This window comes from Nocardioides sp. dk884, from assembly GCF_009557055.1.
Taxonomy (GTDB): domain Bacteria; phylum Actinomycetota; class Actinomycetes; order Propionibacteriales; family Nocardioidaceae; genus Nocardioides.
Map to the genome: position 1 here is coordinate 899807 of NZ_CP045649.1, position 54625 is coordinate 954431.

General features: G+C 71.7%; 59 protein-coding genes, 1 other RNA gene and 1 riboswitch (2 of these 61 cut by a window edge). Of the genes, 35 read left to right on the top strand and 25 right to left on the bottom strand.

Annotated features, from left to right (window positions below):
• From GFH29_RS04365 to GFH29_RS04380, 4 genes are all read right to left on the bottom strand, one after another.
• Positions 1-314: the 5' end (the start) of a phytoene/squalene synthase family protein gene (locus GFH29_RS04365; RefSeq protein ID WP_153322211.1), read on the bottom strand. The gene continues 586 nt to the left of window position 1, outside the view; 314 of the gene's 900 nt are visible here — the first part of the coding sequence; it begins with the start codon at positions 312-314; the stop codon falls past the left edge of the window.
• Positions 311-1348 (bottom strand): polyprenyl synthetase family protein, encoded by a 1038-nt coding sequence (locus GFH29_RS04370; RefSeq protein WP_153322212.1) that lies wholly within the window; start codon positions 1346-1348, stop codon positions 311-313. Before GFH29_RS04370 ends, GFH29_RS04365 begins: the two co-directional genes overlap by 4 nt.
• Complete coding sequence (gene idi, locus GFH29_RS04375) at positions 1345-1929, bottom strand: isopentenyl-diphosphate Delta-isomerase (RefSeq protein WP_228387761.1); 585 nt, start codon at positions 1927-1929, stop codon at positions 1345-1347. The genes GFH29_RS04370 and idi overlap by 4 nt, the downstream gene beginning before the upstream one ends.
• Positions 1930-2123: 194 nt before the next feature.
• Entirely contained in the window at positions 2124-2888 is a 765-nt protein-coding gene (locus GFH29_RS04380) for a VOC family protein (protein WP_153322213.1), read from the bottom strand.
• Between the two features lie 140 nt (positions 2889-3028).
• Here GFH29_RS04380 and GFH29_RS04385 point away from each other — a divergent pair, with 140 nt between their 5' ends.
• On the top strand, positions 3029-4585 hold the full coding sequence (locus GFH29_RS04385) for an MFS transporter (protein ID WP_153322214.1): 1557 nt from the start codon (positions 3029-3031) through the stop codon (positions 4583-4585).
• 9 nt (positions 4586-4594) lie between these two features.
• On the opposite strand, the gene GFH29_RS04390 is transcribed toward GFH29_RS04385, so the two are convergent.
• The 4 genes from GFH29_RS04390 to GFH29_RS04405 are packed head-to-tail and all read right to left on the bottom strand — an operon-like array spanning position 4595 to position 8859.
• Positions 4595-5611, bottom strand: a complete 1017-nt coding sequence (locus GFH29_RS04390; protein ID WP_153322215.1) for a Ku protein — start codon at positions 5609-5611, stop codon at positions 4595-4597.
• Positions 5612-5630: 19 nt separating this feature from the next.
• Complete coding sequence (locus tag GFH29_RS04395; protein ID WP_153322216.1) at positions 5631-6602, bottom strand: SDR family oxidoreductase; 972 nt, start codon at positions 6600-6602, stop codon at positions 5631-5633.
• Positions 6599-7546, bottom strand: coding sequence for a bile acid:sodium symporter family protein (locus GFH29_RS04400; protein WP_153322217.1), 948 nt, complete (start codon positions 7544-7546; stop codon positions 6599-6601). The genes GFH29_RS04395 and GFH29_RS04400 overlap by 4 nt, the downstream gene beginning before the upstream one ends.
• Positions 7543-8859: a flavin-containing monooxygenase gene (locus GFH29_RS04405; RefSeq protein ID WP_228387762.1), complete on the bottom strand. Its 1317-nt coding sequence runs from the start codon at positions 8857-8859 to the stop codon at positions 7543-7545. Before GFH29_RS04405 ends, GFH29_RS04400 begins: the two co-directional genes overlap by 4 nt.
• Positions 8860-8963: 104 nt before the next feature.
• On the opposite strand from GFH29_RS04405, the gene ligD (GFH29_RS04410) reads away from it, so the two are divergent.
• From ligD (GFH29_RS04410) to GFH29_RS04435, 6 genes are all read left to right on the top strand, one after another.
• Entirely contained in the window at positions 8964-9902 is a 939-nt protein-coding gene (ligD, locus tag GFH29_RS04410) for a non-homologous end-joining DNA ligase (RefSeq protein WP_153322218.1), read from the top strand.
• A complete protein-coding gene (ligD, locus tag GFH29_RS04415) occupies positions 9899-10810 on the top strand; it encodes a non-homologous end-joining DNA ligase (RefSeq protein WP_153322219.1) in 912 nt (303 codons plus the stop codon). The genes ligD (GFH29_RS04410) and ligD (GFH29_RS04415) overlap by 4 nt, the downstream gene beginning before the upstream one ends.
• A 144-nt stretch (positions 10811-10954) precedes the next feature.
• Entirely contained in the window at positions 10955-11257 is a 303-nt protein-coding gene (locus GFH29_RS04420; protein WP_153322220.1) for a hypothetical protein, read from the top strand.
• Positions 11258-11306: 49 nt separating this feature from the next.
• Positions 11307-12002, top strand: a complete 696-nt coding sequence (locus GFH29_RS04425) for a response regulator transcription factor (protein ID WP_153322221.1) — start codon at positions 11307-11309, stop codon at positions 12000-12002.
• A gap of 40 nt (positions 12003-12042) precedes the next feature.
• The gene (locus tag GFH29_RS04430; protein ID WP_228387763.1) at positions 12043-12993 is read left to right on the top strand and encodes an oxygenase MpaB family protein; all 951 of its coding nucleotides are present in this window, start codon (positions 12043-12045) and stop codon (positions 12991-12993) included.
• 185 nt (positions 12994-13178) lie between these two features.
• Positions 13179-13324: riboswitch (cyclic di-AMP (ydaO/yuaA leader) on the top strand.
• A 3-nt stretch (positions 13325-13327) separates the two neighbouring features.
• Positions 13328-13921, top strand: coding sequence for a C40 family peptidase (locus GFH29_RS04435; protein WP_153322222.1), 594 nt, complete (start codon positions 13328-13330; stop codon positions 13919-13921).
• Between the two features lie 6 nt (positions 13922-13927).
• Here GFH29_RS04435 and GFH29_RS04440 read toward each other — a convergent pair whose 3' ends face one another.
• Positions 13928-14740 carry a spermidine synthase gene (locus GFH29_RS04440; protein ID WP_194289591.1) on the bottom strand — a complete coding sequence of 271 codons (813 nt, stop codon included), beginning with the start codon at positions 14738-14740 and terminating at the stop codon, positions 13928-13930.
• 59 nt (positions 14741-14799) lie between these two features.
• Here GFH29_RS04440 and GFH29_RS04445 point away from each other — a divergent pair, with 59 nt between their 5' ends.
• A complete protein-coding gene (locus GFH29_RS04445; protein WP_153322223.1) occupies positions 14800-15456 on the top strand; it encodes a GAP family protein in 657 nt (218 codons plus the stop codon).
• 56 nt (positions 15457-15512) lie between these two features.
• Here the strand turns inward: GFH29_RS04445 and GFH29_RS04450 are convergent, their stop codons facing one another.
• Positions 15513-17132: an AMP-binding protein gene (locus GFH29_RS04450; RefSeq protein ID WP_153322224.1), complete on the bottom strand. Its 1620-nt coding sequence runs from the start codon at positions 17130-17132 to the stop codon at positions 15513-15515.
• A gap of 215 nt (positions 17133-17347) precedes the next feature.
• Between GFH29_RS04450 and GFH29_RS04455 the strand changes: the two genes are divergently transcribed.
• Positions 17348-17959, top strand: a complete 612-nt coding sequence (locus GFH29_RS04455) for a hypothetical protein (RefSeq protein WP_228387764.1) — start codon at positions 17348-17350, stop codon at positions 17957-17959.
• Position 17960: 1 nt separating this feature from the next.
• Here GFH29_RS04455 and GFH29_RS04460 read toward each other — a convergent pair whose 3' ends face one another.
• Positions 17961-19070: a DNA sulfur modification protein DndB gene (locus GFH29_RS04460; protein WP_194288914.1), complete on the bottom strand. Its 1110-nt coding sequence runs from the start codon at positions 19068-19070 to the stop codon at positions 17961-17963.
• Between the two features lie 1015 nt (positions 19071-20085).
• Here GFH29_RS04460 and GFH29_RS04470 point away from each other — a divergent pair.
• From GFH29_RS04470 to GFH29_RS04480, 3 genes are all read left to right on the top strand, one after another.
• Complete coding sequence (locus GFH29_RS04470) at positions 20086-20463, top strand: type II toxin-antitoxin system RelE/ParE family toxin (RefSeq protein ID WP_153322226.1); 378 nt, start codon at positions 20086-20088, stop codon at positions 20461-20463.
• Positions 20464-20648: 185 nt separating this feature from the next.
• Positions 20649-21107 carry a helix-turn-helix domain-containing protein gene (locus tag GFH29_RS20865; protein WP_153322227.1) on the top strand — a complete coding sequence of 153 codons (459 nt, stop codon included), beginning with the start codon at positions 20649-20651 and terminating at the stop codon, positions 21105-21107.
• Entirely contained in the window at positions 21104-21589 is a 486-nt protein-coding gene (locus GFH29_RS04480) for a protein-export chaperone SecB (protein WP_153322228.1), read from the top strand. Before GFH29_RS20865 ends, GFH29_RS04480 begins: the two co-directional genes overlap by 4 nt.
• A gap of 52 nt (positions 21590-21641) precedes the next feature.
• Here GFH29_RS04480 and GFH29_RS04485 read toward each other — a convergent pair whose 3' ends face one another.
• The gene (locus GFH29_RS04485; protein ID WP_153322229.1) at positions 21642-21896 is read right to left on the bottom strand and encodes a hypothetical protein; all 255 of its coding nucleotides are present in this window, start codon (positions 21894-21896) and stop codon (positions 21642-21644) included.
• A complete protein-coding gene (locus tag GFH29_RS04490; protein ID WP_153322230.1) occupies positions 21893-22189 on the bottom strand; it encodes a hypothetical protein in 297 nt (98 codons plus the stop codon). The genes GFH29_RS04485 and GFH29_RS04490 overlap by 4 nt, the downstream gene beginning before the upstream one ends.
• A 171-nt stretch (positions 22190-22360) precedes the next feature.
• On the opposite strand from GFH29_RS04490, the gene GFH29_RS04495 reads away from it, so the two are divergent.
• The 14 genes from GFH29_RS04495 to GFH29_RS04560 all read left to right on the top strand — a co-directional run bounded on the left by GFH29_RS04495 (position 22361) and on the right by GFH29_RS04560 (position 33086).
• Positions 22361-22558 (top strand): hypothetical protein, encoded by a 198-nt coding sequence (locus tag GFH29_RS04495; RefSeq protein WP_153322231.1) that lies wholly within the window; start codon positions 22361-22363, stop codon positions 22556-22558.
• A gap of 41 nt (positions 22559-22599) precedes the next feature.
• The gene (locus GFH29_RS04500) at positions 22600-22773 is read left to right on the top strand and encodes a TadE/TadG family type IV pilus assembly protein (protein WP_194288915.1); all 174 of its coding nucleotides are present in this window, start codon (positions 22600-22602) and stop codon (positions 22771-22773) included.
• Between the two features lie 162 nt (positions 22774-22935).
• Complete coding sequence (locus GFH29_RS04505) at positions 22936-24231, top strand: CpaF family protein (protein WP_153322233.1); 1296 nt, start codon at positions 22936-22938, stop codon at positions 24229-24231.
• Positions 24231-25082: a type II secretion system F family protein gene (locus tag GFH29_RS04510; protein ID WP_153322234.1), complete on the top strand. Its 852-nt coding sequence runs from the start codon at positions 24231-24233 to the stop codon at positions 25080-25082. Before GFH29_RS04505 ends, GFH29_RS04510 begins: the two co-directional genes overlap by 1 nt.
• Positions 25079-26020, top strand: a complete 942-nt coding sequence (locus GFH29_RS04515) for a type II secretion system F family protein (RefSeq protein WP_153322235.1) — start codon at positions 25079-25081, stop codon at positions 26018-26020. The genes GFH29_RS04510 and GFH29_RS04515 overlap by 4 nt, the downstream gene beginning before the upstream one ends.
• Before the next feature lie 52 nt (positions 26021-26072).
• Positions 26073-26270: a hypothetical protein gene (locus tag GFH29_RS04520; protein ID WP_153322236.1), complete on the top strand. Its 198-nt coding sequence runs from the start codon at positions 26073-26075 to the stop codon at positions 26268-26270.
• Entirely contained in the window at positions 26270-26674 is a 405-nt protein-coding gene (locus GFH29_RS04525) for a TadE/TadG family type IV pilus assembly protein (RefSeq protein ID WP_153322237.1), read from the top strand. The genes GFH29_RS04520 and GFH29_RS04525 overlap by 1 nt, the downstream gene beginning before the upstream one ends.
• A complete protein-coding gene (locus GFH29_RS04530; protein WP_153322238.1) occupies positions 26671-27129 on the top strand; it encodes a hypothetical protein in 459 nt (152 codons plus the stop codon). Before GFH29_RS04525 ends, GFH29_RS04530 begins: the two co-directional genes overlap by 4 nt.
• The gene (locus GFH29_RS04535) at positions 27126-27584 is read left to right on the top strand and encodes a Tad domain-containing protein (protein WP_153322239.1); all 459 of its coding nucleotides are present in this window, start codon (positions 27126-27128) and stop codon (positions 27582-27584) included. The genes GFH29_RS04530 and GFH29_RS04535 overlap by 4 nt, the downstream gene beginning before the upstream one ends.
• A 151-nt stretch (positions 27585-27735) precedes the next feature.
• Entirely contained in the window at positions 27736-28104 is a 369-nt protein-coding gene (locus GFH29_RS04540) for a hypothetical protein (RefSeq protein WP_153322240.1), read from the top strand.
• A 10-nt stretch (positions 28105-28114) separates the two neighbouring features.
• Entirely contained in the window at positions 28115-28531 is a 417-nt protein-coding gene (locus tag GFH29_RS04545; protein ID WP_153322241.1) for a VOC family protein, read from the top strand.
• A 177-nt stretch (positions 28532-28708) separates the two neighbouring features.
• Positions 28709-30142, top strand: a complete 1434-nt coding sequence (locus GFH29_RS04550; protein ID WP_153322242.1) for an APC family permease — start codon at positions 28709-28711, stop codon at positions 30140-30142.
• Positions 30129-30428: a MarR family transcriptional regulator gene (locus GFH29_RS04555; protein ID WP_153322243.1), complete on the top strand. Its 300-nt coding sequence runs from the start codon at positions 30129-30131 to the stop codon at positions 30426-30428. Before GFH29_RS04550 ends, GFH29_RS04555 begins: the two co-directional genes overlap by 14 nt.
• A 135-nt stretch (positions 30429-30563) precedes the next feature.
• Positions 30564-33086: a protein-arginine deiminase family protein gene (locus GFH29_RS04560; RefSeq protein ID WP_153322244.1), complete on the top strand. Its 2523-nt coding sequence runs from the start codon at positions 30564-30566 to the stop codon at positions 33084-33086.
• Positions 33087-33154: 68 nt separating this feature from the next.
• Here GFH29_RS04560 and GFH29_RS04565 read toward each other — a convergent pair whose 3' ends face one another.
• From GFH29_RS04565 to GFH29_RS04575, 3 genes are all read right to left on the bottom strand, one after another.
• The gene (locus tag GFH29_RS04565; RefSeq protein ID WP_194288916.1) at positions 33155-34405 is read right to left on the bottom strand and encodes an HNH endonuclease signature motif containing protein; all 1251 of its coding nucleotides are present in this window, start codon (positions 34403-34405) and stop codon (positions 33155-33157) included.
• A gap of 458 nt (positions 34406-34863) precedes the next feature.
• A complete protein-coding gene (locus GFH29_RS04570; RefSeq protein ID WP_153322246.1) occupies positions 34864-35607 on the bottom strand; it encodes an arylmalonate decarboxylase in 744 nt (247 codons plus the stop codon).
• Entirely contained in the window at positions 35604-36170 is a 567-nt protein-coding gene (locus GFH29_RS04575; RefSeq protein WP_153322247.1) for a TetR/AcrR family transcriptional regulator, read from the bottom strand. The genes GFH29_RS04570 and GFH29_RS04575 overlap by 4 nt, the downstream gene beginning before the upstream one ends.
• A gap of 104 nt (positions 36171-36274) precedes the next feature.
• Between GFH29_RS04575 and GFH29_RS04580 the strand changes: the two genes are divergently transcribed.
• Entirely contained in the window at positions 36275-36736 is a 462-nt protein-coding gene (locus tag GFH29_RS04580) for a CAP domain-containing protein (protein ID WP_153322248.1), read from the top strand.
• Between the two features lie 221 nt (positions 36737-36957).
• Positions 36958-38076 (top strand): peptide chain release factor 2, encoded by a 1119-nt coding sequence (prfB, locus tag GFH29_RS04585; protein WP_153322249.1) that lies wholly within the window; start codon positions 36958-36960, stop codon positions 38074-38076.
• A gap of 104 nt (positions 38077-38180) precedes the next feature.
• On the opposite strand, the gene GFH29_RS04590 is transcribed toward prfB, so the two are convergent.
• The 6 genes from GFH29_RS04590 to GFH29_RS04615 all read right to left on the bottom strand — a co-directional run bounded on the left by GFH29_RS04590 (position 38181) and on the right by GFH29_RS04615 (position 44144).
• Positions 38181-39224 (bottom strand): aldo/keto reductase, encoded by a 1044-nt coding sequence (locus GFH29_RS04590; RefSeq protein ID WP_153322250.1) that lies wholly within the window; start codon positions 39222-39224, stop codon positions 38181-38183.
• On the bottom strand, positions 39221-40558 hold the full coding sequence (locus tag GFH29_RS04595) for an LLM class flavin-dependent oxidoreductase (protein WP_153322251.1): 1338 nt from the start codon (positions 40556-40558) through the stop codon (positions 39221-39223). The genes GFH29_RS04590 and GFH29_RS04595 overlap by 4 nt, the downstream gene beginning before the upstream one ends.
• The gene (locus tag GFH29_RS04600) at positions 40555-41367 is read right to left on the bottom strand and encodes an ABC transporter ATP-binding protein (protein ID WP_153322252.1); all 813 of its coding nucleotides are present in this window, start codon (positions 41365-41367) and stop codon (positions 40555-40557) included. Before GFH29_RS04600 ends, GFH29_RS04595 begins: the two co-directional genes overlap by 4 nt.
• Complete coding sequence (locus tag GFH29_RS04605) at positions 41346-42212, bottom strand: ABC transporter permease (RefSeq protein ID WP_153322253.1); 867 nt, start codon at positions 42210-42212, stop codon at positions 41346-41348. Before GFH29_RS04605 ends, GFH29_RS04600 begins: the two co-directional genes overlap by 22 nt.
• Entirely contained in the window at positions 42209-43321 is a 1113-nt protein-coding gene (locus GFH29_RS04610) for an ABC transporter substrate-binding protein (protein ID WP_228387765.1), read from the bottom strand. The genes GFH29_RS04605 and GFH29_RS04610 overlap by 4 nt, the downstream gene beginning before the upstream one ends.
• A 178-nt stretch (positions 43322-43499) precedes the next feature.
• The gene (locus GFH29_RS04615) at positions 43500-44144 is read right to left on the bottom strand and encodes a hypothetical protein (RefSeq protein WP_153322254.1); all 645 of its coding nucleotides are present in this window, start codon (positions 44142-44144) and stop codon (positions 43500-43502) included.
• A gap of 61 nt (positions 44145-44205) precedes the next feature.
• Here GFH29_RS04615 and ftsE point away from each other — a divergent pair, with 61 nt between their 5' ends.
• From ftsE to GFH29_RS04645, 6 genes are all read left to right on the top strand, one after another.
• Complete coding sequence (ftsE, locus tag GFH29_RS04620; protein ID WP_153322255.1) at positions 44206-44895, top strand: cell division ATP-binding protein FtsE; 690 nt, start codon at positions 44206-44208, stop codon at positions 44893-44895.
• 102 nt (positions 44896-44997) lie between these two features.
• Positions 44998-45915: a permease-like cell division protein FtsX gene (gene ftsX, locus GFH29_RS04625; RefSeq protein WP_153322256.1), complete on the top strand. Its 918-nt coding sequence runs from the start codon at positions 44998-45000 to the stop codon at positions 45913-45915.
• A gap of 108 nt (positions 45916-46023) precedes the next feature.
• A complete protein-coding gene (locus tag GFH29_RS04630) occupies positions 46024-47250 on the top strand; it encodes a M23 family metallopeptidase (RefSeq protein ID WP_153322257.1) in 1227 nt (408 codons plus the stop codon).
• 69 nt (positions 47251-47319) lie between these two features.
• On the top strand, positions 47320-47799 hold the full coding sequence (gene smpB / locus GFH29_RS04635) for an SsrA-binding protein SmpB (RefSeq protein ID WP_153322258.1): 480 nt from the start codon (positions 47320-47322) through the stop codon (positions 47797-47799).
• 55 nt (positions 47800-47854) lie between these two features.
• The gene (locus GFH29_RS04640) at positions 47855-48490 is read left to right on the top strand and encodes a maleylpyruvate isomerase family mycothiol-dependent enzyme (RefSeq protein ID WP_194288917.1); all 636 of its coding nucleotides are present in this window, start codon (positions 47855-47857) and stop codon (positions 48488-48490) included.
• 61 nt (positions 48491-48551) lie between these two features.
• Entirely contained in the window at positions 48552-49850 is a 1299-nt protein-coding gene (locus GFH29_RS04645) for a hemolysin family protein (protein WP_153322260.1), read from the top strand.
• 117 nt (positions 49851-49967) lie between these two features.
• Here the strand turns inward: GFH29_RS04645 and GFH29_RS04650 are convergent, their stop codons facing one another.
• The 3 genes from GFH29_RS04650 to GFH29_RS04660 all read right to left on the bottom strand — a co-directional run bounded on the left by GFH29_RS04650 (position 49968) and on the right by GFH29_RS04660 (position 54027).
• Entirely contained in the window at positions 49968-51071 is a 1104-nt protein-coding gene (locus GFH29_RS04650; RefSeq protein ID WP_153322261.1) for an ABC transporter substrate-binding protein, read from the bottom strand.
• A gap of 62 nt (positions 51072-51133) precedes the next feature.
• On the bottom strand, positions 51134-52921 hold the full coding sequence (locus GFH29_RS04655; RefSeq protein ID WP_153322262.1) for an ABC transporter permease: 1788 nt from the start codon (positions 52919-52921) through the stop codon (positions 51134-51136).
• A complete protein-coding gene (locus GFH29_RS04660) occupies positions 52918-54027 on the bottom strand; it encodes an ABC transporter ATP-binding protein (protein WP_153322263.1) in 1110 nt (369 codons plus the stop codon). The genes GFH29_RS04655 and GFH29_RS04660 overlap by 4 nt, the downstream gene beginning before the upstream one ends.
• A gap of 317 nt (positions 54028-54344) precedes the next feature.
• On the opposite strand from GFH29_RS04660, the gene ssrA reads away from it, so the two are divergent.
• Positions 54345-54625: a transfer-messenger RNA gene (ssrA, locus tag GFH29_RS04665) on the top strand (it continues 90 nt past the right edge of the window).

Sequence of the window (54625 nt, forward strand, 5' to 3'; positions counted from 1 at the left end):
TTGCTGCTGTGCCCGCGCACCAGCGCGACGCGGACCTCCGCCTCCAGCTCGTCGAGGACGTGGGCCTGCTGGGCGCGGGTGGTGTCGGGGCGCGGGGCATCGACGACCTCGTCGGCGACGCGGACCAGGGCATAGACGTTGCGCACCCGGGTGCGGACCGGCTCGGCGAGCAGCCGGCTGGCCAGGCCGAAGGAGCTGGAGTAGCGCTCGATCACCAGCGCCGCACTGGCCTCGGCGACCTGGTCGTAGAGCAGGTGGGGGCCGTCCGGTGCCGGCTCGCCGCTCGGCTCCGGGCGGGGCTGGACGGCGCTCATGCGGTGCCCCGGCGGATCCGGTCGGCCAGGTCGCCCACCCAGACCAGCAGGTCCGGCGGCACCTCCAGGCCGGCGGCGCAGGTGACGGCGGCCTCGACGTGCGCGGCGACCAGGTCGGTGACGAACGCCCGCGAGCCGCCCCGCTCGAGGGCGTCGCGCACCCGCGCCGCGTCGTGGGGGCTCAGCGCGGGGTCGCCGAGGTGGCGCTGCACCTGCGGCCAGGCGGTGGTGGAGCGGGCGTGGACGACCAGCGGGGTCCGCTTGCCCTCGCGCAGGTCGCCGAGGTTGCTCTTGCCGGTCTGGGTGGGGTCGCCGAAGACCCCGAGCAGGTCGTCGAGGAGCTGGAAGGCGATGCCGAGTCGACGACCGACCTCGCCCAGGCCCTCGACGACGGCCGGGGCCGCACCGGCCAGCACGGCGCCGGCCTGCATCGGCAGCTGGAAGGAGTAGGCGGCCGTCTTGTGCTCGGCGACCGCGAGGACCTCCGCGAGGGACGGCTCGGCCAGGCCCAGGGAGTGGCGTACGTCGGCGAGCTCACCGGCGGCGGAGACCCGGATCGCGTGGTCGAGCAGGTCCAGCAGCCGGCGCACGGTGGCGGGGTCGACCGGGGCGGTGGCCACGGCGCGCAGCGCCCCGGACAGGGCCAGGTCGCCGGTCAGCACGGCTCCGGCCAGGGCGTACGTCGCGGCCGCCTCGGGGGCGGCGCCGGCAGCGGCCGCCTCGTGGCGGAACGCCCCGGGGGTGCTCGCGCGCCCGCGGCGTACGTCGTCGCCGTCGATGACGTCGTCGTGGACCACGAACGCGGTGTGCAGCAGCTCCACGGCCTCGGCGACCTGGAGCACCGCCGGGCCGGCGCCCCCGCCGAGCAGGTCGTGCACGGCGTGGACCAGCCGGGGGCGGAAGCGCTTGCCGCCGCGGCCCGCGTCGAGCAGGGCCGTGGCCAGCAGCGCGATGTCGGCGGGCGGTTCGGCGGTCGTGGCGGGGGCGACCCGGCGCTCGAGGGTCGCGGCGCCGGCCACTCGCTTGCCGCTCATCGCGACACCGCCGCCCAGCCGGCTGCACGGAGCCGGGGCACCTGCAGCGCCAGCCACGGGCTGAGCGCCCAGGGCGCCGCGTCGAGCGCCGCGTGCAGCTCCGCGTCGCTGATCCAGCGGGTCTCCTCGACCTCGTCGGGGTTCGGTGCCGGGGTGCCGGTGGTGCGTGCGGTCCACACCGGGCAGATCTCGTTCTCGACCAGCCCGCCGGCGTCGACGGCGCGGTAGCGGAAGTCCGGCACGACCTCCTCGAGGTCGGTGACCTCGAGCCCGAGCTCGTGCGCGGCGTAGCGGCGGATCGTGTCGGCCACCTCCTCGCCGGGGCGCTGGTGGCCGCAGAAGGAGTTCGTCCACACCCCGGGCCAGGTGCGCTTGGTGACCGCGCGACGGGTCAGCAGCAGCCGGCCGTCGTCGTCGCGGACGTAGCAGGAGAACGCCAGGTGCAACGGGGTGTCCTCGGTGTGCACGGTGGCGCGGGGCGTGGTGCCGCAGGGGGTGCCGTCGTCGTCGACGAGCACGACGAGGTCCTCGACCGCCACGCTCAGGTCTGGGTCCGAGACCGCCTGGTTGGGTCGCTCCACCGGCGCTTCCTCCCGCTCGTGTCACCTATGTCGCCCGGCGAGCTCCTGGCCTGCACGGGTGCTCCGGGTTCGGAGCCGTGCGGGATCTGGATTGGTCGGGTCGTGACGTGGTCTGGACAGCTGCTCCACGCCGGTCTCCCGGGGCCGTGTGACGCGAGTGACGCTACCGGTCGCCACGCCTGTGCGCGAGGGGCTCAGCGGGACAGCGGACCCAGGACCGTCAGCGTCGCGCCGGCGGGGTCGGCGATCGCGCACATGCGTCCGTACGCCGTGTCCTGCGGCGGCACCAGGACGCTGCCCCCGAGCTCGGCAGCGCGGGCGGCGGCAGCGTCGGCGTCGGGGACCTCGATGTAGACCCGCCAGCCGAGCTCCTGGTCCTCGGCGGCGGCGCCGTCCATGATCCCCACCCGGGCCTCCTGGTCCTTGCCGACGGTGGAGTAGCGGAAGTCGTCGGTGTCGCTCACGGCGTGCAGGTCCCACCCGAAGGTGTCGCGGTAGAACGCCGAGGAGTCCCCGAAGCGCGCGGTGAGCAGCTCGAACCAGGCGGGGGCCCCGGCCTCGGTGATCGCCGAGAAGCCGGGGTGGGAGATCGGCTGCCACAGGCCGATGCCGTGACCCTGGGGGTCGGTGAGGAAGCCCATGTGGCCGGCGTCGCCGACCTGCATCGGTCCGGCGACCGCCGTGGCGCCGTGGTCGGCCGCCCGCTCCATCGTCGCGGCGAGGTCGTCGCTGTGCAGGTAGACCGACCAGGCGGCCGGCCCCATCGAGCCCCCGGCGTTGTCCATGCACCCGGCCACCGGCAGGCCGTCGTGGAGGAACATGAAGTAGCCGGCGAACTCCTCGCTGGCCTCGCCGGCGCGCCAGCCGAACAGCTCGCCGTAGAACTCGCGGGCCTGGTCGGTGTCGGAGGTGAACAGCTCGATCCAGCTCGGCTGACCGGCGGTCGGGGTGGTGCGCATCGCGGGCTCCTCGGGGGTGGTCGGGTGGCTGCTCCTACCGACCCGCGCCGGTGCGAGAACTCATTGCCCGGCTGGGATACTTCGCCGGGCGCGCCGCGTCGGCCCGCCGAGCCGCCCTCCTCACAGCCCAGGACCTCCCGTTGCCCCAGACCCCGCCGACCGCCCCTGCCAGCGCGACGGCTGAGGTGTCAGCGGCCCGCCGCTGGGCCTCGCTCGCGGTGCTCTCGGCCAGCCTGCTGGTGGTCACGATGGACCTCACGATCCTCAACGTGGCGCTGCCCGACCTCGCCGCCGACCTGCGGCCCTCGGCGACCGAGCAGCTGTGGATCGTCGACGTCTACTCCCTGGCGCTGGCCGGGCTGCTGATCTCGATGAGCGCCCTGGCCGACAGGTGGGGACGCCGGCTGGTGCTGCTGACCGGCTTCGCGGTGTTCGGCGGCGCGTCCGCGGCCGTGCTGCTGGTGGACAGCCCGGCCGAGGTGATCGCCGCACGGGCACTGCTCGGCGTCGGCGGCGCGATGATCATGCCGACCACGCTGTCGCTGCTGCGCTCGGTCTTCACCGACCCGGGGGAGCGGGCGACCGCGCTCGGCGTGTGGGCGGCGGTCTCGGCGATCGGCGCCGCCGTCGGTCCGATCGTCGGCGGCGCGTTGCTCGAGCACTTCTCCTGGCACGCGGCGTTCCTGGTCAACGTGCCGCTGATGCTGGGCGCGATCCTCGCGGGAGCGCTGATCCTGCCCGAGGCCCGCGACCCGCAGCCGGGCCCGTGGGACCTGGTGGCCACGGTGCTCTCGGTCGGCGGCATGGTCGGGCTGGTCTGGGCGATCAAGCGCTTCGCCGAGGAGACCAGCCTGCTCGACCCGCTGGGCTGGGCGAGCCTGGTGCTCGCGGTCGCGCTGCTCGTCGCGTTCGTGCGGCGGTGCCTGCGCGCGGAGTCGCCGCTGTTCGACGTACGCCTGTTCGCCGGGCGCTCCTTCACCGCGGGCGTGGTCGCGGCGCTGAGCGCGATGTTCGCGATGGCGGCGCTCCTGTTGCTGCTCGCCCAGTGGCTGCAGCTGGTCGAGGGGCACGCGCCGCTCGCGGCCGGGGTGCACCTGCTGCCGATCGCCGGGGGCGGCCTGGTCGCGTCACTGCTGGCGCCCGCGCTGGCGAAGCGGATCGGCGCCCGGGTGGTGCTGTCCGGCGGGCTCGCGGTGGCCGGTCTCGGCGCGGTCGCACTGGGTGCGGTCCCCGGCGAGCTCACCTACCTCACGGCGGCGGTCGCGATGGCGCTCGCCGGTGCCGGCGCCGGGTCGCTGGCGATCGCCTCGGCGATGATCATGGCCGGCTCCCCGCCGGAGCGCGCCGGCAGCGCCGCCGCCGCGGAGGAGACCGCCTACGACCTCGGCACCGTGCTCGGCGTCGCGGTGCTCGGCAGCCTGGCCGCGGTGGTCTACCGCTCCCGCCTCGACACCGCCGACCTGCGCGCGGCCGGGCTGCCGGCCGAGCTCGAGGCGCAGGCCGAGGACTCCCTCGGCGGCGCGGTCGCGGTCGCCGACGCCGCGGACCTTCCCGGGCTCGCGACCCGGGCCGCCGAGGCGTTCACCGAGTCGCTGGCCACGACCGGCCTGGTCGGCGGGACGCTGATGCTCGCGGCCGCGGTCGTCGTCTACCTCACCGCGCCCGCCGACCTCGACATCACCGTGCAGCAGCACTGAGACCGGACGTCAGCTCGCCTTGCGGGCCGTCGTCTTCTTGGCGCTCTTGGCCGTGCTCTTCTTGGCCGGGGCCTTCTTCTCCGTGCTCTTCGCTGCCGGCTTCTTCGCTGCCGGCTTCTTCGCTGCCGTCTTCTTGGTCGCGGTCTTCTTGGTGGTGCTCGAGGAGGTCTTCTTCGCCGTGCCGGCCTTCTTCGTGGCGGAGCGGCTCTCCTCAGCCTCGTCGGTGTCGTCGGTGTCGTCGGGGACGGCCTCGCCGCGGCCCTTCTTCGCGGCGTCGACCGAGCGCTGCAGGGCGGCCAGCAGGTCGACGACCTCGCCGGAGGACTTGGTGGAGGTGGGCGTGCGCTGCACCTCACCGCCCTCGACCTTGGCCTTGACGACCGCCTCGACCGCCTCGGCGTAGTCGTCCTCGAACTCGGCCGGGTCGAAGTCGCCCGCGAGGGTCTCGACCAGCATGGTGGCCATCTTGACCTCGGCGGGCTTGACCTCGCCGGACTCGACGTTGAAGTCGGGGGTGCGGACCTCGTCGGGCCACATCATCGTCTGCAGCACGATCACGTCGTCGCGCACCCGCAGCACCGCCACCGACGTGCGCTGGCGCAGCGCGACGGTCACCACGGCCATCCGGTCGGCGTCGAGCAGGGCCTGGCGCAGCAGCGCGTACGGCTTCGCGCCGGACTTCTCGGGCTCGAGGTAGTAGGACTTCTCGAACATCATCGGGTCGATCTGGTCGCTCGGCACGAACTTCTCCACCGAGATCTCCCGCGAGGAGGTCGAGGGCAGCTCGGCGAGGTCCGCGTCGTCGAGGATGACCATCTCGCCGTCCTCGGTCTCATAGCCCTTGGCGATGTCGGCGTAGGGCACCTCCTCGCCGTCGAGGGCGCAGATCCGCTGGTAGCGGATCCGCCCGCCGTCCTTGGCGTGGACCTGCCGGAACGACACGTCGTGGGACTCCGTGGCGGCGTACAGCTTCACCGGCACGCTGACCAGGCCGAAGGAGACCGCGCCCTTCCAGATCGCTCGCATGCGTCCTCAGTATCCGCACTCAGCCCGATCGACGCATCCGCCACGCCTCGAACGCCTCGGCCGAGGTGCGCGAGGGGACGTAGCCGAACACGTCCTTGAGCCGATCGTTGGCCAGCACCGGGCGGTAGCGCAGGAACCGCGTCTGCTCCGGGCCGTACGCCGTGAGCCCGAGCCGGCTCCCGACGGCGAGGGCGGCGCGGACCACCGACTCGGGCACGGCGAGCACCGGGCGGCCCAGTCGTGCGGCGATCTCGTCGATGCTCAGCGCGCCGTCGCCGGCGACGTTGAAGATGCCGGTGACCGGGCCGGTGACGGCCCGCTCGATGATCGCGACGACGTCGGTGTCCCAGATGAAGACGAAGGGGGAGTCCGCGCCGCGGATCTTCAGCAGCCGCCGCTTCTCGAACAGTGCGGTGATCTGGTTGTCGACGCGCTCGCCGAGGATGGTGCCGATGCGCAGCACCACCTGCTCCAGCTCGGGGTGGGTCGCGCGCAGCTCGGCGAGCATCTCCTCGACCTGGCGCTTGTGGTCGCTGTAGGCGAACTCCACGTTGCCGCGCACCGGGTCGTCCTCGGTCACCCAGCCGCCGTGGGCCGCGCCGTTGTCGGGGTGGTAGCCGTATGCCGCGCCGCTGGAGGAGACCACGACGCGGCGTACTCCCGCGGCGAGGCAGGCGTCGAGCACGTGACGGGTGCCGTCGACGTCGACGGCCCGCTCCCGCTCGCGCGAGGAGTCCTTGCCCGGGGTGACGATCGAGGCGAGGTGCACCACGACGTCCGGGGAGGCCTCCTTGACGCCGGTGAGCACGCCGGCCCGGTCGGTGACGTCGAGGACCACGTGGTCGACCCCGGGGACCGGTGTGGCCGGCGCCCGCAGGTCGGCGCTGGTGACCCGGTGCCCGGCCTCGGCCAGGCCGCGCACGACCGAGGAGCCGAGGAAGCCGCTGCCGCCGGTGACCAGCACGGCGAGAGGGGTGGTCGGGGTGCTCATGCGGCCTCCAGTTCGCTGGTACGACGGGTGCTGCGGGTGCGCCACCACTGGGCGACGGCGAGCCCGGCGATGATGTCCCAGATGCCCCACCAGGCGGCGACCAGCGCCATCCCGCCGAGGCCGTCGAAGTAGGTGAAGACCAGCAGCAGGCCGAGGCCGGCGTTGCGGATGCCGACCTCGAAGGTCATCGCCTGGGTGCTCGGCTCGGGCAGCCGGGTGGCCCGGGCGATGCCGTAGCCCAGCAGCAGGGCGAGGGCGTCGTGGAGGAACACCGCGAGCAGCACGATGCCGATGTAGTCGACGAAGATGTCCCAGTTGTTGGCGACCCCGATGAGGATCACGCCGCCGAGGGCGAGGAACGACAGCGGGCCGATGACCCGGTGTCCCACCGCGGCCACCCGCGGCCAGAGCCGGGCGATGGTGATGCCGGCGACGAACGGGACACCGATCACGAACGCGATCTCGGAGAGCATGTCGAGCGCGGAGAGGTCGATGTCGCGCAGCAGGTCGTCGCCGGTGGGGTGCAGCGAGCCCCAGAACGCCATGTTGATCGGCATCAGGAAGATCGCCAGCACGTTGCCGATCGCGGTCATCGACACCGACAGCGCGACGTCGCCGCCGGCGCGGTGGGTGAGGATGTTGGAGACGTTGCCGGGCGGGCAGCAGGCGACCAGGATCATCCCGAGCGCCACCGAGCCGCGCACGTCGAGCAGCAGCGTGAGCGCGAAGGTGAGCGCGGGCAGCAGCAGGAACTGCGCGACCACGCCGATCGCGATGACCACGGGCCGGCGTACGGCGGCGGCGAAGTCGGCGAGCCGGGTGTCCAGGGCGATGCCGAAGAGGATCGCGCCGATCACGATCTTCAGCGTCGTCAGCGACCCCTCCTCGAAGGCGATCCGGATGTTGTCCACGTCGGTGGCCAGGACGGTGAGGGTCGGGCTCATGCGGGCGCTCCCAGTGGCTGGATCAGTGACTCGATCTCGGCGCGCACCGCGGAGCGGTAGGCGTCCTTGTTGACGTAGTAGGACATCCGCTCCAGCCCGAGGTAGCGGTAGCCGCCGGACAGGTCGGGGCGCGGGCCGGCAGCGCGGGCGTCGAGCGCCGCGGCGGCCGCCGGGTCCTGGCTGCGGGCCCGCAGGTACGCCGCGACCAGCTCGGCCTGCTCGTAGCGGCCCTGCCAGCCGATGCCGGAGGCCTCGATCATGCCGAGCACGAACAGGTCGGGGTGCGCGGGGCTGAAGATGTTGAGGTAGAGGTCCGGGGCGGTGCCGGGTCCGGCCCAGCGCAGCAGCGCGGGGTCCAGGAACGGGTAGTGCAGCCGGTAGCCGGTCGCCAGCACCACCAGGTCGTACGCCGCGCGCGAGCCGTCCTTGAACCGCACCCCGTCACCGTCGAGGCGCTCCACGTCGGGGCGCACGGTGATGTCGCCGTGGCCGAGGTGGTGCAGCACGAGTGAGTTCACCACCGGGTGCGACTCGTAGATCTTGTGGTCGGGGCGCGGCAGCCCGAAGCGCACCGGGTCGCCGGTGAACAGCTTGAGCACCCGCGAGTCGATGGCCTGCTTGAGCCGCGGCGGCAGCGGGCGGCCCTGGTTGAGGGTGTCGGCGGGGCGGCCTAGGACGTACTTGGGCACGAAGTGGTAGCCGCGGCGCACCGAGAGGTCGACCGAGGCGGCGTGGTGGACCGCGTCCACGGCGATGTCGCAGCCGGAGTTGCCGGCGCCGATGACCAGCACCCGCTTGCCGGCGAACACCTGGGCGCGCTTGTAGGCGCTGGTGTGCAGCAGCTCGCCGTCGAAGCTGCCCGGCAGCGTCGGGATGTTCGGCTCGCTGAGGGTGCCGTTGGCGACCAGGACACCGGCGTGGTGGACCTCCCGCTCGCCGTCCGGCCCGGTGCTGGTGACCACCAGTCCGCCGTCGGGGTGCGGGGTGACCGCGGTGACCTCGGTGTGGAAGCGGAAGCCGCGGGTGAGGTCGAAGTGGTCGGCGAAGTCGCGGAAGTAGGCGAGCAGCTCGCGGTGCGAGGGGTAGTCGGCCACCTCGGCGCGCATCGGGAACTCGCGGAACTCGGTGGTGTGCTTGGAGGAGATGAGGTGCGCGGACTCATAGACCGTGCTGCGCGGGGCGTCGATGTCCCACAGCCCGCCGACGCCGGGGCCGAGCTCGTAGCCCTCCCACGGCAGCCCCTGGCGCTGCAGGTTGCGCGCGCCGGCCAGGCCGCTGGGTCCGGCGCCGATCACGGCGTAGGTCTGCTGCACGTGTCCCCCTTCGAGAAGTCGCCCGGACGGGCCGGAGGATTCTCGCCTAAGTCAGTCGATAAAGGGCAATTCGAGCGGCTGGGGCGATACGTCAAGATGACCGCATGCGCCCGATGCTCGCCACGAAGACCGACCGGGTCCCGACCGGGGACGCATGGTCGCACGAGGTGAAGTGGGACGGGGTGCGAATCCTGGCCGATCTCAGAAGTGGTGCGGACGGGTCGCGACTGACCAGCCGCAACGACAACGACGTCACGATCGCCTGGCCCGACGTCGTGGGCAACGGTCCGGAGGCGGGGCGCGACCTGCTCGTGGACGGCGAGATCATCGCCCTCAATGAGCAGGGGCTGCCGGACTTCCGGGTGCTCCAGGACCGCATGCACGTGCGCCGCGCGACCAGCGCCGCCCGGCTGGCCACGAGCATCCCGGCGACCTTCATGGTCTTCGACCTGCTCCGCCTCGACGGCCGGGAGCTGGTCGAGGAGCCGCTCGAGCGGCGCCGCGAGCTGCTCGCCGGGCTCGCCGAGGCCGGCGACCTCGGCTCCTGGCAGGCGCCCGCGTCGTACGACGACGGCGCGATGCTCCACGAGGCGACGCTCGCCCAGGGGCTGGAGGGCGTGGTGAGCAAGCGCCGCGACTCCCGCTACGTCTTCGGGCAGCGCAGCCCGCACTGGCTCAAGCTGGCCCACCGCCACCGGCACTCCTACGTGGTCGGCGGCTGGCGCCCGCAGGAGGGCACCAGCGACCGGCTCGCCGCGCTGCTGGTGGGGGAGCCGGGCGAGGGCGGGCTGCTCTACCGCGGCCGGGTCGGCAGCGGCATCGGGGCGAAGGTGAGCCGCCAGCTCGCCGAGCTGCTCGCCGGGCACACTCGCGCCGACAGCCCGTTCGACGACGAGGTGCCGCGCATCGACGCCCGCGGCACGGTCTGGGTCGACCCGGTGCTGGTCATCGACGTCGACACCCACCACACCTCGCGCGCCCAGCGGCTGCGGCAGCCGTCGTATCAGGGGCTGCGCAGTGACCTGTCCCCGGAGGACCTGTGAGCCCCGCCCGCGATCGCCAGGAGGTGCGCGTCGAGGTCGACGGGCGCACGCTGACCATCAGCAGCCTCGACAAGGTGCTCTACCCGCGCACCGGCACCACCAAGGGGGAGGTGCTGCACTACTACGCCCAGATCGCGCCGGTGCTGCTGCCGCACCTCGCCGAGCGCGCGGTCACCCGCATCCGGTGGCCGCACGGCGTGCAGGACGGCAGCTTCTTCGAGAAGAACACCCCGCCCGGCACGCCGTCGTGGGTGCGCACCGTGAAGGTGCCGACCACCGGCTCGCGCGGCACCTCGCGCCACGGCGACACCCTGGTCTTCCCGGTCGCCGATGACCTGGCCACGCTCACCTGGCTGGTCAACCTCGCCGCGCTGGAGCTGCACGTGCACCAGTGGACGGTCGGGCGCAACGGGCGCCCGCGCAACGCCGACCGACTCGTCATCGACCTCGACCCCGGCGAGCCGGCCGGGCTGCACGAGTGCTGCCAGGTCGCGCTGCTGGTGCGCGAGCACCTCGAGGAGCGCGGGCTGAGCGGGCGGCCGGTCACCAGCGGCAGCAAGGGGCTGCACCTGTACGCCGACCTGCCGCGCCGGCTGCCCTCGGAGGACGCCACCGCGCTGGCCAAGGAGATCGCCGAGGAGCTCCAGCGCGCCCACCCCGACCGAGTGACCGCGACCATGACCAAGTCGCGCCGCGGCGGCAAGGTGTTCCTCGACTGGTCGCAGAACGCCGCCTCCAAGACCACCATCTCGCCGTACTCGCTGCGCGGGAAGGAGCGCCCGACCGTCGCCACGCCTGTCACCTGGGACGAGGTCGAGGCCGGGGCCGAGGACCCCGAGGGGCTGGGCCAGTTCCTGTTCGGCGAGGTGCTCGAACGGGTCGCGCAGCACGGCGACCTGTTCGCCTGACCCCGAGCGACCGGCCGGCCGCTTCTCGGCCGGCGTTGTTACCGACGCGTAGGCGACACGTGGTGGCGTCGTGGGGAGCCGGAGGGCGGTGCGCTCCTAGCGTGGTCACGCACCCTGCCGCCCGACCGGGAGAGGACCACCCCGATGCTGCCGACGTCCCCGCGACGCACCTCCTCGCGCCGAGTGCTGGCCGGTGCCGCGGCCCTGGGCGGGGCGGCGCTGGTCGTGCTCGGCCTCGGTGGCCCGGGCGTGACGGGGGGCGGTGAGGACGGCGTACGCCTGGAGTCCTCCGTCGACACCCGGGCGACGCTCGTGGTGAGCGAGCTGGCGCCGGCGCAGAAGGCCAGCCGCGACCTGACCATCACCAACGACGTGGCCGAGCTCGCCCGGCTGACACTGGTCGAGGACGTCGAGATCGCCTACACCTGGGCGACCACCCCGGCCTGAGTCTGCAACAACCGCGGTGCCGTCGAGGGGTGGGCTCTATGCTCCTGCCATGGCCCCACGCGTTCTCGTCGTCGAAGACGAGGAGGACATTGCCTATCCGCTCGTGCGCACCCTCGAGCGTGAGGGGTACGTCGTGGAGTGGGTCGACACCGGCCTCGGCGCGCTGGAGATCCTCGCCACCGACCCTTCCGACGTGGTGCTGCTCGACCTCGGCCTGCCCGACCTCGACGGGCTCGAGGTGTGCCGCAAGTCCCGCGAGGCGGGGTTCCTCGGCGCGATCCTGATCCTCACCGCGCGGGCCAGCGAGATGGACCGGGTGGTCGGCCTCGACTACGGCGCCGACGACTACCTCGCCAAGCCGTTCGCCCTCGCCGAGCTGCACGCCCGCATCCGCGCGATGCTGCGCCGCACCGCCGGCACCGGGTTCGGCGCGGAGGATTCCGGGCAGGACGCGCTGCGCGTCGACGTACCGGCTCGGCGCGTCTACGCCGGCACCGAGGAGGTGCCGCTGACCGGCAAGGAGTTCGACGTCTTGTCGATCCTGGCCGCCAACCGCGACAAGGTGGTCTCCCGCGGCCGGCTGATGGCCGACGTGTGGGACGAGAACTGGTACGGCTCCACCAAGACCCTCGACGTCACCATCGGGCGGCTGCGCCAGAAGCTCGAGAGCGTCGGCGTCGAGGACAAGGTGGTCGCGGTCCGCGGTGTCGGGTTCCGCCTCGAGGGTCCGCGCCCGGAGATCTGAGCCGTTCCCCTGCCGGAGCAACTGCTCTAGGTTGGCCGCCATGGCTGGCCCGACTGGCACGACTGGCGGCATCCGCATCCGCATCCGCGGCAAGCGCTTCGGCGGCGTCCCTCGCGCGCACTGGCGCCGCGTCAACGACGCGATGGACCCCGAGACGCAGTACGTCGAGATCTATCGCAACGTCGCGATGCAGGAGTTCCCCTGGGACATGAACCAGGCGCTCAGCTTCGCGCTGTTCCGCACCTACGCGGTGCCCGGGATCGGGCGGCTGCTGGACCGGACCGGGGAGTTCACCGGCAACACCCAGAAGCGCTACGACGACACCGCGCTGCTGCTCGAGGTGCCGTTCGGTCGGGGCTTCGAGGACCCCGAGGCGCGCGCCGCGATCCGGCGGATCAACCAGATGCACCGCTCCTACGACATCCCCGACCACGAGATGCGCTACGTGCTCAGCACGTTCGTGGTGGTCCCGAAGCGCTGGCTCGACGACTACGGCAAGCGGCCGCTGAGCGACGTCGAGCTGCGCGCGTCGGTGAACTACTACCGCGAACTCGGCCGGCACATGGCGATCCCCGACATCCCGGACAGCTACGACGGGTTCGCGCGGCTGATGGACACCTACGAGGCCGAGCACTTCGCCTTCGACGAGGGCGGGCGCCGCGTCGCCGACGCCACGCTGGCGCTGCTGGTGACCTTCCACCCCTCCTTCGCCTCGCGCGCGGTCGAGGTCTTCAGCCGGGCCCTGATGGACGAGCCGCTGCGCGAGGCGTTCGGCTACGAGGCCCCCTCGCGCCGGGTCGAGGCGCTCTCGCGCGGCCTGCTGCGCGCCCGCGGCGTACTCCTGCGCGCCTTCCCCGTGCGCCGCGACCCCAAGCGCATCGCCGACCTGCCCTGGGTCCGCAGCTACCCCGACGGCTTCCGCGTCGACGACCTCGGCACCTTCCCAGGCACCACCCCCGCCCCCACCCCCGGCTGCCCCGTCCCGCACTGACCCCCTCGCCGAGTCGGCGCCAATGGTTGCGCGAGTCGGCGCCAATGGCGCGCCGAGTCGGCCCTTGTGGTGGCGCGGGACTTGGACCTCGACCGACGCCGGGCTACCGTCGGCGCCTTGACCTGAGCCCAGGTCGCCGACGCATGGGTACGCCGAGTCCTGCCCGCCCCTGCGCCGGACGTCGGACGGCGCGCGCGCCGCCGGGGCAGGAGTGGGGGACCCACCTCTCCACGCGGTCCACGGACCGCTCGGGGCGAAGCCACCCACGGGTGGCCGGGCACCTTCCACAGCCCGAGCCCGACAGCTCACCTCACAGGCGTGGGAAGGACAGCCCATGCACTCGACCACCCCCACCACCGTGGAACCCCGCCGCGTGACCGGGCCGCTGCGCCACGCCGTACGCCTCGGCGCCCGCGTCGTCGGCGCCGGCGCCCTCGCCGTCACCCTGATCGGGGTCTCGCCGACGCCGCCGGCCGACGCCGCCCCCGGCGCGACCCTGCAGGCCGTGGCGCCCGCCGCCCAGCCCACTGCCAAGCCCGCCGCGCGCAAGAAGCAGGAGCGCCGCATCGGCAAGGCGATCTCGATCGCGCGCAACCAGATCGGCGACCGCTACCGCTACGGCGCCACCGGGCCCAACGCCTTCGACTGCTCCGGGCTGACCAGCTATGCCTTCCGCAAGGCGGGCATCAAGGGCATCCCGCGGACCTCCTCGGCCCAGGCCGGCTGGGCCAAGCGGATCGCGCGCTCGAAGATGCGCCGCGGCGACCTGGTCTTCTTCCACAACGGCGGCAGCGTCTACCACGTCGGGATCTTCACCGGCGTCAAGGACGGCAAGCGCCGCATCATCCACGCGCCGTCGACCGGCAAGCGCGTGCAGGCAGCGAAGATCTGGACCGACTCCTGGTTCGCTGGCACCGCGCGCCGCTGACGCACCTCAGGGCACGGGTGAGGGCTCCGCGTCGGCGTCGGTGAACGGCCGGCCGCCCCCGAAGGAGTCGCTCACCTGGCCCGCGTCCAGCACGCGGTACGGCGCCGGCGAGCTCGCCGCGCGTCGGATCAGCTCCTCCAGCGGCACCCGCCCGCGCGAGGCGACGAGCAGCAGGTTGCCGCCACGGCGGCCGCGCAGCGTCGCCGGCTCGGCGCTCAGCATCAGCCGCGGCAGGCTCTCGCGCACCGCGGCCACCACCCGCCGGGTCCACGCGAACGGCGCCCGGTCGGCGAGGTTGAGCAGCAGCAGCCCCTGCTCGCCGAGCACCCCCGCCGCCACCGCCGCGGCCTCGCGGGTGACCAGGTCAGCCGGCACCCGCCCCTCCGCGTACGCGTCGACGACGATGACGTCGGCGCTGTCCGGGCGCAGCGCCGCCAGGCCCGTGCGGCCGTCCACCGGGCGCACCTTGATCCCGCTGCGCGCCGGCAGCGGCAGCTCCGCGCGCACTCGCTCGGTCACGTGCACGGCCGGCTCGAGCACGATCTGCGCCGACCGGGGCCGGGTCGCCGCCACGTAGCGCGGCAGCGTCATCGCCGCCCCACCCACGTGCACCACCCGCACCGGCTCACCCGCCGGCGCGCACGCGTCGAGCACGTCGCCGATGCGGCGTACGTAGTCGAAGGCCAGCCGGGTCGGGTCCTCGAGGTCCACGTGGGACTGCTCGTGCCCGTCGAGCCGCAGCACGTACGACCCCGCCCGCTCGGTCGGCACGATCTCGAGAGTCCCGGTGTCCACGGGCCTATCCTCGCAGCGGCATATGCGCGGGCCCCGCGGCACCACGACCTCGGTACGACGCGCCGCGGTTACGCTTCCGCTCAATGGTCAGTGTCCTCGCACTCGTGATCCCGCTGGCCTTCGCCGGCGCTATCAGTCCGGTCATGTTCACCGAGCAGACCGTGCTGCTGGCCGGGCGCAACGGCCGCCGCGTCGCGGCGAGCTACGCCGCCGGGGTGGGCGCGACGTTGCTGGTGATCGTGTCGTTGCTGGTGTTCTTCGGCAGGTCCATCGCCCTCCCGGAGGAGCCCAGCCTCAGCGCCTCGCTCGACATCGTCCTCGGGGCCCTTCTGGTGCTCATCGCCGTCGTGCTGCGGTACCGCCGGCCGCGGTCCCCGAAGCCCGAGAAGTCGCGTGACCGCGGGCTGAGCCCGACCCAGGCGCTGGGGTTCGGCGTGGTCTCGATGGCGACGAACTTCACGACGCTGGCGGTCATGGTCCCCATCGCCAAGGAGATCGCTGCCAGCGATCTCGAGTTCCTCGCCCGCCTGATCGTGCTCGCCATCGTCGTCGTCGTGGCAGCGGTGCCGGCCTGGCTGCCGCTCGCGATGACCCTGGTGGCGCCCGACCCCACGCGCCGCGGTCTGCAGGCGCTGGGCGACTTCATCGACACCCGCGGTCGGTTGGTCACGGTGCTGCTCCTGGCCGCGGTAGGCCTCTTCCTGGTGGTCCGCGGCATCGTGCGCATGGTCGGTCTCTGAGGCCGACAGGGCCCGTTGTCCGCAGATCTGGGTAGAGGGGTCGGCCGTAACCCGCGTCAGGCGGGGGTGGGGGCGTGCTCGCTCGCGACCGCCTTGGCCCAGCGGTAGTCGGCCTTGCCGGCGGGGGTGCGCTTGACCTCGGGGACGACGACCAGGTCGCGGGGGACCTTGTAGCCGGCCAGCGACTCGCGCGCGTGGCGCTGGACGTCCTCGAGCTGCGGCTCGCGGCCCTCCCGCGGGGAGACGACGGCGGCGACCCGCTCGCCGAGCCGGTCGTCGGGGACGGCGACGACGAGGACGTCGGCGATGTCGGGGTGGCCGTGGAGGACGTTCTCGACCTCCTCGACGTAGACCTTCTCCCCGCCGGTGTTGATGCACTGCGAGCCGCGGCCGAGGAAGACGATCGAGCCGTCGTGGTCGCGGTAGCCCATGTCGCCCAGCACCGAGCAGCGCCGCCCGTCGGGCAGTGTGCGGAACGTGCGGGCGGTCTTCTCCTCGTCCTTGTAGTAGCCCTGTGGGACCGGGCCGAGGCGGGCGATGAGGCCGACGTTCTCGGGCCCGGCGGGCACCTCGGCGAGCGTGTCGTCGACGACGAGCATCTGGTCGGTGGCCGGCACCCGCAGGTTGCCTTGCTCGTCCAGCGTGATCTCGCCGTCGTTGCCCGACTCCGAGGCGCCGAAGTTGTCGCGCTGCATCGCGCCGGGAGCGAGCGCCTTGAACCGGTCGCGGCACGCCTGGGACCAGATCGCCCCGCCGGAGGTGATCATGAACAGCGCGGAGTAGTCGACCTCGTCCTGGCGCCGCTCCATCTCATCGGCCAGCGGCATGCCCATCGCGTCGCCGACGATGAGCAGGCTCTGCAGGCCGTCGTGCGCGATGCCGTCGACGATCCTCGCCGGGTCGAAGTCACGGAGCATGACCAGTCGGCCGCCGAAGATGAAGTAGAAGAACATCGCGTACGACGCCGCGCCGTGCATCAGCGGAGCCGCGATGAGGAACGAGATCGGCGGCATCGCCTGCGCGGCCGCCGCGACGGCGGCGAGGTCGGGGTGGGCGTCGCCGTAGGGGTTGCCGCCCGAGAGCGGCTTGTGGAAGAGGTCGTCGTGGGTCCAGACGACGCCCTTCGGGTAGCCCGTGGTGCCGCCGGTGTAGAGGATGTAGTGCTCGTCCCCGGTGCGCTCGGCGAAGCCCCGCTCGGCCGGCTGGTCGCGCCAGCCGGCGAGGTCGACGAGCGCGACGCCGCGCTCGCCGGCCGCGGACACGAGTGCCGCGTCGGGCTGCCCGGCGACGTACACGGTGCGGAGCTGGGGGAGGCGGTCGAGGATCGAGGCGAGCACCTGCTGGTGGGCGGGCTCCTCGACGACGACGGCGACGCTGTCGGAGTTGGTGAAGAGGTACTCCAGCTCTGCGGCGGTGTAGCGGTAGTTCACGTTGATCGGCACCGCGCGGATCTTGAGCAGGCCGACCATCGAGGTGACGTGCTCGACGCTGTTCTTGAGGAAGATCGCGACGTGCTCACCCGGCGCGACGCCGTGCGCCGCGAAGAGGTGGCCGACCTGGGTGGCCTCGCGGTCGAACTCGGCGTAGGTCAGGTCGCGACCCTCATAGGTGAGGGCGACCCGCTCGGGCACGGCGTCGGCGACGGTCTCGAACACGGAGGCGAGGTTGAACGTCATGCCTGGGCACGCTAGCCAGGATCGGGGCCGAATGTGACCCGAGTCACCAAAAGAGTGCAACGTGTTCTCGTCCGGGCTGGTTGCTGGTCCCAGCGCCACAGTGTCGATCAGCCTCGGCGAACCCCTTGTCCACAGATCTGGGTAGAGGGGCTGGCCGTGGTCGGCTGGCTCGCCTACGTTCTGGCCCACGAGTCCACTCGGGACGGGGCCACGACATGGCGATCACCACGGCAGGGCGGCATGCCCAGACGCGCAGTGTGCTGGTCGACCTGCTCGATGAGCGGGTGCGTGATCTGGTACGCCGCGAGGGGGTCGACCCCCAGCGCGACGCCGGGGTCGTACGCCGGATCGCCGAGGGCGTGGTGCGCGCCCACGACGAGCGGAGCCTCACCGGGCAGGTGGAGCCGGTGCCCGACGTCGACGTCGTGGTCGGCGAGCTGGTCGCGCGGGTGGCGGGGTTCGGGCCGTTGCAGGAGTTCCTCGACGATCCCGAGGTCGAAGAAATTTGGATCAACGATCCGTCCCGGGTGTTCGTGGCGCGCCGGGGGCGCCACGAGCTGACCAACCTGATGCTGAGCGCGGCGCAGGTGACCGAGCTCGTCGAGCGGATGTTGAAGTCCAGCGGTCGCCGGCTCGACCTGAGCCAGCCGTTCGTGGACGCGATGCTGCCCGAGGGCCACCGCCTGCACGTGGTGCTGGAGGGGATCAGTCGGGGTTTCTCGGCAGTGAAACTTACATTTGCAGGTTTCGTGTCCGCCGAGCCCCATTCGCGCAAGCAGAAGGGGCCGTGCGGCCTTGCCGCACGACCCCTTCTCGACTTGGCCTGAGTCACATGGCCAGGAGCTCGATCAGCGCGTCACCCGCCGCCTTCCGCGTCTGGAAGCTCATGCGAAGGGTCTTCCGGGTCTCGCCCGCCTTGTTCTTGGAGAGCACGAGGATGCCGCGGTCGATCCAGGTCGGGTTGTCGTAGTCGAAGAAGTCGACGTCCACCGTCGTGTGACCGGGGCCCGGCACCGCGACCGTGGACTTCAGCTTGGACAGCTCCGAGAGGGGCTTGTTGGCCTTGCGCATCGCGTCGGCGAGCGCGATGACGCCGTGGATGGAGACGGCGGTACCGGCGACGGAGGTACCGCGAAGGGCGCCGCGCTTCTCCTTGGGCAGCTTGCCGAACTCGGGACGCGCGGCCACCAGCTCGTCCCAGAAGTCGACGAGGTACTGCGCGTCCGCCTTCTCCTCGGTCTCGTCGATGGGGTCGTTGCTCCAGAAGCCCTCAACAGCCTGGGACAGGGTGTTGAAGGCCATGAGCTTGTTGCTGTTCGCGGAGACCGTGTTGCTCTGGACCTCGGTGTTGTCCATCCCCAGGTGCGGCGACGTCATCATGAGCTGCTTCGCGATGCGCTGGTGGGCGGTCGACTGGTACTGGTACTTGGCGACCGTGTCGTTCACCTTCTCGCCGACCTGGTTGTAGATGTGGAAGAGCTTGTCCTCCTCCTCCTTGGTGGCGAACCACACCCGCACGGCGAAGCGGGTGTCCAGGTCGAAGGTCTGCAGGGGGTTCTTGGCGGCCGCGATAATGGCGCGCGTCCGGGTGGCCGAGTCGACGTTCTGGTCGAAGTTGCCGTCCTTGACCACCAGCCGGTGGTTGTCCTCGTCGATGTCGACGACCGTAGTGTCGGGGTTCAGGTTGAAGGTCAGGTTGCCGATCACGGCCTCGTTGGCGAGGAGGTCGGAGGTCCAGTTCTTGAGCCGGACGGCCGTCTTGCGGTAGCGCGTCTTGCCGCTCTTGAGGGTCACGATGTCGTGGTCCGGGCGAGCGTTGCCGATGACCAGTCGACCGGTGTCGGCGAGACCGACGATGTCAGCGCCGGTCATGACGAGCTCGGCGGCGAGGAGGCCACCGTCGTCGACGAAGTTGACGTTCTCGAAGGTGAGCTTCATGTTGCTGTTCAACTTGGTGCCTCGATTCGAGCGGGGTTCCTGCTGGCGGTCGCCTTGCCCCGCTTTCCGAGGCGACGAGTGGAACTGTACGTGCGATACGCGTCTTTGCGCAAGAGACGTGCGCAAGAAGTTCTTCCGCGTGTCGGAGTGTCGTTCGCTTGATTGTCGCGGCTTCCGCGCCCCGCTTCGCCGCGCGGACAGGGTAGCCACGTGGTGCCGCCAGAGCGGTCTCCAGTGCGCCGGCGAGGCCAAGCCGGGCGACCTCATTAAGGAGGGCCTGCGGACACAGATGCCTAGTTATTGGCGACGAGCGGCCCAGGATGACCGCGCAGACCCGCCAGCGCCCCACAGCCCACCCCCCCCGCGCACGGGGGTGGGCTGTCGCCCTCCTAGGCCCAATAGGAACCCAGGTCCGAACATATGAGCGAGCGAAGTTGGAGGGGTGTTTCCCCAGGTCAGCGGCTGACCTCGGGAGATTGGCAGGCCTTCCGACCTGGGAAGATCGTCTTGTATCGGTTGCAACCGATACTCCGTGAGGTACCATTCTGGTCAGGACATGAAAGACCCCGGCGACGGGGTTGAGTCCGGGCCGGGGTCTTCTCTGCTGTGGAAAGCGAGTCGACTCTACAGGTTCAGCACCTGGTGGGCGATGCGCCGGGGCCTAACTGCCCGTGCGCTCCAGTCCGGAAATGAGGTGATGACCGTGGCGAAGAAGTCCTTCACTCCCGGAACTCCTGCGCCGACCTCGGGGCAGTACCGTCCCTCGCGAGGCGGAAATGAGGTCACTGTGCCGAAGGGGCACCGTCTCCCGCCGGGTCCGAAGCCGGGAACGCGCTGGGTGAACGTTGACCCCACGAAGAACAAGTCGGGTCGCGGCTGACCTGACGGAGGCCGGAGTCCACACGCCTGGACTCCGGCCTTTCTACGTCGTGATGGTGACGAACGCCTACCGGGTGTCTGAGGTCACCGTTACTCTCAGATCACATTGATGTAGTTATCCGTAACGCCTAGTGTCATGGAGTCCTCGGTGGGGTCGAGCAACCGCGAGCAAGGACGCGCTGCCGCATCCCGTGCGGGCTATGACGACTGGGAGTTCACGTCACAGGCTGAGCGCGAGTTCGACAAGTTCCCGGACGCGATGCAGGCCAACTTCCTTGACCTCATCGAGCGGGTCCTGGATCGGGAGACGCGGTCCGGCGCTGGCGACGTGAAGCACCTCGATCGAGGGATCTACGAGCTTCGGGACCGCTACAAGAACAATCACTACCGCGTCCTGTGGTTCGTGCACGAGCGTCGGTGCATCGCTGTCACGTGCTTCTACAAGAACAGTCAGAAGACTGAGAAGAAGGACATCGACCGAGCGATCGCTCGGCGACGGGCCTACCTCGCCTGACTGTTCGGTCGTTCCGTCTCGACTTTTGCGATACCTGGTTGACGCCATGGGTGACGTGGTTACTATCGGTCGCAACCGATAAGTACACCCACGCACGACTGCCTTCCCCCCCCACCGCAACACCCCCAGACCTTGCATCGCCAGTGCTCACCGCCTGGGCTTGCCCTTCCAACAGGAGCCCGCACATGTCTGCCACCCGAGCTAAGTTCAACGAGTTCCGCGCCAAGCGGCTCCAGAACCCCGCTGTCCGAGCCGCGTACGAAGATGCGCGTGCTCGCAATGGCATCCTTGATGCTCTGGTTCGCCGCCGACGAGCGCTCGGGCTCAGCCAGGGTGTTGTGGCGAGGGCTATGGACGTCGGGCAGTCGACGGTGTCTGGCTTCGAAACGGAGGGCAGTGATCCGCGACTGTCCACCTTGCAGCGTTACGCGCGCGCGGTCGACGCCTCGTTGTACGTCCACGTTGTGCCGAACATGCCCGCAGGACAGCGGCCGGCTGTCTACGTGTCGTACCCGGGCGGACAGAACATCGTCGCGAATCCGACTGCGGCGACGTCGCGTGTGGCGGCTTGGGTCGACAGTAAGCCCGCGTACGTGGGCCGAAACGTGCGCCCATACCTCAACCTTGTGCCTCAGTCCGCGTGACCGACTACGAGGAGCAGTGGCGTAAGGCGGGCCGCGTCTCTGGATGCGCGGATCTGCGGGACGTTCGCCTGTTCGGAATGAGCGGCGATCTCTCGACGCCTGACCCGTCCGCCAGCCTGGCCTACACGCTCGACGTCGACGTCGAGTTTCAGACGCTCGGTGATGATCCTGTCCACGCCCTGGTGGTCACTGCGAACTATGACCTGAATGTCACGGAGACAGACGAGTCTGATGATCAGGAGCCGACCAAGGTTGCGGGCATGGCCTTCGCGCTTGCCGCGATGTACGTGCTCGTTGAGCAGGACGGGGATGATCCCCACGTGTTCGAGAACGAGGAGCTGGAGGCGTTCGCCGCGACTACCGGGCAGCTCGCTCTCTACCCGTATGCCCGCGAGTTCATTGCGGACATCACCGGGCGTATGGGCCTGCCGCCCCTGCACCTCGGCACGCTGCGGTTCGACCGGGAGTCGGGCCGGAACTAGACAACAAGAACGCCCCAGCCGCTAGGTCGGCTGGGGCGTTCTTGGCTGTGGCCTACCTGCGCTCCGGTGGTGAGGTGGAGGCCGCTTCGCGTAGCGCGTCGGCCAGTGCCAAGGCCTGGCCGGAGCTCAGATCCTCGAGGGCCGTGATTCCGGCGTAGATGTCGCGGGCCCAGTCGATCGATACGCGCACGCCGTCCTCGTCCGACCAGATCGGAGACAGCGTGGCGAAAATGTCGCCGTCACCGATGACTGGAACCGGCGCGCCCACTGCGGTCTCGCCGCTGGGGTGCATTGTCCACTCGCTCACTTGCCGTCCCTGCCGTTCGTCGCTCGCGTGGCCTTGGTGCGAGTGTCGCGGCAAGACCGGCACTCCGACACGCGCACACCCCGGGTCTTGGGCGTTGGGAATTTCTTGATCGGCAGGAGGAGGCCGCAAGCGCCGGTACACAGGTGCTTTTCGCTGTCCTTCCCGTTCGGTGTGAAGGTACCGAGGGTCGTGCGGCCGGTCGCGCCGGTTGCCGCGTTGGTGGGGGCCTTGGTGATGGTCTTCCTCGTGGCCGGTGACTTGCGAGTCCTGGCGGGCGTTGGCTTGGTCGTCATTGTCGCTCCTCGGGATAGTGCTGAGCCGAATGGCTCCCGTCGTGTTCCTGGTCCTTCCGGTGACGGTGCTCTTCGCGTTCTGGCCCGGCGCGGTCGGGCTCTCGCTCACCACCCCCTGACCCTGCTTCACCCCGCTTCACCCCTGCTGGTTCTCGGAGGTCGGAGCTCGTCATGTCACACCTTCTCTTCCTCTTGGTCAGGCTCCAGGCCACGCTCGTGGTCGCACGCGGCCGGCGCGACGAGCGCGGCGACGTGCCCGGCTGGGTGCTCGTCACCTTGATGACGGTCGGGCTCGTCGGTGCGATCACCGCCGTCGCGCAGCCGCAGCTGACCCGGATGCTGAGCAACGCGCTGGCCAAGGTGCAGTAGTGCGGCCCCCGCCTCGAGCGGCGGGGGAGCGTGGCAGCGCGGTGGTTGACTTCGTGCTCGTCGTGCTGGTGCTGGTCCCGCTGGTGCTGGGGATCCTGCAGGTCGCGCTGACCCTGTTCGTGCGCAACACGCTTGCTGCGGCCGCCTCGGAAGGTGCGCGGTACGCCGCGACGGCCGACCGCGGTCCGGCCGACGGGACGGTGCGCACCCGCTGACGGTCTGCGGCCCACGCCTGCCGTCGTGCTGGTTACTGGGACTCCCGGTGGCGATCAACCTGGGCGAACCCGTTGTCCACAGATCTGGGTAGAGGGGCTGGTCGTGGTCGGCTGGCTCGCCTACGTTCTGGCCCACGAGTCCACTCGGGACGGGGCCACGACATGGCGATCACCACGGCAGGGCGGCATGCCCAGACGCGCAGTGTGCTGGTCGACCTGCTCGATGAGCGGGTGCGTGATCTGGTACGCCGCGAGGGCGTCGACCCCCAGCGCGACGCCGGGGTCGTACGCCGGATCGCCGAGGGGGTGGTGCGCGCCCACGACGAGCGGAGCCTCACCGGGCAGGTGGAGCCGGTGCCCGACGTCGACGTCGTGGTCGGCGAGCTGGTCGCGCGGGTGGCCGGGTTCGGGCCGTTGCAGGAGTTCCTCGACGATCCCGAGGTCGAAGAAATTTGGATCAACGATCCGTCCCGGGTGTTCGTGGCGCGCCGGGGGCGCCACGAGCTGACCAACCTGATGCTGAGCGCGGCGCAGGTGACCGAGCTCGTCGAGCGCATGTTGAAGTCCAGCGGTCGGCGCCTCGACCTGAGCCAGCCGTTCGTGGACGCGATGCTGCCCGAGGGCCACCGCCTGCACGTGGTGCTGGAGGGGATCAGCCGGGGGTTCTCGGCGGTCAACATCCGCAAGTTCGTGCTGCGCGCCGCCCGGGTCGCCGACCTGGTCGAGCTGGGCTCCATGACGCCGCGGGCGGCGGGGTTCTTGGAGGCCTCGGTGCGCGCCGGGCTCAACATCATGGTGGCCGGCGGCACGCAGACCGGGAAGACCACGATGCTCAACTGCCTCGCCGCCGCGATCCCGGGCGGGGAGCGGATCGTGTCGGTCGAGGAGGTCTTCGAGCTGCGGTTCCCGCACCCCGACTGGGTGCCGATGCAGACGCGCCAGTCCGGCCTCGAGGGCACCGGCGAGATCCGGCTGCGCGACCTGGTCAAGGAGAGCCTGCGGATGCGCCCCAGCCGGCTGATCGTGGGGGAGGTGCGCGCCGAGGAGTGCCTCGACCTGTTGCTGGCTTTGAACGCCGGCTTGCCCGGCATGGGGACCCTGCACGCCAACAGCGCCCGCGAGGCGCTGGTGAAGATGTGCACGCTCCCGCTGCTCGCCGGGGAGAACATCTCGGCGCGTTTCGTCGTCCCCACGGTCGCCTCGTCGGTGGACCTCGTGGTCCACCTCGGACTCGACCAGCACGGCGTACGACGGGTCAACGAGATCGTGGCGGTGCCCGGCCGCGTGGAGAACGACATCATCGAGGTGGAGCCGATCTTCGAGCGGCGCGGCGGCGACCTGCGGCGCACGCGGGGGATGCCGCCGCGGGTCGAGCTCTACGAACGCGCCGGCATCGACGTGCACGCCCTGCTCGCCGAGCCGACGGGGTCGCCCGAGCAGGCCCGCGAGGTCTCCTGATGGGCGCGCTGGTCGGCCTCGGGGTGGGCGTCGGGCTGCTGCTGATCTGGTCGGCGTTCGCGCTGCCGCACCCCGAGCGCGCCCCCCGCAGCGAGGGCCGGGTGGCGCGGCTGCTCGCCCGGGCGGGGCTCCGCGAGGTGTCCGCGCCGGGGTTCGTGCTGCTCTGCGTGGCGGTGGGTCTGGTGGCCGCGCTCCTGGTCCAGCTCGTCTCCCGCACCGCCCCGGTCGCGCTGGTCTTCGGCGTCCTGGGCGGCTACCTGCCGGTCGCGGTGGTGACCAGCCGCGCCCGCCGGCGCCAGCGGGAGTTCGCCGAGGTCTGGCCCGAGGCCGTCGACAACCTCGCCTCCGCGGTCCGCGCCGGGATGTCGCTGCCCGACGGACTCGCCGCGCTCGGCACCCGCGGTCCCGAGCCGCTCCAGCCGGCGTTCCGGTCCTTCGCGCTGGACTACCAGGTCACCGGCCGCTTCAGCGACTGCCTCGACCGGCTCAAGGGCCGGCTCTCCGACCCGGTCGGCGACCGGGTCGTGGAGGGCCTGCGGATCGCGCGCGAGGTGGGTGGCGGCGAGCTCGGGCGGCTGCTGCGCAACCTGTCGGGCTACCTGCGCGAGGAGGCCCGCACCCGCTCCGAGCTGGAGTCGCGCCAGTCGTGGACCGTCAACGGCGCCCGGCTCGCGGTGGCGGCGCCGTGGGTGGTGCTGCTGATGCTGTCACTCCAGGGGGACGCGATCCGCCGCTACGCCACGCCCGCCGGCGTGGTCGTGCTCGTCGTCGGCGCCTCGGTCTGCGCGGTCGCCTACCGCGTGATGATGCGCGTCGGGCGCCTCCCGGTCGAACGACGGATCCTGTCGTGAGCCTCGCGATGTGGGGAGCCGTGCTCGGGGCGACGCTCGCCGGCGGGCTGCTGCTCGTCGTCACCCGCCTGGTCGCGATGCGCCGGGTCCCGCTGGCCGACCGGGTGCTCCCCTGGGTGCGCGACGTGCCCCGCCTCGGGGACGGCCCGGCGGCCGCGGTCCCGTCCGCCTCGCCGGCCGCCGCAGCGGTCGGCGTCTTCGGGCCGCTGCTGCGTTCGGCCGCGCAGGCGGTCGAGCGGGTGCTCGGCGGCGCCACGTCGGTACGCCGCCGCCTCGAGCGCGCCGGCCTCGAGACCACCGTGCAGGAGTTCCGCGTCGAGCAGGTGCTGTGGGGGCTGGCCGGGTTCGCCGTGGCCGCCGCGTGGGGGCTGCTGCGTGCGGTCACCGCGCCCGGGGCCGCGATCGCGTCGCTGCTGGTGTGCGTAGTCGCCTTCGTCTGCGGCGTCCTGGCCCGCGACACCTGGCTGTCCTCGCAGGTCAAGGCCCGCGAGCGGCGCATCCTCGAGGAGTTCCCGACGGTCGCGGAGCTGCTCGCGCTCGCCGTTGCCGCCGGCGAGAGCCCGGTCTCGGCGCTGGACCGCGTCGTACGCCGCAGCGGGGGAGACCTCTCCGACGAGCTGGGCGTCGTGCTGGCCGCCGTACGCACCGGCGAGCCCGTGGCCTCCGCCTTCGACGCGATGGCGGCGCGCAGCGGTCTGCCGCTGGTCGCGCGCTTCGCGCAGGGCATCGCGGTCGCCTCCGAGCGCGGCACCCCGCTGGCCGACGTCCTGCACGCGCAGGCCGCCGACGTGCGCGAGGCCGGGCGCCGCGAGCTGATCGAGGTCGCCGCCCGCAAGGAGGTGGCGATGATGGTGCCGGTTGTCTTCCTCGTGCTCCCCGTGACGGTGCTCTTCGCGTTCTGGCCCGGCGCCGTCGGTCTCTCGCTGACCACCCCCTGACCCCGCTTCACCCTGCTTCACCCCCGCTGGATCTCGGAGATCGGAGCTCGTCATGACACACCTTCTCTTCCTCCTGGTCAGGCTGCAGGCCACGCTCGTGGCCGCGCGCGGCCGGCGCGACGAGCGCGGCGACGTACCCGGCTGGGTGCTCGTCACCTTGATGACGGTCGGGCTCGTCGGTGCGATCACCGCCATCGCGCAGCCGCAGCTGACCCGGATGCTGAGCAACGCGCTGGCCAAGGTGCAGTAGTGCGGCCCCCGCCCCGAGCGGCGGGGGAGCGTGGCAGCGCGGTGGTCGACTTCGTGCTCGTCGTGCTGGTGCTGGTCCCGCTGGTGCTGGGGATCCTGCAGGTCGCGCTGACCCTCTTCGTGCGCAACACCCTCGCCGCGGCCGCCTCGGACGGGGCGCGGTACGCCGCGACGGCCGACCGCGGTCCGGCCGACGGGGTGGCGCGCACCCGCGAGCAGGTGGAGGGCGCGGTGTCGGGGCAGTTCGCGCGCGACGTCAGCGCGACCCGCGTCGTGCGGGACGGGCAGCCGATGATCGAGGTGACGGTGCGTGCCAGCGTCCCTGCTCTCGGGCTGGGCGGCCCGGGTGTGGACCTGGTGGTCACCGCGCATGCCATCGAGGAGAGCGTCGAGGTGGCGCCGTGACCTCGCGGGGAGTGCCCCGGCGCCGGCCGCGCGGCGAGGAGGGCAGCGCGCTGGTCGAGCTGGTCTGGCTGGGGCTGCTGCTCCTGGTGCCGCTGCTGTGGATCGTGCTGTCGGTCTTCGAGGTGCAGCGTGGTGCGTACGGCGTGAGTGCGGCTGCCCGCGCGGCGGGCCGCGCCTATGCGCTGGCGCCCACCGACGCGGAGGGGGAGCGGCGGGCGGAGGCGGCGGCGCGCCTGGCCTTGGCCGACCAGGGCATCGGCTCGGCTCCGCTGCGCGTGGACATCAGCTGCACCCCGTACCCGAACTGCCACAGCGGCACCTCGGTGATCACCGTGCGGATCAGCTCGAGCGTGGCGCTGCCGGTGCTCCCTGCGGCGCTGGGTGCCGAGCGCGGTCGGTTCGCGCTGGACGCGAGCCACACGGTGCCGATCGGGCAGTACCAGGAGATCCGGTGACCCGGGCCGAGGTTCCTCGCCGGGCGCGCACGGAGCGGGGTCAGGTGACGCCGCTGATCGTCGGGTTCGCGCTGATCATCGCGCTCACCGTCGCGGTGGTCATCGATGCGACCGCGGCGTACCTGCAACGCTCGGAGCTGTCCACGCTGGCCGACGGTGCGGCATTGCACGGCGCCGACCTCGGGGCCACCGGCGTGGACGTCTACACCGACGGGCTGCCCGACGAGCGGCTGCGGGTCACCGAGGCGGCGGTGCGGGCGGCGGTCGCGGACTACCTGCGCCAAGTCGGCGCGCACGGGCGCTACCCCGGGCTGACCTTCCGGGTCGGCGTCGGGAGCGACCAGCGGGTCACCGTCGAGCTCAGCGCACCGCTCGACCTGCCGCTCACCTTCCCCGGCTCACCCACGAGCCCCCGGGTCGGCGCGAGCGGCTCGGCGGTGTCGAGCATCGACTGAGGACGCCGCGGTCCCGAGCGCGGGGTGTCGTCCGGCTAGGTTGGCCGGGCCCTGAGTCTGCGCGAGGAGTGAGCGAGGAGTGGTCAGCACGAGACCTGCCAGCACGGGACCTGATGGGGAGAAGCGCCGCCTGCGACGCCACGACCCGATCGTGATCTCCCTGCTGGGCATCCTGCTCGGCGGTGCGTTCGGCGTCTGGGGGATCCACGGCTATGCGACCCAGCCGCACCCCGACCGGACCGTGACCGGGCACCACATCGAGTCTCCGTGCTTCCGGCTCGTCGAGTACACCGTGGAGGCGAAGACCTACCGCCTCCACCTCGGCGCGCGCCGGTGCGTGGCGGCGTACGTTGGCAAGCCGATCGAGGTCTCGTACGAGTCCGCGCATCCCGAGCGCGCGTACGGGCCGGGCGGCGGAGGCGTCCGCTGGGTGATGCTGGGGACCGGGGTGGTCGGCCTGCTGGTCGCCGTCGCGACGCCGCTGCTCGCCTACCGCCGTCGTACGCCGCGCAGCGCCTAGCGTGTGCGCCATGACACATCCCACGCCCTACATCCACTTCCCGGGGAACGCGCGCGAGGCCCTGACGTTCTACGGCGACGTCTTCGGCTGCGGGGTCCAGGTGCACACCTACGCTGGCTTCGGCCGGGTCGACGGGCCCGCGGAGGCCGTGGCCCACGGCATGCTGGTCGACGGGCCGGTCGCGCTGTTCGGCGCCGATGCCGGCCCGGATGACTCGCCGCTGAAGTCCGAGGGCCTGATGCTCTCCCTGCTCGGAGCCGCAGCTCCGGACGTCACCCGCGAGTGGTTCACCCGGCTCGCCGACGGCGGCCGGGTCGTCTCGGATCTCCAGATGCGCGGGTGGGGAGCCACCGACGGCGAGGTCGTCGATCGCTACGGACTCCACTGGCTGCTCGGGTTCGAGCCCGACGCCGCTGACGAGGCATGAAATCCCGGACCCTCACGGCCGCCGGGACGGACGCCTGCGGGCCGTGATGCACGGCTAAGGTGACGCCGGACAGACGGTTGACCCACAGCGTCGTGGCGTGAACACCGCGTACTCGGCGTCGGAGGTCATGCTCTGCAGCAGTCACACAACACCGGACCCGTCCTCCGCGAGCGCCCCGTGTTTCGTGAACGTCCGGTCTTCGGCGGCTTGGCGAGCAGGCAGGTCGGCCACCGGGACCTGGTCGCCCACTCGGTCGCGGTCCTGACACCTTCCCTGAGCGCGCTCGGCACCGGCATGGTCCTTCCGACGGTGGTCGGACCGGGGTTCTGGATCAGCACCCTGCTCGGCTTCGGCCTGGCGTTCGTCCTGGCGCTGGTCTTCGACGAGTTCGCGTCCAGGTTCAACGCCCCCGGCTCCCTGTACGCCTACGCCGCGAAGGGGCTGGGTGCCTCGGTCGCGCTGGTCGTGGGCGTCTCCCTGGTGCTCGGGTACGCCGCCCTCGCCGGCTTCGGGCTCACCGGTGCGGCGCGTCGCATCCAGGCGGCCTGGACCGCCACCGGGGGAGACACGCCTCCCGACCTGGTCGGCTGGACTCTCGTGCTGGCGCTCACCCTGGTCTGCGGATGGATGATCCACCGGGGGATATCCCGGTCGTCGCGCGCCGTGCTGGTGATCGAGGCGATGAGCCTGGCCATGCTCGCGCTGATCGGCGTGGTCTGGCTGAGGCGGTACGGGGTCCCCGGCTTCGACGTGTTGTCGCTCGACGGTGCCGATCCGGGGCGGATCTTCGCCGGCGCGGCCTTGATCGCCACCCTGACCGTCGCCTTCGAGAGCTGCGCGGCGCTCGGCCTCGAAACAGGTCGGCCCCTGCGCACCGTCCCCGCTGCGATGCGGACCAGCCTGCTGGTCTGCGGGGGAGCGTTCCTCGCCGCCAACCTGATCGGGACCGTTCACTCGGGACGCGACTCCTCATCGGACTGGCGCTGGTTCAACATCGGGGACGAGGTGTCGAGGCCCGACGCAGCCGTGCTCGTCGTCCTGGCACTGTCGATGATCGCGTTGGCGCTCAGCGCCAGCACCGCGCTGTCCCGGTTGCTGTTCTCCTTCGCCCGCGAGGGGATCGTGTGGCCCGGGCTGGGGCGTACGAACCCTCAGGGGGTGCCGGTGGCAGCCACCTGGAGCGCCCTGGCGCTGGCCCTGGCCGGTCCGCTGGCCGCCTCGGCGGCGGCGCGCAGCGTCGCGCTCGCCCCTGGGGAGCTGCTGCAAGCGACCACCCTGATCATGTGCGTCAGCTACGGCTGCGCGGCCGCCGCGCTCATCCCGTTCCTCATCTCCCTCGACGAGCTGCGTCCCCGGTCGGCCGTGCTCGCGCTGACCGGCCTGGGCGGGGTGGGCGCGGTGACCTGGCACTGGGTCACCCGGCCGGAGCCCGGGGTCTCGCACCTCGCCCTGGCGCTCCTGGGCGGCGTGGTCGCCCTCGGCCTCGCGTGGCGGCTGGCCCTGGCCCGCCGGGCACCGCACCGCTCGCGGCGGCTGGGAGCCCACCAGGAGGCACTGGCCGGCGACGTCGCGCTGGCGGCGTACGACGGGGGTGGCGATGGGCTCCGCTGACCGCGACGACGGGTTCCTCGCCCGCCAGCCGTCCGCGGTGGACAGCGCGTTCGCCGTGCTCGAGGCCGTCGCCGCGCACGGCCCCGGGGTGACCACCCGGGAACTGGTCGACGCGCTACCGATGTCGCGGGCCACGGTCTACCGCATCCTCAAGCACCTGGTCGCCCAGGAGTACCTCGTCCGCACTCCCGACCTGCGCGGGTTCGCGCTCGGGGCCCGGGTCCAGGCCCTGGCACGGGCGGCCACCTCGCCCGAACCGACCCGGGCGGAGGCGTCGCTCACCTGACCGTCTCAGTCGGTGTCTCATTTGCGATCACGACAACTTCTTCTCGCCGGAATCGGTGCGCCACGTGGCGCTGATGGATTACCTCCAGGCGACCTGCACGGGTCGACATGAGGCGGATCTGTGAAGAGGGAGTCCATGACACGACGAAACCCCGAGCTCCGGGCAAGGATGCGCCGTGCAGGTGCAGTGGCGATCAGCGGGACGGTGCTCGGCGCCGGCGCGCTCTCCGCGATGGCGGTCAGCCCCGCGAGTGCGTCCGACCGCGCGCCGGCCCTGATCCTGGCCGACACCAACCGGGACGGCGTCGTGGATGACGCTGACGCCGAGGGTCGCGGGTCGTGGACCAAGGAGCGCGGCGCGTTCTTCCTGCCCAACCTCGACGACGACCTGAGCGACTGCCCGACGGTCGGGCCGGGCGGCGTCCAGCTGACCGACGTGCAGCTGGCCTCCTGCAACGACGCGGCCGACTCCGTCATCAACGGCGACAGCGACGTGCTCGACCTCGTCCGGGTCGAGGTGCAGCCGGTCGACACCAGCAAGGTCAGCTCGGTGCGGGTGGAGCTGCGCGGGGTGGGCGCTGCGAAGGTGAACGTCTTCGTCAAGGGCGGCGACGGCGCCTCGGCCGAGGACTGGACGCCGCTGCCCGCCAACGGCGTGCTGCCGGCAGACCGGATCGGCGCCGGCGTCGAGCTCGGCGTCGAGGGCAAGGACATCATCCGGGACGAGTCGTGGGACGGGACGGTGACCCTGCAGGTCGTCCACCGCAACGGCTCCCGGCTGGTGGCCACCGACCGGGTCGAGCTGCGTGCCGCGCCGCTCCTCTTCGCGACCGATCGGATGCCGATCGAGACGCTCTATATGGCCGACAACACCACCTCGGTCTACGAGGGCCAGGAGGTCACCGAGCCGCCGGCGAGCACGATCCGGGCCCAGGGCAATGCCGAAGCGCTCACCCGTGACTTCCTGGCTGGCATGGAGCGGATGGGCGCCGAGGTCAAGCTCGAGAAGCTGCCCAGCCTCCAGGGCGCCCGCGGCGGCGGCGACGGCACCGACATCTGGACCCAGGACATCATGGAGCCGGGGCTCATGTCGGTCCCGTCCCCGGACGGCGAGCAGCAGATGCGGGTCTTCGTCCGTGCCCCGGTCCGCGACGGCCGCGACAACTCCGGCGTCAACCCGTTCCGCCAGACCGGGCGCGTGGTCTTCACCGAGCTGCGCGGCCCGGACGTGGCCGGGATCCAGCACTTCGATCCGGCGTACGTGCCGCCGACCATCCCGGGGATGAGCTACGACAGCCGGGGTTCGACGGGCAACTACGGCACGGTCCCGGCCTACGAGCACAACGGCAAGAGCTACCCGCTCGGTCGCAAGATCGTCGGCGCCGTGCCGGGCACCGTCTACACCGCCGACCCGGCGTTCAACACGATGCTCGAGCTCCAGGGGTTCCAGGACCCGATCAACGTCGACACCAGCTGGCTGAGCGTCGGTCACATGGACGAGTTCATGTCGGTCATCCCCGCCGACAACGAGCGCGGCTGGGCCGTCGTCGTCGCTGACCCGGTGCTCGCGCTGGACCTGCTCCAGGAGCTGGTCGACGCCGGTCTCGGCGACGAGCAGCTCTACACCTCCTACGGTCTCGTGCCTGCCGCCGGCTCGACCGCCCCGGACCTCACCGTCGCCCAGGCGGTCAGCGACCAGCAGATCCTCAGCGGTGTGAAGATCGGGCACGCCGGGGTGAACCGCGGCATGAAGGTGCTGCGTGAGGAGATCGGACTCACCGAGGACGACTTCATCCGTGTCCCCGTCCTCTACCGCGACAACGGTCACGGGCGCGTCGGGGTGCAGATCCCGAACGCCGCCAACCTGATCGGCACCGGGCACGACGTGGTCTTCATCCCCACCCAGCACGTGCCGGCCGTCGACGGCAAGGACCTCTTCCAGACCGTGATCGAGGAGCGGTTCGCGGAGGTCGGCACCGAGATCCAGTGGGCCGAGGACTACTTCTACACCAACCGCGGCGGCCAGATTCACTGCGTCACCAACGCGCTGCGCGACACGACGTACGGCGACGCCTGGTGGTCGGAGGGCGACCTCGAGAACGACGGGGAGCAGCCGGGCGACACCAAGGAGTTCTCGATCATCTCCCAGCCGTCGGTCTCCGGCACCCTGAAGGCCGGGCAGACGATCACCGGCCACCCGGGCACCCTCGCCCCGACCCCGACCTCGGTCAGCTACCAGTGGTACGTGGGCAGCACCCCGATCCCCGGAGCCACGTCGCGGACGCTCAAGCTCAAGGCCGCCTGGACGGGCAAGGAGATCCGGGTCGCGATCGTCAGCAGCAAGGAGGGCGTCGCCTCGCTGAGCACGATCACCTCTGTCGGCGACCTGCCGCGCTCCTTCACGCAGACCAAGCGTCCCTCGGTCACGGGCGCCGCGAAGGTCGGTCGGGTGCTTGCCGTCCGGCCGGGCTCGTTCAGCCCGAAGCCGTCCAGTGTGGGCTACCGCTGGTTCGTCGGCGGGACGGCTGTCTCCAGCAAGGCTCGCCTCAAGGTCGCCAACAACTGGGTCGGCAAGAAGGTGAAGGTGGTCGTCACCGCCAAGCGTGAGGGTCTCTCCACGCACAAGACGACCGTCACGGTGGGCAAGGTCCGCCGCTGACCCACTGTCGTCCGAGCTCCACCAGCCGGCGCCCGTCTTCCCCACGCGGGGGAGGCGGGCGTCGGCCCTTACGTCCGCCGCGTGAATCGCAGATCGCCGTTCGGCATCCGTTGGTGCAGATAGCGGTCGTCGTGGATCAGATGATGGTGATGGCCGCACAGAAGAATGCCTTTGTCGAGATCAGTCCTTCCGCCGGCTGACCACGGGTCCACCTGGTGCGCTTCGCACCAGGTCGAGGGGATGGTGCAGCCGTCGGCCCGGCATTCTTTGTCTCGAATCGCCAATGCCTTTCGCTGACCTGGACTGAAGAGCCGGTTTGTGCGGCCGAGGTCGAGCGGCACCGAAGGCGTGCCGAGGACTGCGGGGACGAGACCTGCGGTGCAGGCCAGGCGCTGGGCCTCACCGGCGGTGATCGGCGAGCCGTCCGCGAGCGTGGCGGACCCGAGCCCCTCGACCAATGCCTTGAGGTCCATGGTGATCACCAGCGTGGTGGCGTCGCCGCCGTGCAGCGGCAGCCGGGACGGGTCGATCGCCTCGAGCAGCGAGCAGAACGCCTCGCCGAGCCGCCGCTCGTAGGGCACCCGCCGCCCGTCCGCGGCGGGCTCGTCCGCCGCTCGCCGGGGGTTGGTGAACGACTCGAGCATCGTGGTCAGTCGCAGCGCGATGCTCTCCGGGACCTGGGCGCGGATGACTGCGCTTCCGTCGCCGAGGTGCCGCACGCCCAGCGTCGTACGCCGCCGGGCGCGGCGCTCCGCGGCGCGCAGCTGCTCCTCCTCGACCTGCTCGGCCCACTCGGGCGCGACGACCTCCAGCAGTCGATCGGCCAGGCGGCCCAGCTCGCGCGGCCCGAAGTCGGCGGCCTGCTCGACCAGGTAGTCCTCGGCACGGGCCAGCATCGCCGACCACTCCTCCGCGCTCGCCTCGACCAGCGAGAACGCATCGGTGAGGTCGTCGAGCGCGGCGACGATGACGTGGCCCTGGTCGAGGCTCACGTGTCCGCCCGCGAGCGCGGTCCCGACGCGGTGCCAGCGCCGCTCGCACGCCACCCCGAGCCGCTGCAACCGCCGCGCGGACGGGCCCGAGGTGTGGGTGCGGTGCGCGACCCACGCGGCCACGTCGCGACACCCGTCGGCGTCGGCCACGTCGTCGGCGCACGCGATCACCCGGGCGTGCATCGCCTGCGCGCGCGAGGCCAGATGGGCCGTCATTCGCAATGCCTGGCGCTTCTCCGAGATCGACAGGAAAGTCGGATCGCGGTCAGCGATCTTGTCGAGAAATGCCTCCGCGCACCCCACATCGGCGAGGTAGGGATGAGCCATGTCGGCCATCGTCGCCTCCCGTGAGGACGTGGTGGAGAAGTACTTCCGTAGGGATCAGTCTACCGATGTTCGAAAGTGTTCGAAATAATCGGAAAGGTAAAAACTGAATCTGTGGAAAACCCCTTCCGGCCGCCCGGTGGCGGATTGCGGCGGACTGGCAGCCATTCGCCCCGTGGAGGGTTACCCGCCGGTTTCCCTTGACGCCCCGGCGCTGGCCGCAGGCTTGGTCAACGCGCAGTGCTGGGTCACGATCCGGCTGCCGCGTTTCGCCGCCCCTGGGGTGAAGGTGCTCCGGGTGCTCTTCCGCGGTGACGACCGGGTGGCCGGTGACCGCGCCTTGGTGCGTCCCGGGGGTCGCCCGCGCCGCCACTGGCGCCGACTCAGCGCGCCAGACGCGCCGACTCAGCGCGCCAGACGCGCCGACTCGGCGCGCCATTAGAGCCGACTCGGCGAAGGGGTCAGTGCTCGCGCAGGAGTACGCCGGAGCCGGGGAGGCGGTCCTCGATGCCGTGCTCGCGCAGGGCGTGCCAGAGCGTGGCGGCGTTGATGGCGACCACCGGGCGGCCGAGCTCGGCCTCGAGGGTCTCGGCGAGGCCCACGAAGGAGAGGTTGGTGCCGACCTGCACGATCGCCTCCACGCCGGGGCGGTCGATCTCGGCCACCACCTCGCGCAGCCGGGGCTCCTCGACGCGGGCGATGTCCATGGCGGTGGGGCAGCGCAGGCCGGTGATCGCCGCGACGTCGAAGCCGGCCTCGGTGAAGAACCGGCCGACCTCGCGGTCGGCGACCGGCTGGTACGGCGAGAACACCGCGATGCGTCGTACGCCGAGCTCGTGCAGGGCGGCCCGGCAGGCCCCGGCGCCGGTGGTGACCGGGAGACCGGTGCGGGCGCGCATCCGCTCCTCGAAGGCGGCGTTGCCCTCGAGGCCGCCCCAGAAGGTCTCGGCCGACATGCCCATCACCATCCGGTCCGGCTCGGCGGTGAGCACGTCGCGGACGGCGGTGTCGATCGAGGCGCGGATCTGCACGAGCAGCGCCTCGAACCCGGCGTCCCCGGCCATCGTCGGGTCCGCGATGTGCATCGATCCGGCGCGGAAGGCCACCCCCTCGACGCCGGCGCGCCAGTAGTCGTGCTCGACCACCGTGTTGGTGCTCGGCACGATCACCCCGAAGACGCCCCGCGGGCCCACGACGTTGGTCATCGCGACACGCCCTCGAGCCCGGCGAGGCAGAGGTCCACCGCGCGATGCGCCCGGGCGCGCGCCGCGGGCCGGTCCAGCAGGAGGGCGTCGACGAGCAGCGGGGAGACGACCACGGCGATCACGTCGTCGGCCGGCCCGCGCGGCACTTCGGCCTGGGCCAGCACCGTGCCGAACGGCTCGAGCAGGTCCTCGACATAGCGCCGGCGCAGGTCGGCGGCGGCCGGGTCCAGGGCAGCGGTGGTGGTCAGCGCCTGCAGGAACGCCGCCACCGGCTTGTCACGCAGCCGGTCGCACAGGACGTCGACCGCCGCGTGCAGGTCGGCCGCGAGATCGCCGGAGGAGGGGCCTGGCGGGGAAGGAGCGACGTCGATGAGCGCGGCCAGCACATCGGTCGAGGTCGGCCAGTGCCGGTAGATCGTCGAGCGCGAGACGCCGGTCGCCTGGTGCAGCCGTTGCGGGGTCAGCGCGGTCGCGCCCTCCACGAGCAGCAGCTCGAGTGCCGCGGTGAGCACCACGGTCGCCGTCTCGTTCGCCGGCCCTGCTGGGCGTCCTGTTCGTGCCATTGAGTAAACGATACGGGATGCCCCGGTTATGTGCCCGCGCGTGAGCGGAGAGGGAGCGGCGTCGGCGGGGGCGTCGGTCATCACCGATCTCGTAGCCTCGTCGGATGTTTTTTCGTCTCGGAACCCTGATCGCCCTGTTCGCCCTCGTCCTCGCCCCGCTCGCCGTGCCGTCCCCGGCCAGCGCGGCGACGCCCGAGCAGACCTACGCCAACCAGGCCGTGCGCGCGACCAACGCGGTGCGCGCCAACCACGACCTCGGTGCGGTGAAGAAGAACGCCTGCCTGCGCAAGGCCGCCGCCCAGCAGGCGCGCAAGATGGCCGTGCAGCAGCGCCTCTTCCACCAGGACCTCGGCCCGCTGCTGCAGCGCTGCGGCCTCAGCGCGGTGGGGGAGAACGTCGCCGTCGGCTACCCGACCGGGCGCGCCGTCGTGCGCCAGGGCTGGATGAAGTCGCCCGGCCACCGCGCCAACATCCTCAACGGCCAGTTCAACCGGGTCGGGATGGCCGCGCGCCGTGCCGACAACGGCCAGTGGTACGCCGCGCAGGTGCTCGGCCGCGTCGCGTGACGCCGGTCGCCTGACGCCGGTCGCCGGCCGGGGCGGCGCACCCTCCCGCGGGAGGATCCCCAAAGAGCGCCGTCACCCGGCCCGGCGTGGCGAGACCGAGCGTTGTGAGCGTAAGGAGCGCCCTCGGCGCGGGAAAGTTGTCGCAGGGCGGTCGGGGGTCGAAATAACGCGGATCGGCTGGGCTTTCGACACCTACCCGGCAGGGCCGTAACCTGTAGGACGTGGCCGGACCGGACTTCGACGTCGAGATCAAGCAGCTCCAGGCAACCATGCGCACCATCGAGCAGGTGCTCGACGTGGATGCCATGAAGGTCGAGATCGCCGACCTCGGTGAGCAGGTGGGTGCCCCCGACCTGTGGGACGACCAGGCCAACGCCACGCGCGTGACCGGCCGGCTCTCCACCCTCCAGGGCGAGCTCGAGCGCTTCGAGAGCCTCGCGAGCCGCATCGAGGACGTCGGCCTGATGGCCGAGATGGCCCAGGAGGAGGGCGACGCCGAGGTGCTCGCCGAGGCGCAGATCGAGCTCGAACGCGTCAAGAAGTCCGTCGAGGGCCTCGAGGTCCGCACCCTGCTCTCCGGTGAGTACGACTCCCGCGAGGCCCTGGTGACCATCCGCGCCGGCGCCGGTGGCGTCGACGCCGCGGACTTCGCCGAGATGCTGATGCGCATGTACACGCGCTGGGCCGAGCAGCACAAGTACTCCGTCGAGGTCTTCGACACCTCCTACGCCGAGGAGGCCGGCCTGAAGTCGGCGACCTTCGCCATCCACGCGCCGTACGGCTACGGCACGCTGAGCGTCGAGGCCGGCACCCACCGCCTCGTGCGGATCAGCCCCTTCGACAACCAGGGCCGCCGCCAGACGTCGTTCGCCGCCGTCGAGGTGGTGCCGGTGCTCGAGCAGACCGACGAGATCGACATCCCCGACGAGGAGATCCGCGTCGACGTCTACCGCTCCGGTGGCCCGGGCGGTCAGTCGGTCAACACCACCGACTCCGCGGTCCGCCTGACTCACATCCCCACGGGCACCGTGGTGAGCTGTCAGAACGAGAAGAGCCAGCTGCAGAACAAGGCCAGCGCGATGGTCGTGCTCAAGGCCAAGCTGCTGGCCCGCAAGAAGGCCGAGGAGAAGGCGCACCTCGACGAGCTCAAGGGCGACGTGCAGGCCAGCTGGGGCGACCAGATGCGCAACTACGTGCTGAACCCCTACCAGGTCGTCAAGGACCTGCGCACCGGCTACGAGGTGGGCAACCCCAGCTCGGTGTTCGACGGCGACATCGACGGCTTCCTCGAGGCGGGCATCCGCTGGCGCCGCGGCGCCGAGAAGGCCGACGAGAACTAAAAGCCGACCGGCCACCGGCCGCGCCGCACACGACGTACGACAGGCCCCGCCTCCCGATCGGGAGGCGGGGCCTGTCGCGTCGAGGCGCCCCGGTGCCAGGGGTGTCAGTACGCCGAGCGGCGGCGCAGACGTGCCTCGGTGAGGGCCGGAGGTGCGTAACCCCGGTCCGCGTCGTTGATCGTGGTGCCCGGTGCGACGATCTCGTCGACGCGGTCGAGCACGTCGCGCGGCAGCGTCACCTTCACCGCGCCCAGCTGGGACTCCAGCTGCTCCATCGTGCGGGGACCGATGATGGCCGAGGAGACCGCCGGGTGCTCGAGCACGAACGCCAGCGCGAGGTGGATCAGCGAGACCCCGGCGTCGTCGGCGAGGTCCTGGAGCTGGTGCACCGCCTCGAGCTTGCGGGCGTTGGCCGGGTGGTGCGGGTCGTGGCGCCCGGGCTGGCGCGCGAGCCGCGAGGAGGTCACGGGCTCCTCGCCGCGGCGGTGGCGACCCGAGAGCCAGCCGCCGGCCAGCGGGCTCCACGGAAGGATCCCGAGGCCGTGCTTCTGCGCCGTCGGCAGCAGGTCGCGCTCGACCTCGCGGGCCAGGATCGAGTACGGCGGCTGCTCGGTCACCGGCCGCTCGCGGTGGCGGCGCTCGGCGACCCACTGCGCCTCGACCACCTGCGAGGGCAGGAAGGTGGAGGTGCCGATGTAGCGGATCTTGCCCTGGTGGACCAGGTCGGAGAGCGCCGAGAGGGTGTCGTCGATCGCGATCTCCGGGCGCGGGCGGTGCACCTGGTAGAGGTCGATGTGGTCGGTGCGCAGCCGGCGCAGCGAGGACTCGACCTCGCGGATGATCCAGCGCCGCGAGTTGCCGCCGTGGTTGGGGTCCTCATCCGACATCGAGCCGTGGAACTTGGTGGCCAGCACCACGTCCTCGCGGCGTCCCTTCAGGGCCCGGCCGACGATCCGCTCGGACTCCCCGCGGGAGTAGACGTCGGCGGTGTCGATGACGTTGATGCCGGCGTCCAGCGCCCGGTGGATGATCCGGATCGAGTCCTCGGCGTCGGGGTTGCCCCACTCGCCGAACATCATCGCGCCGAGGGTGAGCGGGCTGACCTTGACGCCGGTGGTGCCGAGGTCGCGCCAGTGCTCGGTGCTCATGCGGTCTCCTGTCGGGGTGTGGGGTGGGCGAAGAGGCTCGGGGGCCGCTCGAGGCCGAGGTGCTCGCGCAGCGTGGTGCCGTCGTACTCGTGGCGGAACAGCCCGCGCTCGCGCAGGATCGGCAGCACGCCCTCGACGAACCGGTCGAAGCCGCCGGTCAGCCACGGCGGCATGACGTTGAAGCCGTCGGCCGCGCCGCTCTCGTGCCACAGCTGCATCTGGTCGGCGACCTGCTCGGCGGTGCCGACCACCACCCGGTGCCCGCGGGCGCCGGCGAGGCGGTGCATGAGCTGGCGGATCGTCGGCTGCTCGCGCTCGACGATGTCGACGACGAGCTGCGCCCGGCTGGAGGCGCTGCGCTCGCCGTCGAGGCGCACGGCCTCGGCCGGGACCGGGCCGTCCAGGTCGTAGCCCGACAGATCGACGCCAAGGGTGTGGTGCAGCACCTCGAGCGAGTACGCCGGCTGGGTGAGCGCGTTGAGCCGGTCGTGCAGCACCCGGGCCTCGGCCTCCGTCGCGGCGATCACCGGGCTGATGCCCGGCAGTACCAGGACCGACCCGGGGTCGCGCCCGAGCCCGCGGGCACGCTCCTTGATGTCGGCGTAGAACTCCTGGGCGCTCGCCAGGGTCTGGTGGGCGGTGAAGATCGCCTCGGCCCAGCGCGCCGCGAAGCCGCGCCCGTCGTCGGAGGAGCCGGCCTGCACGTAGACCGGGCGGCCCTGCGGGGAGCGGGGCAGGTTGAGCGGTCCGGCGACCGAGAACTCCCGACCGACATGGTCGACGCGGTGGATCCGGTCGGTGTCGGCGAAGATCCCGCTGTCCTGGTCGATCACCAGCGCCTCGTCCTCCCAGCTGTCCCACAGCCGGGTGACCACCTCGAGGTACTCCTCGGCGCGGGCGTAGCGATCGGCGTGCGGCGGGTGCTCGGGGAGGCCGAAGTTGGCCGCCGCCCCCGCGGCGCCGGTGGTGACGATGTTCCAGCCGGCGCGGCCGTTGCTGAGGTGGTCGAGCGAGGCGAACTGCCGGGCCAGGTTGTAGGGCTCGGTGTAGGTCGTCGAGGCGGTGCCGATCAGCCCGATCCGGCTGGTCACCGCCGCGATCGCCGACATCCAGGTGAGCGGCTCGAGGCGGAACCGCGAGGCGTAGCGGATGTTGTCGGCCAGCGAGGGGCCGTCGGCGAAGAAGATCGCGTCGAGCTTCGCGCCCTCGGCCTTGCGGGCGAGCGCCTGGTAGTAGGTGATGTCCAGGACCCGGGAGATGTCGGTGTCGGGGTGGCGCCAGGCGGCCTCGTGGTGCCCGCCGGGGTAGAGGAACAGGTTCAGGTGCAGGCTCATGACGCGGCCTCCGTGCGGACGGCGTCCGCGTCGTCCACCACGCCGAGCTCGCCGAGCAGGCGGGTGCGCAGCGCGGCGAACTCGGGGTCGGCCTGCGAGCGGCGACCGCGCAGCTGCACGGTGAGGTCGGAGCGCACGACGCCGTCGTCGAGCACGATCACCCGGTCGGCCAGCACGATCGCCTCGTCCACGTCGTGGGTGACCAGCAGCACCGCGGGCCGGTGCGCCTCGCACAGGCGGCGCAGCAGCGTGTGCATGCGGATTCGGGTCAGCGCGTCGAGCGCGCCGAACGGCTCGTCGGCGAGCAGCAGGGCTGGTTCGCGGACCAGGGAGCGGGCCAGCGCGGCGCGCTGCTGCTCGCCTCCGGAGAGCTGGTGCGGCCAGGCGCGGTCGCGGCCGCCGAGGCCGACCTCCTCCAGGGCGGTGCGGCCCCGGGCCTGGGCGTGCTTGCCGGTGAGGCCGAGGACGACGTTGTCCAGGACCCGCTTCCACGGGAGCAGCCGGGAGTCCTGGAAGACCACCGAGACGTTGGTCGGGACCTCGATGGTGCCGTGGCCGGCGACGTCGCGGTCCAGCCCGGCGAGCGCGCGCAGCAGCGTGCTCTTGCCGCTGCCGCTGCGCCCGAGCAGGGCGACGAACTCGCCGGGGGCGATGTCGAGGTCGAGGCCGTTGAGCACGCCTCCGGCCTCGCTGAAGCGGCGGTGCAGGCCTCGGACCCGTACGGCGCTGCCGTGCGGCTCGTCGGGGCCGACGGGGGTGCCGGTGATGTCAGTGGTGGTGGCGGGCGTCAGCCCAGGGTGCGTCGCCATGTCAGGGCCTTCCTCTCGATCAGGCGGACGGTGCCGTCGGCGATGAGGCCGAGCGCGGCGTAGACGACCAGGCCGACGACGATCACGTCGGTCTGGCCATAGCTGGAGGCGAGCGTGATCATGTGGCCGATCCCGCTGGTGGCGTTGATCTGCTCGACCACGACGAGCGCGAGGATCGCGGAGGTCACCGCGAAGCGCAGGCCGAGCAGGAACCCGGGCATCGCCCCCGGGATGACGATGCTGCGGACGAACGCGGTGCGGCTCAGATCGACGGTCTCCGCCAGCTCGGCGTAGCGGCCCTCGATGGCGCGCAGGCCGTTGTGGGTGTGGATGTAGACGGGGACCAGCACGCCGAGCGCGATCGTGATGACCTTCATCTGCTCACCGATGCCGAACCACAAGATCAGCAGCGGGATCAGCGCCAGGCTCGGGATGGAGCGCTTGATCTGCACCGGTCCGTCGACCACCGACTCACCGAGCCGGGAGAGCCCGGCGGCGATGGCCAGCACCACGCCGACGACGGTGCCGAGCGCCAGGCCGAGCCCGGCGCGGACCGCGGAGGTCAACAGGCTGTCCTGGAGCCGGCCGCTCTCGATCAGGTCCCCGGCGGTGCGGACCACCGTCCACGGCTCGCTGAGCGTGCGCGGGTCGAGCAGGCCGGTGGCCGAGCCGACGCACCAGCCGACGACGAGCAGCACCGGGCCGAGCAGCACCGCGAACGGCACGCGTGGTCCGGGCCCGAGCCGGCGGCGTACGACGCGGGCGTCGACGGCGCTGGAGCCGTCATGGAGCGTCCGCTGGCCGCCGGTGGTGGGGGCGGTGCGGTCGAGGTGGGTAGCGGTCATGACGGGCTCCCTGCTGCGGTGGGTTCGCGGGTCGCCCCGCCGGCTGCCCCGCCGACGGCCTCGGCGATCGCTGCCTCGAAGCGGCGGTCGTAGAGCTCGCTGACGTCGAGCTCGTCGTGTCCCTGCTCGCGGGCGAGCAGGTCGGCGGTCGCCTGGTGGCGCGCGATCAGGTCGTCCCAGTCGGTCGGGATCTCGAAGGTGCCGAGCACCTCGACGACGTAGCGCGCGTCCTCGGGGGAGAGGCCCTCGTGATCGACATAGAAGGCCTGGGCGAACTCCTCGGGGTGCTCGTTGATCCACTCCTGCGCCCGGGCCCAGAGCGCGGCGTACTTCTTGGCGGCGGCGGCCTTGTGGGCGTCCTCGACCACCTCGACCGGCGCGTAGAGCACCCAGGCGTCGTCGCGGACCCCGGAGGGGATGGTCGCGGCGCCGTCGCGCTCGTACTTCGCGAGGTAGGTCTTGGCCAGCGTCGGCTGGAGCGGCGCGACGTCGACCTGCTTGCTGCCCAGCGCGTTGACGAAGGAGTCGTCGACGCTGGTCATCTCGACCAGCTCGACGTCGTCCTGCGCCAGCCCGGCCTTCTCCAGCACGCGCAGCACGAGCGCGCCCTGGGCCTGGCCGGGGGAGTAGGCGATCTTCTTGCCGGCCAGGTCGTCGAGGTCGGCGACCTCGGTGCCCGGCGCGATCCCGAGCGCGTACGTCGGGTGCTCGAGGGGGTCGACGGTCTCGCGGGTGGCGAGGATGCGCACCTCGGTGCCGGTCCAGGTGGCGAAGAGCGGCGGGATGTCGGCCACGGCGCCGACGTCGAGGGCGTCGGCGCGGAACGCCTCGAGGGTCTTGGGACCGCCGTTGATGTTGGCCCACTCGATGTCGAAGTCGATCTCGTCGATGAGGCCGGACACCTCGAGCGCGGTCTGGGTGGCCGGGTCGCCGACGCGCAGCACCGTCTCCTCGGGGACCTCGTCGGGCACGTCGGCGCTGGTGTCGAGCTCCGGTCCGGCGGCCTCGGAGGAGCACCCGGCCAGCACCAGGGCGGAGACGGCCATGGCCAGCGAGACGCTGAGGCGGCGGCGCGGTCGTCGGTGACGCCGGCGGGGGGTGGACGACATGGTTCTCCTTCGAGTTATGCGATAAAGTCCACTGAATTAATGCATATAAGAGAGGCGGGTGTCACTCTCGCGGTGCCACGATCTGGCGACAGGTTTGGCCGATCCCCTGCCGCGTGGACCCGGCGCAGACGACGAAGCGCCCACCCGGAGGTCCGGGTGGGCGCTCGTGCGGCTCGCGTCAGGCGGAGGTGGCGAGGGCGACCGCGGCGCACCAGCGCCCGGCGCGGTCCACCAGCTCCTCGCGAGGGGCGTCGCGGTCGCGCAGCGAGCAGGTCAGCCAGGCGTCGCCGAACAGTCCGCGCCAGGAGATCTCGAGCCCGCGGTCGGTGCGGCAGGCCAGGCCCACCGACGCCACGCCGTACGACGGGGCGTCGGGCAGCGGGCTGCAGCCCTCGACCTTGCGGGCGGAGGTCGCGGCTGCGCGGGCCTGCCCGGGGGCGACCGGCGGGGCGAAGACCCAGGCACGCGCGGTGGCGTCGCCGCCGGTCCAGGAGCAGCCGTGCTCGTGGGCCACGTCGCGCACGCCCTCGGCGAGCTCGGCGCGGTCCCCGGGAGCGTGGGCGGTCTCACGCTGCGGCTCGGCGTCGAGCGCGGCGACCACGCTCTGCGGCGCGACGGTGGCGCAGAACGACTCGCGGCGTACCACCAAGGTGGAGGTGTCGAGGTCGGCCAGGGTGATGCTGGGCGACACGGCCGGGGCGTCCTCGCCCTCGGCGGAGGGGGAGCGGTCCACGGCCAGCGCGAGCACGCCGGCCAGCACCACGAGCCCGGTGAGAGCGATCGCGGCGACGACGAGCGTCAGGGGCCGGGCGGAGCTGTGCACCCCGACACGATACGGAAGCGCGATCCCCGCATCCTCCTCCGGCTCGCGTACCGTCTGGGACGTGATTCGATTCGAGAAGGTCACCAAGACCTACCCCGGCACGGGCAGCCCCGCCCTCGACCAGGTGTCGATCGACGTCGAGAAGGGCGAGTTCGTCTTCCTCGTCGGCACCTCCGGGTCCGGCAAGTCGACCGCGCTGCGCCTGGTGCTGCGCGAGACGCGCCCCACGTCGGGCCGCGTCTACGTCGCCGGCAAGGAGATCAACCGGCTCGCCGGCTGGAAGGTCCCCCGGCTGCGCCGCCAGATCGGCACGGTGTTCCAGGACTTCCGGCTGCTGCCCAACAAGACCGTCTCCGAGAACGTCGCCTTCGCCCTGCAGGTGATCGGCCGCACCCGCGCCGAGATCGCCAGCCTGGTCCCCGAGACCCTGGAGCTGGTCGGGCTCGAGGGCAAGGGCGACCGGCTGCCCGACGAGCTGTCCGGCGGCGAGCAGCAGCGCGTCGCCATCGCCCGCGCGTTCGTCAACCGGCCGATGATCCTGATCGCCGACGAGCCCACCGGCAACCTGGACCCGTCGACCTCGGTCGGCATCATGAAGCTGCTCGACCGCATCAACCGCACCGGTACGACGGTGCTCATGGCCACCCACGACCACGGCATCGTCGACCAGATGCGCAAGCGCGTCATCGAGCTCGACCACGGCCGGGTCGTGCGCGACCAGGCCCAGGGCGTCTACGGCTTCCAGCACTGACACCCGCGGCCAGCCGCTCGCCGCGCCGACACGCGCGGGGACGGTGGCGGCCGCCCGTCGTACGTCCCGAGATCCATCCTGATCAGGAGTCCTTCCGACCTCATGCAGCTGCGCTACGTCTTCTCCGAGCTCCGTCAGGGGCTGCGCCGCAACCTGTCGATGCACGTCGCGGTCGTCCTCACCCTCTTCGTCTCCCTCACGCTCGTGGCCCTCGGCGTCCTGCTGAACCAGCAGGCCGACCGGGCGGCGGAGCGCTACGGCAACGAGCTCCAGATCGCCGTCTACCTGTGCCGCGAGGACGACCAGTCGCCGTCGTGCAACACCGCGGCGACCGACCCGCAGAAGGAGGAGATCCAGGCCGTCATCGACGACAACGCCGAGGTGGCCTCCTCCGACTTCGAGACGCGGGAGGAGGCCTTCGACAAGATGCGGGAGCTCTTCGACTTCCCCGACGAGTACTTCGAGGGCTCCGACCCGGTCATGACGGCCGAGAACATGCCCGAGGCGATCTGGATCACCCTGAAGAACCCGAAGGAGTCGGCCGGCATCACCAGCGCGGTGGCCGGCCTGCCGGGCGTGAGCCGGGTGGTGGACAACCGCGAGGTCGTGGTGCGCATCTACGACACCCTCGACGTGCTGCAGAAGGGCGCGCTGGCGGTCGCGGGCTTCCTGGTGCTGGCCGCGCTGCTGCTGGTCGCCAACACGATCCGCCTGGCGGCGTTCGCGCGACGCAAGGAGATCGGCATCATGCGGCTGGTCGGCGCCTCCACGCTCTACATCACCTTGCCGTTCCTCCTCGAGGCGCTGGTGACCGCCGTGATCAGCGTGGTCCTGGCCGGCGGCGCGCTCGCGGCGCTGATGAAGTTCGGCGTGCAGGACAAGCTCGCGGACTCCCTGGCGTTCATCCCCTGGATCGGCTGGCCCGAGCTGACGACCTCCGTGGTGGTGATCGCGATCCTCGGTCCGCTGCTCACGCTGGTGCCGACACTCCTGCTGACGCGCAAATACCTCAAAGTCTGATCGCGGACGCCTAACGTGGGCGCGGGTTCTTCCCCGAGCTCTCCCGAGTTTCCCCGATCAGTTAAGGCAGACCTGGTGCGCATCTTCCCCCGCGCCTCGCGTTCCCGCATGGCCTCACTCGCGCTCGCCGGCGCACTTCTCGCCGGCTCCGCCGCGGTCCCGTTGGCCCAGGCGGCCGACGACGAGCTCAAGCAGGAGCAGAGGAAGGTCGAGAAGCAGCTCGACCACGCCCACGACGAGCTCGAGCACTCCAGTGCCCGGGCCCGCCGCACCGCGGCCGCGCTCGAGGCCTCGGTCGCCGAGCTGACCCAGGCGCGCGCCGCCCTCGACACCGCCCGGGCCCGGGTCACCGCGGCCAAGGCGCGCGATGAGCAGATGCAGGTGCGCCTCGCCGCCGCCGAGGAGCGGCTGCGGGTGGCCCGCGCCGAGGTCGCCGCCGGTCAGCGGGCCGTCGCCGACCAGCGCGCCTCGGTCGTCGACACCGTCACCTCCATCTACCAGGAGGGCGACCCCGAGATGCTCGCGGTCTTCTCGATCCTGGAGTCCCAGAGCCCCAGCGACCTGATGCGCGGCGTCGAGGCCCGCAAGACGGTGGTCGGCAACGAGACCGCGGCGTACGACGAGCTGCGCGCGACCGAGGTGCTGCTCAAGGTCCGCGAGACGCGGGTCGAGGAGGCCCGCGCCGAGGTCGCCGAGCAGCGCCGCGAGGCGGCCGCACACCTGCGCACGATGCGCGGGCTGCACGTCGAGGCCCGCGAGGCCCGCGCCGCCGTCCGCACCCGCGTCGAGGCCCGGCGCACCGCGCAGCGCACGGCGTACGCCGCCAAGCAGCGCGACCAGCGCGTGCTGGACCGCCTCGAGCAGCGCGAGGAGCGGATCCGGCGCCAGATCCTGGCTGCCGCCGCGAAGTCGCGCGGGGGCTACCGCGGCAACGCCGGCGGGTTCTTCGACAACCCCGCGCCGGGTAGCTACCAGACCTCGCCCTTCGGCTACCGCAAGCACCCGATCTACGGCTACTGGGGCCTGCACGACGGCACCGACTTCGGCGCCGCGTGCGGGACGCCGATGCGCGCGGTCGCCGACGGCACCGTGGCCTCGAGCTACTACTCCCAGGTCTACGGCAACCGGCTGCACCTCAACGTCGGCAACGTCAACGGCCAGTACGTCACGGCCGTCTACAACCACGCCACGAGCTACACCGTGAGCGCCGGCCAGCGCGTCTCGCGCGGGCAGGTCATCGGCTACGTCGGCTCGACCGGCTGGTCGACCGGGTGCCACCTGCACTTCACGGTGCTGGTCAACGGCAACGCGTCGGACCCGATGAACTACCTCTGAGCCTCGCGCGGTGGCGCCGGGGACCCTCCGGCGAACAACCCGGTTGCGGCGGTTGACACAATCAGCCCCATGGCCAGGGAGCAGGGGCAGAAGATGGTCGCCCAGAACAAGAAGGCGCGCCACGACTACCACATCGAGGACACCTTCGAGGCCGGCCTGGTGCTGCAGGGAACCGAGGTGAAGTCCCTGCGGCAGGGCCGGGCGTCGCTGGTCGACGGGTTCGTCGACATCGACCGTGGTGAGGCGTGGCTGCACGGCGTCCACATCCCCGAGTACTCCCAGGGCACCTGGACCAACCACTCGGCGCGGCGCAAGCGCAAGCTGCTGCTCAACCGCGTGGAGATCGACAAGATCGAGCGGCGGGTCAACGAGAAGGGCCTGACGGTGGTGCCGCTGTCGCTGTACTTCAAGGACGGCCGGGCCAAGGTCGAGATCGCCCTGGCCAAGGGCAAGAAGTCGTGGGACAAGCGCCAGAGCATCGCCGAGCGCACCGCGGACCGGGAGAAGGAGCAGGCCCTCGGCCGCCACCTCAAGGGCATGAAGGACTGAGCGCTGCCCGGTTTCGGGCATGACACGGGACGGCGCCCCGGGTGCACCATGGAGGATGGCCGACCCGCTGTGGAGCACCGTCGCATCCGAGCGGCGTGAGCTCGCCGACCTGCTCGACACCCTGGGCCCGGAGCAGTGGTCCACCCCGAGCCTGTGCGCGGCGTGGACGGTGCATGGTGTGGTCGCCCACCTGGTCAGCGTGCAGGCCAGCGGCGTGCTGGGGTTGGCGCGCGCGGCGGTGCGCGGCGTGGGCAGCCCCTCGGCGGTGATCGAGTACCTCGCCGACCAGTACGTCGAGCGCGAGTCCGCCGAGCTGGTCGAGCTGCTGCGCGAGCACGCCGAGGGCCGGGTCGCGCCGCCCGGCATGGGCGCTCGGGCCGCGATGACCGAGGTGATGGTGCACCGCGTGGACATCGCGTTCCCGCTGGGGCTGTCCGTCGAGCGGCCCGCGGAGCTGTGGCGCCCGGTCCTGGAACTGCTCGGCGGCCGCGCCCCGCGGCTCGGCACCATGCTGGAGGGCCGCCCCGAGGCGTCGTACGTCGCGAGCGACCTGGACTGGCGCAGCGGGACCGGTCCGGAGGTCACCGCCCCGGCCGAGGCGCTCGCCACGGTGCTCGCCGGGCGCGCCGCGGAGGTGGGTCGGCTCACCGGGCCCGGCACGGCCGCCGTACGCGCCTGGGTCACCGGCTGACCCACGCGGGCCGACCCACGCGGTCGCGGACGGGTGACCCGGCGCGGTTACCGTGGCGGCCATGGACTCCGGCACGCTGATCGACGTCGTCCTCATCGTGGCCTTCATCTTGATGGGCGGGGTGTTCGCCGCCACCGAGATAGCGCTGGTCTCGCTGCGCGAGGGCCAGATCGCCAAGCTGGAGGGGGAGGGCGGGCGCGGCGGATCGGTCGCCAGCCTCGCCCGGGACCCCAACCGGTTCCTCTCCGCGGTGCAGATCGGCGTGACCGTCGCCGGGTTCTTCTCCGCGGCGTTCGGCGCCTCCACGCTGGCCCCGCAGTTCGCGCCGTCGCTGGAGGACCTCGGGGTGCCTGCGGCGGAGACGGTGTCGCTGGTGGCGACGACGCTGGTGGTCTCCTACCTCTCCCTGGTGCTGGGCGAGCTGGTGCCGAAGCGGCTCGCGCTGCAGCGCTCGATGGGGTTCTCCCGGGTGCTGGCGCCGCCGCTGGGGCGCTTCGCGACGCTGATGACGCCGGTCATCTGGCTGCTGTCGGTCTCGACCAACCTGCTGGTGCGGCTGCTCGGCGGCAACCCCGACGCGGCCTCCGACGAGATCGACGAGGACGAGCTGCGCGGGATGATCTCGGGGCACACCGCGATCCCCGCCGAGGAGCGCGCGATCGTCGAGGAGGTCTTCGAGGCCGGCGACCGCTCGGTGAAGGAGGCGATGTGTCCGCGCCCCGACGTGGTGTTCCTGCCCGGTGAGATCACCCTCGCCGAGGCCGTCGAGATCATGGCGGCCAGCCCCTACACCCGCTACCCGGTCACCGGCCGCGACTTCGACCAGGTGATCGGCTACGTCCACCTGCGCGACCTGCTCGGGCGCGGCGACCTCGGCGAGGTGCGGGTGGCCGAGGTGGCGCGTGAGCTGCTGGTGCTGCCGGCGACCAACCGGGTGCTGCCGACGCTCAGCCGGATGCGTCGCGAGCGCGCCCACATCGCCCTGGTGGTCGACGAGTACGGCGGCACCGACGGCATCGTCACCCTCGAGGACCTGATCGAGGAGCTGATCGGCGAGATCCGTGACGAGTACGACGACGACGAGGCCGAGCCCGACAGCCTCGCGCCGGGTCGCGAGGTCTCCCTCGACGGCGGCCTGACCCTCGAGGAGTTCCACGATCGCACCGGCATCGAGCTGCCCGACGGCGCCTACGAGACCGTCGCCGGCTACCTGCTCGCGCGGCTGACCCGGATGGCGGCCGTGGGCGACCGGGTGACGGTCGACGGGCACGTCATCGAGGTCGAGGCGGTCGAGGACCGCCGGATCACCCGCGTCCGCGTCCGCGCCGCCACCCCCGGCGACCCCGCTCCCGCCGACTGACGGTCGAGTCGAGACTTCCGACCGGTCGAATCGAGACCTCCGACCGGTCGAGTCGAGACTTCGGGCGCCATTCGCGCCGACTCGGCGCGCCATTCGCGCCGACTCGGCGAAAGGGGGTCAGCGGCCGAAGGCCTCGCGCCAGACCTCGGCGTCCGCGTCGGCGTAGGTCAGCTCGTCCTCGGGCTTCATCCGCCAGACCTGCGGGGAGTCCAGGGGCGGCAGCTCGCGGCCGTTGGCCGTCGGCGGGTCGACGTCCTCGCGGGCGGGGTAGTCGCCGACCGCGGAGATCACCGACTGCCCGCGCTTCGACAGTGCGTAGTTGATGAAGACCTCGGCGGCCTCCGGGTGCGCGGTGTCGGCGGCCTCGGCGATGAAGAAGCTGAACAGCACCAGCCCCTCCTCCGGTACGACGTACTCCAGCGGAGCGGCGTCCTCGGCGACTGCCACGTTGACCGCGGCGGTGCCGGCCGTGGCGAGCATGAGCTCGCTGCGCGCGAGCGCCTCCTGCCGCTGGCCGCCGCTGTCGTAGATCGTGGGCTGCTGCGCGGCCAGCTTGTCCCAGTAGTCCGGGTCGACCTCCTCGGTGACGAACCGGTTCAGCGCGATCGAGGAGCCGCCGGCGGTGCCGGAGGTCAGACCGATCCTGCCCTTGTACGCCGGGTCGAGCAGGTCGGTCCACGACGTCGGGGCGTCCTCCTCGCTCACCTGGTAGGTGTTGTAGGCGAAGGTGATCACGACGTTGGCGAAGGTCGTGAAGTGGTCGTCGTCGAGGACCAGGTCGCTGTCCGGCTCGAGGGTGGCCGGCACGTGCGGGCTCAGGATGCCGGCCTCGGTGAGCTCGCGGGCGACCTTGTAGTCCGAGGTGATGATGACGTCGGCGCCGAGCTGACCGGCTCCGGCCTCCGACTGGATCCGCTCGGAGAGCTTGTTGGCCACGTCGCGCACGTACTCCACCTCGATGCCGGTGTCGGCGGTGAAGGTGTCGTTGAAGGCCTGCTGGTTGGCCTCCTGGTAGCCGGTGTAGACGGTGATCTTCTGCTCCTGGGCGGCCTCCCAGGTGGCTTGGTCGGCGATCCGCTCACCGTCGATCACCAGGCCCGAGGAGGTGTCGACGTCGGCCTTCGCGCTGACGACGTGGCTGGAGCTGGCTGCGGAGCAGGAGGTGAGGGTCGCGGCGAGCGCGAGGGAGAGCGCCGGGACGAGTGCGGCGGTACGACGCATCGAAGGACCTTTCGTCGGGGGAAGCAGGGAGTGCGCGGGACGGTCGACAGCCCGAGACCGGCTCAGGAGCCGTCGCGGGCGCGGCGTTCGCGCGCACCGACGACCTGCGTCGCGATCGCGAGGGCGGCGATGATCAGCGTGAAGATCAGGCTGATCGCGGCGGAGTAGCTGATGCTGCCGTTCTCGAAGCTGTGGAAGACCAGGATCGAGAGCACCCGGGTGTCGGAGGTGTAGAGGAACAGCACCGCGCTCATCTCGCGCAGGCCGAGCATCAGCAGCATCAGCAGCGTGGACACGATGCCCGTGCGCATCAGCGGGGCCGTCACGTTGCGGACCGCGCGCCACCGGCTGGCGCCGAGCATGACCGCGCTGTTCTCCAGGTCGGGGTCGAGCTGGAGCATCGAGGACGACACGCTGCGGTAGCCCTGCGGCATGTTCACCGCGACGGTGGCGATCACGAGGATCGCGAGCGTGCCGTAGACCGGGAACGGCAGGCTCAGCCAGGCCCACAGGATGCCCATGCCCAGCACGACCTGCGGGATCGCCAGCGGCATCATGCTGGTCTGCTCCAGGAACGGGCCGAACCGGGTCCGCGAGCGGTAGCGCACGTAGGACACGGCGAAGGCCAGTGCGGTGCCGACCACCGCGGCGAGCAGGGCCAGCGTGACCGAGTTGGTCGTGGAGGTGCGGAAGTCGGACTGGCTGATCGCCTGGGCGAAGCGGTCGAGGGAGAACCCGCGGCTGAACAGGTCGGCGAAGGTGTTGGCGTACGGCGCGCCCGAGGTCGCGGTGACCAGCAGCGCGCCCACCGGGAGGACGACGGCGAGCAGGAAGTAGAGGACCGCGAAGCCGGTCGCCACCCAGCGCAGCCCGCGCAGCGGGACCGGGCGCGGGCGGTTGCCCTTGCCGGTGAGGGTGGTGAACCGCTTGCGGGCCACGATCCGCTGCTGACCCCAGGTCACCAGTGCGACGGCGAGGGTCAGCGCGATCGCGATCGCCGCCGCGGCGTTGGGCCGCGGGTTGCCCGCCATCAGCCGGTAGATGTAGGTCGGCAGCGTCTCGATGTCGCCGGGGTTGCCCAGGATCGCGTTGACGGGGAAGTTCTCCACGGCCAGCACGAAGCTGAGGATCGCCGCGCCGGCGAGCGCGGGGATCGCCAGCGGCAGGGTCACCGTGCGGAACATCGACCCGAGCCCGGCGCCGTGCACAGCAGCCGCCTCCTCGAGGTCGGCGTTCATCATCGCGAAGGAGCTGTAGGTCAGCATGAACGTGTACGGCGCGTAGTACAGGCCGAGCACGAAGATCAGCCCGCCGTAGGAGTAGGCGTCGAGGGTGAGGCCGATGCCGACCTCGCGCAGCGCCATGTTGAGGTGGCCGGAGATCGGGCTGGCCAGGATCGACCAGGCCAGCGCCCCGACGATTGCGGGCAGGAACATCGGCGCGATCCCCGCGACGTACACGAACCGGCGCCACGGCGCGTCGGTGCGCGCGGCGATGAAGGCGAGGCTGGCGCCGATCAGCAGCGACAGGACGGCGGCGCCCACGCCGACCCCGAGGGAGTTGAGCAGGCTCTCCACGGCCTGGGAGGTGCCCAGGATCTCGAAGTTCTCGAGGGTGAAGCCGCCGAGGCCGGCGCCGCCCGGGCGGGGCACGCGGGTGGTGAAGGCGGCCAGGATGATGAACAGGACCGGCAGGATCACCACGAGGAACAGCAAGGCCGCCAGCACCAGCGCCGGGATCTCGCGACGTACGCCGCGCAGCCCGCGGCGCAGGTTGGGGCGGCGCCGCGCGGGCGCGCCGGCGGGACGGTCGGCCGCGGGGGCGGGGCGCTCCGGGGCGTCGATGCTCATGCGGCCACCTCGTTGCCGTTCGCCGCACGTGCGACGGCCCGGGCGGGCAGGATCTGCACGTCGCTCGCGGACACCTCGGCCCAGACGGTCTCGCCGACCTCGAGGCGGCGCCCGGCGGCGGTCGGGACCACCACGTCGAGCTCCAGGCCGGTCGCGAGCTCGACGGAGTAGCGCACGCTGCCGCCCTGGAAGCTGCTGACGCGCACGGTGCCGGGCCAGCTGTTCGGTCCGGCGGCGCCGTCGGTGACCAGCCGGACGTCCTCGCTGCGGATGCACGCGGAGAGGTCCTCGGCGTCGGGCGCTGGCTGGGAGCTGGTCACGACCAGGTCGGTGCCGGCCAGCACGTGCGCGCCGTCGCGGGCGGCGACGGGGTGCACGTTGGCGACGCCGAGGAAGTGGGCGATCGAGGAGCTGCGCGGGTGGTGGTACATCGCCGACGGCTCGTCCATCTGCACGATCAGCCCGTCCTGCATGAGCGCGATGCGGTCGGCGAGCGCGAAGGCCTCGGTCTGGTCGTGGGTGACGTAGACGGTGGTCAGCCCCAGGCGCAGCTGAAGGTCGCGCAGCTCGATGCGGAGCCGGTCGCGCAGGCGGGCGTCGAGGTTGGACAGCGGCTCGTCGAGCAGCAGCACCGAGGGGCGCATCACCAGGCTGCGGGCGAGGGCGACGCGCTGCATCTGCCCGCCGGAGAGCAGGCTCGCGCCGCGGTGGGCGAAGTCCTCGAGCCCGACCAGCTCCAGGGTCTCGCCCACGCGCTGCTCGATCTCGGCGCGCGGGGTCTTCTGCAGCTTCAGCGAGTACGCGACGTTCTGGAACACGGTCATGTGCGGCCACACGGCGTAGGACTGGAAGACCATGCCGACGTTGCGCTTGTTCGGGGGCAGGTTGATGCCCCGCTCGGCGTCGAAGACCACGGTGTCGCCGATGGTGATCCGGCCGCTGGTGGGCTCCTCGAGCCCGGCGATGCACCGCATCGTCGTGGTCTTGCCGCATCCGGACTTGCCGAGGAGTACGACGGACTCGCGGTCGGAGATCTCCAGGAACATGTCGTCGATGGCCGTGACCTGGCCGTACTGCAGGCGAAGGTTCTCGATCGTGATTCTCACTGAGGCTCCTGGGGTGGGGGGAGGACGACGCGACCGTCCGTGCGGGGCACCACGCACGGACGGCAGGGGAGGGGGAGTCGGCGGCGCTGAGGGGGACGCCGCCGGGACGTGACCTGGGATACTAGAAACCTTCGACGGGCCCGCGCCGCCCCCAATTCCGCGCAGTGATCGAAGCGCGTGCCCGCCCGCCTGAGCGTCTTGTCGCGCCGTTCGGCTGTGTCGAACGCCGCGGCACCGAGCCGGTCCAGGGCTCGCGCGAATCCCGGGTGCGCGGGGCTGGTGGTGGCGTCTACACTGGCCACGTTGACAACTACAGAGGGGCTGATCGGTTTCGACTTGGGACGTTAGTTCCAAGGGAAGCGGGTCGAGGAGCCAGCGACATCTCGTAAACGATCGCTGGAAAACAACAACTGCCAACGCTAAGCGCAGTTCCTTCGCTCTCGCCGCCTGAGCGGTGATCGAAGCGTCAGACCGGGCATCCGTCTCCGTCCCGGACCCTGGCGTCATCTAGGAGACTTGCTGCTCACTCCGTGTCGCGGAGGGTGAGCGGGACTATTCCGTGACTGAGCCTGTCGGGGACGTGTCCGTGCGAGCCCCG

Coding starts and splice junctions, on each gene's coding strand:
- GFH29_RS04370 (WP_153322212.1), bottom strand. CDS start 1,348: ATGAGCGGCAAGCGAGTGGCCGGCGCCGCGACCCTCGAGCGCCGGGTC.
- GFH29_RS04380 (WP_153322213.1), bottom strand. CDS start 2,888: ATGCGCACCACCCCGACCGCCGGTCAGCCGAGCTGGATCGAGCTGTTC.
- GFH29_RS04390 (WP_153322215.1), bottom strand. CDS start 5,611: ATGCGAGCGATCTGGAAGGGCGCGGTCTCCTTCGGCCTGGTCAGCGTG.
- GFH29_RS04395 (WP_153322216.1), bottom strand. CDS start 6,602: ATGAGCACCCCGACCACCCCTCTCGCCGTGCTGGTCACCGGCGGCAGC.
- GFH29_RS04400 (WP_153322217.1), bottom strand. CDS start 7,546: ATGAGCCCGACCCTCACCGTCCTGGCCACCGACGTGGACAACATCCGG.
- ligD (WP_153322218.1), top strand. CDS start 8,964: ATGCGCCCGATGCTCGCCACGAAGACCGACCGGGTCCCGACCGGGGAC.
- GFH29_RS04420 (WP_153322220.1), top strand. CDS start 10,955: ATGCTGCCGACGTCCCCGCGACGCACCTCCTCGCGCCGAGTGCTGGCC.
- GFH29_RS04425 (WP_153322221.1), top strand. CDS start 11,307: ATGGCCCCACGCGTTCTCGTCGTCGAAGACGAGGAGGACATTGCCTAT.
- GFH29_RS04430 (WP_228387763.1), top strand. CDS start 12,043: ATGGCTGGCCCGACTGGCACGACTGGCGGCATCCGCATCCGCATCCGC.
- GFH29_RS04435 (WP_153322222.1), top strand. CDS start 13,328: ATGCACTCGACCACCCCCACCACCGTGGAACCCCGCCGCGTGACCGGG.
- GFH29_RS04445 (WP_153322223.1), top strand. CDS start 14,800: ATGGTCAGTGTCCTCGCACTCGTGATCCCGCTGGCCTTCGCCGGCGCT.
- GFH29_RS04450 (WP_153322224.1), bottom strand. CDS start 17,132: ATGACGTTCAACCTCGCCTCCGTGTTCGAGACCGTCGCCGACGCCGTG.
- GFH29_RS04455 (WP_228387764.1), top strand. CDS start 17,348: ATGGCGATCACCACGGCAGGGCGGCATGCCCAGACGCGCAGTGTGCTG.
- GFH29_RS04460 (WP_194288914.1), bottom strand. CDS start 19,070: ATGAAGCTCACCTTCGAGAACGTCAACTTCGTCGACGACGGTGGCCTC.
- GFH29_RS04470 (WP_153322226.1), top strand. CDS start 20,086: ATGGAGTCCTCGGTGGGGTCGAGCAACCGCGAGCAAGGACGCGCTGCC.
- GFH29_RS20865 (WP_153322227.1), top strand. CDS start 20,649: ATGTCTGCCACCCGAGCTAAGTTCAACGAGTTCCGCGCCAAGCGGCTC.
- GFH29_RS04490 (WP_153322230.1), bottom strand. CDS start 22,189: ATGACGACCAAGCCAACGCCCGCCAGGACTCGCAAGTCACCGGCCACG.
- GFH29_RS04495 (WP_153322231.1), top strand. CDS start 22,361: ATGTCACACCTTCTCTTCCTCTTGGTCAGGCTCCAGGCCACGCTCGTG.
- GFH29_RS04505 (WP_153322233.1), top strand. CDS start 22,936: ATGGCGATCACCACGGCAGGGCGGCATGCCCAGACGCGCAGTGTGCTG.
- GFH29_RS04510 (WP_153322234.1), top strand. CDS start 24,231: ATGGGCGCGCTGGTCGGCCTCGGGGTGGGCGTCGGGCTGCTGCTGATC.
- GFH29_RS04520 (WP_153322236.1), top strand. CDS start 26,073: ATGACACACCTTCTCTTCCTCCTGGTCAGGCTGCAGGCCACGCTCGTG.
- GFH29_RS04545 (WP_153322241.1), top strand. CDS start 28,115: ATGACACATCCCACGCCCTACATCCACTTCCCGGGGAACGCGCGCGAG.
- GFH29_RS04555 (WP_153322243.1), top strand. CDS start 30,129: ATGGGCTCCGCTGACCGCGACGACGGGTTCCTCGCCCGCCAGCCGTCC.
- GFH29_RS04560 (WP_153322244.1), top strand. CDS start 30,564: ATGACACGACGAAACCCCGAGCTCCGGGCAAGGATGCGCCGTGCAGGT.
- GFH29_RS04565 (WP_194288916.1), bottom strand. CDS start 34,405: ATGGCTCATCCCTACCTCGCCGATGTGGGGTGCGCGGAGGCATTTCTC.
- GFH29_RS04570 (WP_153322246.1), bottom strand. CDS start 35,607: ATGACCAACGTCGTGGGCCCGCGGGGCGTCTTCGGGGTGATCGTGCCG.
- GFH29_RS04575 (WP_153322247.1), bottom strand. CDS start 36,170: ATGGCACGAACAGGACGCCCAGCAGGGCCGGCGAACGAGACGGCGACC.
- GFH29_RS04580 (WP_153322248.1), top strand. CDS start 36,275: ATGTTTTTTCGTCTCGGAACCCTGATCGCCCTGTTCGCCCTCGTCCTC.
- GFH29_RS04590 (WP_153322250.1), bottom strand. CDS start 39,224: ATGAGCACCGAGCACTGGCGCGACCTCGGCACCACCGGCGTCAAGGTC.
- GFH29_RS04595 (WP_153322251.1), bottom strand. CDS start 40,558: ATGAGCCTGCACCTGAACCTGTTCCTCTACCCCGGCGGGCACCACGAG.
- GFH29_RS04600 (WP_153322252.1), bottom strand. CDS start 41,367: ATGGCGACGCACCCTGGGCTGACGCCCGCCACCACCACTGACATCACC.
- GFH29_RS04605 (WP_153322253.1), bottom strand. CDS start 42,212: ATGACCGCTACCCACCTCGACCGCACCGCCCCCACCACCGGCGGCCAG.
- GFH29_RS04610 (WP_228387765.1), bottom strand. CDS start 43,321: ATGTCGTCCACCCCCCGCCGGCGTCACCGACGACCGCGCCGCCGCCTC.
- ftsX (WP_153322256.1), top strand. CDS start 44,998: ATGCAGCTGCGCTACGTCTTCTCCGAGCTCCGTCAGGGGCTGCGCCGC.
- GFH29_RS04630 (WP_153322257.1), top strand. CDS start 46,024: ATGGCCTCACTCGCGCTCGCCGGCGCACTTCTCGCCGGCTCCGCCGCG.
- smpB (WP_153322258.1), top strand. CDS start 47,320: ATGGCCAGGGAGCAGGGGCAGAAGATGGTCGCCCAGAACAAGAAGGCG.
- GFH29_RS04640 (WP_194288917.1), top strand. CDS start 47,855: ATGGCCGACCCGCTGTGGAGCACCGTCGCATCCGAGCGGCGTGAGCTC.
- GFH29_RS04645 (WP_153322260.1), top strand. CDS start 48,552: ATGGACTCCGGCACGCTGATCGACGTCGTCCTCATCGTGGCCTTCATC.
- GFH29_RS04650 (WP_153322261.1), bottom strand. CDS start 51,071: ATGCGTCGTACCGCCGCACTCGTCCCGGCGCTCTCCCTCGCGCTCGCC.
- GFH29_RS04655 (WP_153322262.1), bottom strand. CDS start 52,921: ATGAGCATCGACGCCCCGGAGCGCCCCGCCCCCGCGGCCGACCGTCCC.